This window comes from Ectopseudomonas composti, from assembly GCF_001567565.1.
GTDB lineage: Bacteria > Pseudomonadota > Gammaproteobacteria > Pseudomonadales > Pseudomonadaceae > Aquipseudomonas > Aquipseudomonas composti_A.
Map to the genome: position 1 here is coordinate 170977 of NZ_LSSW01000020.1, position 57240 is coordinate 228216.

Below are 57240 nucleotides of genomic sequence, written 5' to 3' on the forward strand. Positions count from 1 at the left end.
CGCAGCCAGCAACGCGCCGAAGTGGACGTACCACATGCCGAGGACTACCACGCCCTGAGCTGCTGGCGCAGTACGCCATCCTGCCAGCAGCAATTCCAGGCACGCCTGAACTGGCTCGCCAGCAAGCAGGGCCTGAACCTGCCCGGCGTAGGCCCCGGTACCTGGCGCACATTGCTGGCGGGTGAGCGCCTGCACGGCCTGCTCGACTGGCTGGAGTTCGACAACGAGCAACTGCAACAATTGCCGGGCGTCGGCGCGCGGCGTGCCACCCAGTTGCAGCACGCCTTCGCCCAGGCCCAGCAGCGCTCGCTGCAGCAATGGCTGCAGGCGCTCGGCGCCCCGCCGGGCCTGAACCTGCGTGCGGACGATGACTGGACGACTCTGCAGTCGCGCAGCCACGCCGAATGGCTACGCCAACCCGGGGTGAGCCAGAAGAGTGCCGAGCGTCTGCTGGCGTTCTTCAGCCATCCGGAGGTCCAGCAGCTGGCGACACAACTGCAGCGCGCCGGGGTCGAGGGCTTTCAACGCCGGGACACTCCACCCCACGGCTGATCCAGATCAGCCGATGCCGCGCACGGGTCGAACCTCATGCAGTAACCGGGGTCACTTCGAATAGACACTCACGAGGACAGACCATGATTCGTCAAACCGCTTTGCTCGGCCTGCTGCTGGCCGCCAACCTCAACGCCACGCCCATCCTCGCCGCCGAAGCTGACAGTGGCTGCGCGGCCAAACGCCAGGTCATCGAGAAAAAGATCGAAGCCGCCCGCCAGAATGGCAACGCGCACGAGCTCGATGGACTGCAAAGGGCGCTGGGCAACGTGGCAGCCAATTGCGATGACGACACGCTGCACAGCGAGCGCCTCGCCAGCGTCGAACAAGCCCGCCAGGAAGTGGAGGAACGCGAGATGGATCTGCGCGAAGCCATCGGCAAGGGCGATCAGGAGAAGATCGCCAAGCGTCAGGCCAAACTGGCCGAGGCGCGCGCCGAACTGCAGCAGGCCGAGGCCGAAGCACGCGTCGATCAGTAGGCGCGAAACGCCTTGTGGCAGGCCTCGCAACTGTCCTCGACGGCCTGCATCGCCGGCTCCAGTTCGGTGCGACGTAGCGGCGGCGCGGTCGTAGCCTGCACCAGCGCCGCAGTGGCCTGCTCCAGGTCGCGGGCCATTTTCTGGAATTGCTCATGGCGCTCCCAGACCTCGGGATTGGCCTTGCTGCGCTCGTCATCACGCACTTGCGGAAAATGCTGCCAGGGCTCATGCGACAGCCGCTCCAGCTGCGCGGCGCCAGCAATGAAGCCGGCTTCGTCGTAGACGATACGACCGCGCAGCATTCCACCTAGATCTTCGCTGACCTTGAGCATCTCCTTGAACGCCGCCTGGCGCTTGCCCAGCGGCGAGTTGGGGTCAACTCCACCACAGGCAGCCAGACTCAGGCAGACGCAGCCGAGCAGCAGGAGTTTCTTCAGCGTCATCGACACGACTTCCACAGGGAAAAGGGTCGCCAGTATCGCGGCTCGATCCGACCTGGCCAAGCGACCTCTTGTCACAACCCTGGCGTTTCACGTGCGCCAGTCAGCCAGGGTTCAGCTAGACACCCTGGCAAAGCAGGCCTGTTCGCCCAGGCAGACGCGCTCAGGCGGAGACCACGAACAAGGCGACGATCAGGCCCATCCCGGCGAACCATACCAGCGACCGCACAGGCCCCCAGTCGGCCAGGTAGCAGATGAAATACAGCACGCGGCTGACGATGAAGGCCAGCGCCAACTGGTCGAGCAGCGCCTGCGCAGCACCTCCGGCCTGGTGCGCGATGATCACCGCCGCCGCGAATGCCGGCGTGACTTCGAAGCCATTGAGCTGGGCGTTGTTGGCCCGCTGGCGCCAGCCCTGCAGCGTGCCCAGAAAGGCGCGCGGATCCTGGTTGGCACGCGGACCATAGCCGGGGCCGAGAAACTTGGCGGTGGCGGTGCCCAGGTAGGGCAGGAAGATGGCGATCAGTACGCACCAGTAGGCAAGGGTCATGACGAGGCTTCACTGCTGAGAAAGGAAACCCAGCCTGCGCGAGCGCCGCGTTCACGTCCATGGCTGCAGCCCGCGATGATGCTGGCGCTTCGGCCAAGTGCGCGGCCATCCGCGCCAGCGCCGCTCACTCCCGGATACGATCACTGGCGTAGGTGATCTCGGTCTTGCCATGGGCTGCCGGCAGGCCATCCTCACCGAGATTGACGAACACCAGCTTGTCGATGGTCAGGATGCTCTTGCGAGTGACCTTGTTGCGCACTTCGCAGCGCAGGGTGATGGAGGTGCGACCGAACTCGGTGGCGACGATGCCCAGCTCGATGATGTCGCTCTGCCGCGCCGAGCTGACGAAGTTGATCTCGGAGATGAATTTGGTCACCACGCGCTGATTGCCGAGCTGGACGATGGCGTAGATCGCCGCCTCTTCGTCGATCCACCTCAGCAGGCTGCCGCCGAACAGCGTGCCATTGGGGTTGAGGTCTTCGGGCTTGATCCACTTGCGGGTGTGGAAATTCATGCATTGTCCTCCGTATCGAATGGGTCCCCATGATGCGCCGACAGCGTTACGCTTGTCGCGGCGCGGCCATCTGTGGCGTGCATTGCGACGCGAAAGCGACGGAAAACCTTGGGCGCCGCCGCTCGGCTCGCTATAATCGGCCAGTTTCACGCGACCGGCACCGCTCCGGTCGCTCCCGCCACCCGGTCGAGGGGCGCTGCAGCAACCTGAAAGATCTGTTTCGAATCCGCAAGCCCGCATTCCCGCAATGCTCCGCGGCAGATTCGAATCAGCCTTCCAGGCTGTCAGGCTCGCCCGGGGCGTTATCCAAACGCATCAACGGCGCCCATCGGACTGCGTGAAAACGTAGCGAGCGAAGGGCTAGCAAGGCAGAAACAGGTGCGGAAGCGGAGTTTACGACTGTAAATGAGCATTCCAAGCCTGTTTCTAACGCAGCCAGACCGAGCGCAGTAGTTTTCACGTAGTCCGATCGCAGACAACGAATGGAGAGTTACTGCATGAGCGCTTTCAACGACTACAAGGTCGCCGACATTTCCCTGGCCGACTGGGGCCGCAAGGAACTGATCATCGCCGAATCCGAGATGCCGGCCCTGATGGGCCTGCGTCGCAAGTACGCCGCCAGCCAACCGCTGAAAGGCGCGAAGATCCTCGGCTGCATCCACATGACCATCCAGACTGGCGTGCTGATCGAAACGCTGACCGCCCTGGGCGCCGAAGTGCGCTGGTCCTCGTGCAACATCTTCTCCACCCAGGATCAGGCCGCTGCCGCCATCGCCGCCGCCGGTATCCCGGTGTTCGCCTGGAAAGGCGAGACCGAAGAAGAATACGAGTGGTGCATCGAGCAGACCATCCTCAAGGACGGCCAGCCGTGGGACGCCAACATGGTGCTGGACGACGGCGGTGACCTGACCGAAATCCTGCACAAGAAATACCCGCAGATGCTCGAGCGCATCCACGGCGTGACCGAAGAAACCACCACCGGTGTGCACCGTCTGCTCGACATGCTCAAGGCCGGCACCCTGAAAGTTCCGGCGATCAACGTCAACGACGCGGTCACCAAGAGCAAGAACGACAACAAGTACGGCTGCCGCCACAGCCTCAACGACGCCATCAAGCGCGGCACCGACCACCTGCTGTCGGGCAAGCAGGCGCTGGTCATCGGCTACGGTGACGTGGGCAAGGGCTCGGCGCAGTCGCTGCGTCAGGAAGGCATGATCGTCAAGGTCTCCGAAGTCGATCCGATCTGCGCCATGCAGGCCTGTATGGACGGCTTCGAGCTGGTCTCGCCGTACAAGAACGGCATCAATGACGGCAGCGAAGCGAGCGTCGACGCCGCACTGCTGGGCAAGATCGACCTGATCGTCACCACCACCGGCAACGTCAACGTCTGTGACGCCGGCATGCTCAAGGCTCTGAAGAAGCGCGCCGTGGTGTGCAACATCGGTCACTTCGACAACGAGATCGACACCGCCTTCATGCGCAAGAACTGGGCCTGGGAAGAGGTCAAGCCGCAGGTGCACAAGATCCACCGCACCGGCGCTGGCACCTTCGATCCGGCCAACGACGACTACCTGATCCTGCTGGCCGAAGGCCGTCTGGTCAACCTGGGCAACGCCACCGGCCACCCGAGCCGCATCATGGATGGCTCGTTCGCCAACCAGGTACTCGCGCAGATCTTCCTGTTCGAGCAGAAGTTCGCTGATCTGTCCGCCGAGAAGAAGGCCGAGCGCCTGACCGTCGAAGTGCTGCCGAAGAAGCTCGACGAAGAAGTCGCGCTGGAGATGGTCAAGGGCTTCGGTGGCGTGGTCACCCAACTGACCAAGCAGCAGGCCGATTACATTGGCGTCACCGTCGAAGGCCCGTTCAAGCCCGACACCTACCGCTACTGATCAGCGGGGCAGGCAGGGTGCAAGGCACCCTGCCTGCCAAGAACCTCGGTGGCCGGACCTGTGGCCGGGCCACCCTACGGAATTTTGCTATGTCACAAGAACGCCGCTACAGCTTCGAGTTCTTTCCCGCAAAGACCGAAGCCGGGCATGAAAAACTGATGGATGTGGCGCGCCAACTGGCGGCCTACAATCCCGATTTCTTCTCCTGCACCTATGGTGCGGGCGGCTCGACCCGCGACCGCACCCTCAACACAGTGCTCCAGCTCGATGGCGAAGTGAAGGTGCCCACCGCACCGCACCTGTCCTGCGTCGGCGACAGCAAGGCCGAGCTGCGCGAGCTGCTCAACCTGTACCAGAAAGCCGGTATCAAGCGCATCGTCGCGCTGCGCGGCGACCTGCCGTCGGGCATGGGCCTGGCCAGCGGTGAACTGCGTTACGCCAACGAGCTGGTCGAATTCATTCGCAGCGAAACCGGTGATCACTTCCACATCGAAGTCGCCGCCTACCCGGAGATGCATCCGCAGGCACGTAACTTCGAGAGCGATGTCGCCAACTTCGTGCGCAAGGCCAAGGCCGGTGCCGACAGCGCCATCACCCAGTACTTCTTCAACGCCGACAGCTACTTCTACTTCGTCGAGCGCGTGCGCAAGCTGGGCGTGGACATCCCCGTGGTGCCGGGCATCATGCCGATCACCAACTACAGCAAGCTGGCGCGCTTCTCCGATGCCTGCGGCGCAGAGATCCCGCGCTGGGTGCGCAAGCAACTGGAAGCCTACGGCGACGACAGCGACAGCATTCGTGCCTTTGGCGAGCAGGTCATCACCGAGATGTGCGAACGCCTGCTGCAAGGCGGCGCGCCTGGCCTGCACTTCTACAGCATGAACCTGGCAGGCCCCAGCCTGTCCATCTGGAACAACCTCAAGCTGCCGCGTTAACAGGCCGCTTACTCACAGGCTGCCCACCCCGGGCAGCCTGTCCGCTTTACCCTCCCGCCTTGCCGCCGAAGGATCGCCCCTCATGCTCAAACGCACCAAGATCAACGCCTCCGTCAGCCCCAAGGGCAGCCTGGAGACTCTCTCCCAACGTGAAGTGCAGCAGTTGCGCGAAACCGGTTCCGGCAGTGTTTATCGCCTGTTCCGTCAGTGCGCCCTGGCGATCCTCAACACCGGTTCGCATAGCGACAACGCCAAGACCATTCTCGAGGCTTACCCGGACTTCGAGGTGAAGATTCACCAGCAGGATCGCGGCATCCGCCTGGAACTGCTGAATGCCCCGGCCGACGCCTTCGTCGATGGCGAGATGATCGCCAGCACCCGTGAGATGCTGTTCAGCGCCCTGCGCGACATCGTCTTCACCCAGAGCGAGCTGGAGAACAAGCGCATCGACCTGGACAGCTCCGAGGGCATCACCGACTACGTATTCCACCTGCTGCGCAACGCACGCACCCTGCGCAGCGGCGTCGAGCCGAAGATGGTGGTGTGCTGGGGCGGCCACTCGATCAGCACTGAGGAATACAAGTACACCAAGAAGGTCGGTCACGAGCTGGGCCTGCGCGGCCTGGACATCTGCACCGGCTGCGGCCCGGGCGTGATGAAGGGGCCGATGAAGGGCGCCACCATCAGCCACGCCAAGCAACGCAATCTCAAGGGTCGCTACCTGGGCCTGACCGAGCCCGGCATCATCGCCGCCGAAGCACCCAACCCGATCGTCAACGAGCTGGTGATCCTGCCGGACATCGAGAAGCGCCTGGAGGCCTTCGTTCGCGTCGGCCATGGCATCATCATCTTCCCGGGCGGCGCCGGTACGGCCGAGGAGTTCCTCTACCTGCTGGGTATCCTCACCCACCCGGACAACAAGGACCTGCCCTTCCCGGTCATCCTCACCGGGCCGAAGAGCGCCGCCACCTACCTGCAACAGCTGCACGAATTCATCGGCGCGACCCTGGGCGAAGCGGCGCAGCAGCGCTACAGCATGATCGTCAACGACCCGGCCGAGGTCGCCCGCCAGATGCATGTCGGCATCAGCGAGGTGGAGCGCTTCCGCCGCGAACGCAACGACGCCTTCCACTTCAACTGGCTGCTGAAGATCGACGAGAGCTTCCAGCACCCCTTCGAGCCGACTCACGAAGCCATGGCCAGCCTCAACCTGACCCGCGAGCAGCCACTGCATCACCTGGCTGCCAACCTGCGCCGCGCCTTCTCCGGCATCGTCGCGGGCAACGTCAAGGAGAACGGCATCCGCCTGATCGAAGAGCACGGCCCGTACGAGATTCGCGGCGAGGCGACCATCATGCGTCCACTCGATCGCCTGCTGCAGTCCTTCGTCGAACAGCACCGCATGAAACTGCCAGGCGGCAGCGCCTATGAGCCCTGCTACCGGGTCGTCGACTGAAGCTGCGCACAACGCACTTTAACGACCCGGACAAAATCGCTAATCTGGCGCAATGCCATTATTCCAGCGCCAGATTATCGCCACTCTATTGCTCTGCAGCCTTGCGCTCAGCGCTCGCGCCGAGACGTTGCGCCTGGTCACGGACGCCTGGGCGCCTTACGTCTATGAAGAAAATGGCCAACCCGCCGGGCTCGACTACGAGATCAGTCGCGAGGTACTGCGCCGCCTGGGCGTGAAGCTGGATCTGCAGTTCATGCCCTGGAAGCGCTGCCTGATGGAGCTGGAGCGAGGCCATGTCGACGGCATCCTGGATATCTTCCACCGGCGCGAACGCGAGGCGAGCATGCTCTTCGTCGAGGAGCCCCTCAGCGAAGTGGAGCTGGTACTGTTCTACGCCCGCAACCGCCCCTACCCCTACGACAGACTGGAAGACCTGCGCGGTCTGGTGATCGGCGTCTCGCCTGGTTACTGGTACAACGACGAAGCGTTCCGCACCTCGACCCTGTTCAGCCGTGAAGAAGCGCCTTCTCACGAGGCCAACCTGGGCAAGCTGATCCGTCATCGCATCGACCTGGCGGTCAGCGACCGTCGCGCCGGACTCTATCTGAGCGCCCAGATGGGCCTGCAGGAGCAGGTCGACTACAACCGCAAGCCTGTCGGCCACGACCGTCTCTACCTGGCGCTGCGCCATGACCCGAGGCTGGCGCGCCTGGCCGAGAGCTTCACTGCCGAGCTGCGCCGCTTCAAACACGAACCCGCCTACACCCAGCTGCAGCAACGCTACGCGACCCTTTGATACGTCAGGCCGTGAACCAACCGTCAGGCTGGTAGCTGCGCAGACGTTCAGCTCTGTTATACTCGGGCCTTCCCGCCAGGCTTGCGCCCGGATGCTAGCTCCCAGAAGCCAGCAGTACCGGACGGGATCATGCGCCCCACGCGTGATTCAAGCCAGGCTCTACACCCCAAGGGCCACGCCCTCACTTAGTACAGGATTGCTCATGTCCTTTGCCTCCCTCGGTCTCTCCGAGGCTCTAGTCCGTGCGGTCGAGTCCGCCGGCTACACCCAGCCCACTCCGGTGCAACAGCGGGCCATTCCCGCCGTGTTGCAAGGTCGCGATCTCATGGTGGCGGCCCAGACGGGTACAGGTAAGACGGGCGGTTTCGCCCTGCCGATCCTCGAACGCCTGTTTCCGGGCGGTCATCCGGATCGCGAACAACGCCACGGCCCGAAACAGCCGCGCGTGCTGGTACTGACCCCCACTCGCGAACTGGCCGCCCAGGTGCATGACAGCTTCAAGGTCTATGCCCGCGATTTGAAATTCGTCAGCGCCTGCATCTTCGGCGGCGTTGGCATGAACCCGCAGGTTCAAGCCCTGGCCAAGGGCGTCGACGTCCTCGTGGCCTGCCCGGGTCGTCTGCTCGACCTGGCCAACCAGAAGGCCATCGACCTGTCGCACGTGGAAATCCTCGTGCTCGACGAAGCCGACCGCATGCTCGACATGGGCTTCATCCACGACGTCAAGAAGGTGTTGGCCAAACTGCCGACACAGCGCCAGAACCTGCTGTTCTCGGCGACCTTCTCCAAGGACATCACCGACCTCGCCGGCAAGTTGCTGCACAACCCCGAGCGCATCGAGGTCACGCCGCCGAACACCACGGTCGAGCGCATCGAACAACGCGTCTTCCATCTTGCCGCCAGCCACAAGCGTGCTCTGCTCGCCCACCTGATCACCCAGGGCGCCTGGGAACAGGTGCTGGTGTTCACCCGCACCAAGCACGGCGCCAACCGCCTGGCCGAGTACCTGGAAAAGCACGGGCTGCCGGCTGCCGCGATTCACGGCAACAAGAGCCAGAACGCACGCACCAAGGCCCTGGCCGACTTCAAGGCGAACAAGGTGCGCATCCTCGTGGCGACCGACATCGCCGCCCGCGGTCTGGACATCGACCAGTTGCCCCACGTGGTCAACTTCGAGCTGCCCAATGTCGAGGAAGACTACGTACACCGCATCGGCCGTACCGGCCGCGCCGGGCGCAGTGGTGAGGCGATCTCGCTGGTCGCGCCAGACGAGGAAAAACTGCTCAAGAGCATCGAGCGCATGACCAAGCAGAAGATCCCTGATGGCGATCTGATGGGCTTCGATGCCAGCGCCGTGGAAGCCGAGCGCCCCGAAGTACGCGAGCCGCGACAGCCACGCAACGCCGGTCAGCAGAAAAAGCCGAAGGGCGAAGGCGGTGACAAGCCCAAGGGCGATCGCCACGGCGGTGGCCGCAAGGACAAGGGCAAGGACAGCGGCAAGGAGCAGAAAGCCAAGCCGCAAGGTCAGAACCGCCGCGGCCAGAGCCAGCGCAGCAATGCCCAAGGCTCCGCTGCAGCGGCGATCCCACCGCTGCCCCCGGATCGTGATCCCGAGGAATTCCTCGACGATGAGATCGACAACTTCGGCAACCGTGTCGACTATGTCAGTCCGAACCAGAACAAGCAGCAGGGTCGCGGCCGTCGCTCCGGTACAGCACCGGCCAACGGCGCAGCGTCAGGCCAGCCGCGGCAGAGCGGCAAGGCTCCGCGCAACAACAATGGCAGTAGCAACGGCAGCAGCAATGGCGCGAACAAGAACCGTCGCCAGGGCAGCGGTCAAGCAGGCCAAGGCGGCCAGGGGCGCAACGGCAGCAACCGCGGTCGCGGTCGTCCAGCCAATGACGGTCGTGTCACCTCGCTCGATCGTGACGAGCTGCCACGCGCCGAAGCGGCCGTGCGCAGCCCGCGCGAGAAGCAGCCGATCATCATGCACAAGGGCTCGCGCCTGGACCGCTTCCCGACTGCCGAGCAACTCGACGAGCTGAGCAACAGCACCCGTCCGCGCGGCGAGAAGCCAGCACTGCTGACGCGCAACCGCGACGAGTAAGCGCTGACGCACCAACAAAAACGCCGCCCCTGAGGGCGGCGTTTTTGTTTAGGGGAAAAGGCGAGTGGAGAAGCACGTCTCCCCCGCCCTTCGGCCCCCCACTGCGCGCCCCTGCCTGGTCACCAGCGATCAGGCGCTCATCGGCGCAGGAGGCGATGCCTCCGACAACACACCTCTGCGCCCCATGAATGGGAGAGGGTCATCAGACGGCCGCCAGCTAGCGGCCGCTTTTCTTACTGGCGAACACCTTCGACCGAGATGATTAGCTCGACGGTTTCCGAAGCCGGGCCGAGATCCTTGGAAATATCGAAGTCCTTCAGTTTCAGCGTGGTGGTGCCTTCGAAACCGGCACGGTAGCCGCCCCACGGGTCCTTGCCTTCACCGATGAACTTGGCAGCGATCACCACCGGCTTGGTCACGCCGTTGAGGGTCAGGTTACCGGTGATGTCAGCGGTGCCTTCGCCAGTGGATTTGACCGAAGTGGATTCGAAGGTGGCGGTGTCGTGCTTGCTCGCGTTGAGGAAGTCGGCGCTGCGAATGTGCTTGTCACGCTCGGCGTGGTTGGTGTCGACGCTGGCGGTCTTCAGGGTCACGCTGACCTTGCTCGCCTCCGGGTTGGCGGCGTCGAAGCTGAACTTGCCGTCGAAGTCCTTGAAGGTGCCGTAAAGCCAGCTGTAACCCAGGTGGCTGATCTTGAAATTGACGAAGGCGTGCTGGCCTTGCTTGTCGATGACGTAGTCGGCCGCCATGGCCTGGCCGCCGATCAGAGCCGAGCCCAGAACCAGTGCAGCGAGGGCGTTCTTCAACATGGGTGTTCTCCTTGCGAGTTGTCAATCTAGATGGGCATGGGCCCGATGATGAATTGCGTCAGCGCCCGAACATCCGCAGCAGGGTGCTGTCACGGTCGATGAAATGGTGCTTGAGTGCGGCCAGGCCATGCAGGCCGGCGAATATCACCAACCCCCAGGCCAGGTATTCGTGGATCGCCCCGGCGATGTCTTCCTGTTGCGCGATTCCGCTCAGGGTTGCCGGCACGCTGAACAGGCCGAATACCTCGATGCCACGGCCGTCAGCGGTGGAAATCAGGTAGCCGGAGATCATCACGCCGAACAAGCCGAGGTAGAGCACGCCATGACCCAGCTTGGAGGCCAGGCGAGTGAGCTGGCCGTGGCTGCTCAGGGCCGCCGGTGACGGGTTGAACAGACGCCACAGCACGCGCAGCAGCATGACGGCGAACAGCACGATGCCGATGCTCTTGTGCAGATCCGGCGCGCTCTGGCGCCACGGGTCGTAATAGCTGAGCCCCACCATCCAGAAGCCGAGGGCGAACAGTCCGAATACGGCCAGCGCCACCAGCCAGTGCAGCAGCACGCTGACGAATCCATAAGTAGCGGGGGTGTTGCGCCATTGCATGGGTGGGTTCCCTGATCCAGTGTCCGAGCAAGACTAACGGCAAATATATCGATTTAAAGCGAATTTTTTCGCTATGAAACATCGAGAAATGCGATAGCTCATCACGGACTTTGTAGTCGACCGGCTTAGTGCCGACACGCAGCGCAAAGTTCAGCGACAGGCGCACAGGCGGTATACAACGCCAGACCAGCGGCGCCGTCAGCGTACTGGGTGCCGCTTCTGGTAGGCTGGCCGCCCGCACACAGGGAGATTTCTCATGAGCCTCAACGACCACTGGATGCAACGCGACCTCGACGTGTTGTGGCACCCCTGCACCCAGATGAAGGATCACGAGCGCCTGCCGCTGGTGGCGATCCGCAAGGCCTCTGGCGTATGGCTGGAGGATTTCGACGGCAAGCGCTACCTCGATGCCGTCAGCTCCTGGTGGGTCAATGTCTTCGGCCATGCCAACCCGCGTATCAACGCACGCATCCGCGAACAGCTGGAAAACCTCGAACACGTGATGCTCGCCGGTTTCACCCACCAGCCGGTCATCGAACTGTCCGAGCGCCTGGTGCAGATCACCCCGGCGGGCCTGAACAAGGTGTTCTACGCCGACAATGGCTCATCGGGCATCGAAGTGGCGCTGAAGATGAGCTTTCACTACTGGCTCAACAGCGGCGCGCCGGCGAAGAAGCGCTTCGTCACCCTGACCAACAGCTATCACGGTGAAACCGTGGCGGCGATGTCGGTGGGCGACGTGTCGCTGTTCACCGACACCTACAAGGCGCTGCTGCTCGACACCCTCAAGGTGCCCAGCCCGGACTGCTACCTGCGCCCCGAGGGCGTGAGCTGGGAGGAACATTCGCGCGTCATGTTCGCCCACATGGAGCAGACCCTGGCCGAGCATCATCACGAAGTCGCCGCGGTGATCGTCGAGCCGCTGATCCAGGGTGCGGGCGGCATGCGCATGTACCACCCGATCTACCTCAAGCTTTTGCGCGAAGCCTGCGACCGCTATGGCGTACACCTGATCCACGACGAGATCGCCGTCGGCTTCGGCCGCACCGGCACCATGTTCGCCTGCGAGCAGGCCGGCATCACCCCGGACTTCCTGGTGCTATCCAAGGCGCTGACTGGCGGCTACCTGCCGATGGCTGCCGTGCTCACCACCGATGATGTCTACAGCGCCTTCTACGACGACTACGCGACCCTGCGCGCCTTCCTTCATTCGCACACCTATACCGGTAACCCGCTGGCCTGCGCCGCCGCGCTGGCGACCCTCGACATCTTCCGTGACGACGACGTGATCGAGCGCAACAAGGCCCTGGCAACACGCATGGCCAGCGCTACCGCACACCTGGCCGATCACCCGCATGTCGCCGAAGTGCGCCAGACCGGCATGGCCCTGGCGATCGAGATGGTGCAGGACAAGGCCAGCAAGACCGCCTACCCCTGGCAGGAACGTCGTGGCCTGCGCGTCTATCAGCATGCCCTGGAGCGCGGCGCCCTGCTGCGCCCGCTGGGCAGCGTGGTGTATTTCCTGCCGCCTTACGTGATCACCCCGCAGGAGATCGACTTCCTTGCCGAGGTAGCCAGCGAAGGCATCGATATCGCCAGCCGCGAGTCGGTCAGTGTGGCAGTGGATAACCGCTACCCCGATCATCGCGATCCGGGTTGAGCGAGCCACGCCCAAAGAGCGATACGCACAGCGCAACCTGCGGAACAGCGGCGCCCCGACCGCAGGGTGCGCCGCGCGCAGCAGCGCTTTAAACTTGCCGCTTCGAACTTGCCGCCTGCAGCTGCCCTTATGCGCCTATCCCGTTTTTTCATCGATGCCCCGCTCTCCCTCGGTCAACACCAACTGCCCGAGGCCCAGGCCCACTACATCGGCCGCGTGCTGCGCCATGCAGCGGGCGATGCCGTGCAATTGTTCGACGGCAGCGGCCAGGAGTATCTCGGCGAGCTCATCGAAGTAGGCAAGAAGAGCGTACGCGTCGAGCTGCGTGAGGCGATCGCCGGGCTCGACGAATCCCCGCTGCGCATTCACCTCGGCCAGGGTCTGTCACGCGGCGAACGCATGGACTGGGCGATCCAGAAGGCCACCGAGCTGGGGGTCAGCGAGATCACTCCGATCGTCTCGATGCGCTGCGAAGTCAGACTCAAGGATGAACGTGCCGACAAGCGCATGGCTCACTGGCGCCAGGTGGCGATCAGCGCCTGCGAGCAATGCGGTCGCTCGGTACTGCCGGTGATCAACCCGCCACTGGAACTGGCCACCTGGCAGCAGCAGGTCGAAGCGGACCTGAAACTGGTGCTGCACCCGGTTGCCGAGCCCTGGACCGGTCACGCTGCACCACGCTCGCTGGCGTTTCTGATCGGCCCGGAAGGCGGTTTGAGCGAGGCTGAAGTCGAGCAGGCCAAGGACGCCGGCTTCCATGCTGCCCGCCTCGGCCCACGTGTCCTGCGCACGGAAACGGCTCCCGTGGTGGCCCTCAGCGTCGCACAACAGCTCTGGGGCGACCTGTAAGACGGGAATGTCGCCTTGGCGTAACAAAATGTGACCTCAAGAGATTGCAAGAGCAACAGTCTTTGTCATGCTCTGCGCGCCGCACGCGCGACCCGCTCACCAGCCACCCGCGCGCGGCCGAGGCCGGCGCCCAGAGCGTCGTTCCTCTTCCAATAACAAACAACGGGCTTCGGCCCCGCCCATAAGGCGGCCGCATGCCCAGGAGCATTGCATGAACGAACTGGTCTCGACCCTAAACGGTCTGGTCTGGAGCCCCGCGCTGATCTATCTCTGTCTCGGCGTTGGTCTCTACTTCTCCCTGCGCGGCCGCTTCCTCCAGGTTCGCCACTTCAAAGAAATGATCCGCCTGATGTTCACCGGCAAGACCGACGAGCACGGCATCACCTCCTTCCAGGCTCTGACCATGACCCTCGCCGGTCGCGTCGGTACCGGCAACATCGCCGGTGTGGCCACCGCGATCACCTTCGGTGGTCCGGGCGCCGTGTTCTGGATGTGGATGGTGGCCTTCCTCGGCGCCAGCTCGGCGTTCGTCGAGTCGACCCTCGGTCAGGTGTACAAGGAAAAGCTCAACGGTGAATACCGCGGGGGCCCGGCCTTCTACATCGAGAAAGGTCTGGGTCTGAAGTGGTACGCCTGGCTGTTCGCCGTTGTCACCGTGTTCGCCTGCGGCCTGCTGCTGCCGGGCGTACAGGCCAACTCCATCGCTTCCAGCGTGAAGACCGCCTTCGACATCGACCCGAACGTCACCGCCGCCGTGCTGGCCGTGCTGATCGGTCTGATCATCTTCGGTGGCGTCAAGCGTATCGCCCACTTCACTCAGGTGGTCGTGCCGTTCATGGCCCTGGGCTACATCCTGGTGGCCATGGTGATCATCCTGCTGAACATCGGCAAACTGCCGGAAGTGGTGATGCTGATCGTCAAGAGCGCCTTCGGCCTCGAGGCTGGCTTCGGCGCCATCGTCGGCATGGCGATCCAGTGGGGCGTCAAGCGCGGCGTCTACTCCAACGAGGCCGGCCAGGGCACTGGTCCGCACGCCTCCTCCGCCGCCGCTGTCAGCCACCCGGCCAAGCAGGGTCTGGTACAGGGCTTCTCGGTCTACATCGACACCCTGTTCGTCTGCTCCGCCACCGCCTTCATGCTGCTGATCACCGGTCAGTACAACGTGCAGGCGCCGGATGGCAGTGCGATGTTCACCGGTATCGCCGGTGTCGCCGCAGGTCCGGGCTATGTACAGACCGCGATGGAGAACATGATGCCCGGCTTCGGCAACGCCTTCGTCGCCATCGCCCTGTTCTTCTTCGCCTTCACCACCATCCTGGCGTACTACTACATCGCCGAGACCAACATTGCCTACATCAACCGCAAGGTGAAGCGCCCCATCCTCACCCTGCTGCTGAAGTTCGGCATCATCGCCGCCACCGTCTACGGCACCGTGCACACCGCCACCTTCGCCTGGGACCTGGGTGATCTGGGCGTTGGTCTGATGGCCTGGCTGAACATCATCGCCATCCTGCTCATGCACAAGGTCGCCTACAAGTGCTTGAAGGACTATGAGCAGCAGCAGGACGAGGGCAAGGACCCGGTCTTCCACCCCGAGAAGCTCGGCATCAAGAATGCCGATTACTGGGGCACCAGCACTTCGGAAGACAACCTGACCGTAGAGAAAGCCGACGCGCAGCAAACGCAGCGCTGATAGCTCGGCGGCAGTAATGAAAAAGCCCCGGCCAGTGCCGGGGCTTTTTCATGGGTGCAACTTCGAGCGCTGGCCGAACTCAGATCAGGCCGGCATCGGCAAGCAGCTGCTCCAGGGCGGCCAGGTCGGGAATACGTACCACGTCCTCACCAACGCGCGCAGCACCCAACTCCAGCGGCGCCAGCTCCACATCGGCCGCCTGCAGGTCGCTACCGACCTTCAGCGAACGTGGAATGCCCTGCACCAGCAAGGCGATGAACTTGACCTTGGGCCGACCACCCAGGGCGTTGATCACCGCCACGCGAGCGCCATTGGCAACCTGTACCTGACCGCCGCTGGCAGCCTCGAAGGACAGCAGCGGCAAACGCAGATCACGCCAGGCGATCTGGCCGAGAAACCACTCGGGAGTGCCTTCGCTGAGCTGCGGTGCGCGATAGGGAATCAACTCGGCTAACGCCACGTTGGGCAACAGCAGGGTACGGTCGGTCAGTGGTACCAGCACGCTGGTAAGACCGGTGGCGCTGTTCTGGGTGGCGACGGCTTGGCTCATTGAAACGTCCTCAACTGCAATGTTCGGTGAGGTGATTGACCAGGGCTATGGCCAGCTCGCGCGGGTCCGCGCTGAAACTGCTGTAGCCCCCCTCACGCAGGCTGTCCGGCATGCTCGGACTGGCGCAGCTATCGGCGCGCTGGGTCCAGATCATGCCGCCCTGGCGCTTGACGTAAGCAGCGGCGGCGCTGCCATCGCTGCCCATGCCGCTGAAGGCGATCACGCCACACTGGGCACCGAACTGCTGCGCCAGGTTGAGCATCATCTGATCGATGGACGGGCTGTAGGGCTCCGGCCAGCCGCGTTCGGCGATCTGCATCGCGCCGTCCTCGGCAAAGCCCAGCTCGCGGCTGATCGGCACCACCACCACTTCCCCGCAGCGCACCGGGTCGCCATGTCGCGCGGCGTTGACATGCCACTGGCTATGTCGACCGACGGCCTGCGGCAATGCCGCCTCGAAGCTGGCATCGATATGCTGGGCGTAGATGAAACCGATCGGCAAGCCGCCCGGCAGCGCATCGAGGAACGCCTTGACCGCCGCCGGGCCACCCAACGACGCAGCCAGCAACCATACCTGGCGCGCCGGCTCGCCGGCTTTCAGCGGCGTATCGGCCAGTGCCTGCGGCAACTCCAGGCGAGTCGGGCGCTGTGCTTCATCGAGCAATGCCTGCAGACTCGGCCCGACCGCCTGGGCCGGATCGCCGACCAGACGCTTGAGCTTGCCGAACAGACTGCGCTCCCAGCGCGGATAGTTCTCCGAATGACGCTCCGGCGCATGCCCCTCACCGAACAGCACTGGCGCACTGGCGCGCTCCAGCAGGCTGTCGACCAGCGGCGAATCTTCCGACTGGGCCAGATCCACCAGCCACAGATCGGTTTCGCAGGCCGCCAGGGCCTGCTCGTCGAGGCGCGCCGGATCGCTGTTGAGCACCACCTGATAGCCGCCGCCGGTCAAGGCCTGCTGCAGCACGTGGCGCTGCAGCGAGGTGTCAGCGATTACTGCAATACGCGCTGCAGATTTGTCCGTCATATCCGTTTGACCCGGTGGCTATCCACCAACTGTGCAATGGTCTCGAGCAGCAAGGATTCCTGATAGGGCTTGCCGAGGTACTGATTGACGCCGATGGTCATGGCCCGCTCACGGTGCTTCTCACCGGTACGCGAGGTGATCATGATGATCGGCAAGTCCTTCAGGCGCTCGTCGTGGCGCACCAGTGTGGCCACCTCGAAGCCGTCCATGCGCGGCATTTCGATGTCCAGCAGCATGATGTCGGGCTTGTGTTCCTGCAGCTGGGCGATAGCGTCGACACCATCCTTGGCGGTGACCACGTTCATGCCGTTACGCTCGAGCAGACGACTGGTGACCTTGCGCACGGTGACCGAGTCGTCGACCACCATGACCAGTGTCGGACGGTCGGCTTCCACTTCCTCTTTGGCCACCGTCTGACGCGAAGCCAGACGCGGTACCAGCTGATTCTGCAGGTGCGCGTGCAGCACACGGATGGTCGCCAGCAGGTCGAGAATCACCACCACGCGACCGTCCCCGAGGATGGTCGCACCGGAGATGCCATGCACCCCGGCGAACTGCGGGCCAAGACTCTTCACCACGATCTCGCGTGAGCCGGCAAGGCTGTCCACCTGCACCGCCACGGCGTGCTCACTGGAACGAACCAGGATCACCGGAAGCGGCAGGCTCTGCCCGACCAGCTTGGGCTGCTGGCCATTGTTCAGCAGATCACCGAGGTACTTCAGTTCGTAGGCCTGACCAGCGTATTCGAAGCGCGGCGCGTCGGGCGCGTAGTAAGCCTCCAGTTCGAACGGCGAGACCCGCACGATACCTTCGATGGTGTTCAGCGGGATGGCGTAGAGGTCTTCCCCGGAATACACCATCAGCGCACGGTTCACCGACACGGTAAACGGCAGGCGGATGGTGAAGCGCGTACCCTGGCCCAGCGTCGAGTCGATGCTCATCGAGCCGCCGAGCTGCTTGACCTCCGAATGCACCACGTCCATGCCGACACCGCGGCCGGAAATCTGCGTGACCTTCTCGGCGGTGGAGAAACCCGCCTCGAGAATGAACTGCAACACCTCGTGATCGCTCAGGTCGCTGTCGGCATCCATCAGACCGCGCTCGATGGCCTTGCGGCGCACGGCCTCGAGACGAATACCACCGCCATCGTCGTCCAGCACCAGGACGATATCGCCACCCTCGCGACCGAGGTTGAGGCGAATGGTGCCAGTGTCGGACTTGCCCGCAGCACGGCGCACATCAGACGGCTCGATACCGTGGTCGACGGCGTTACGCAGCATGTGCTCCAGTGGCGCAACGATGCGCTCGAGCACGGTGCGGTCCATTTCCCCTTCGGCGTTGCCGACGACGAACTCCACCTGCTTGCCCAGCTCACCCGCCACCTGGCGAACGATACGGCGCAAGCGCGGTACCAGGCGGTCGAAAGGCACCATGCGCGTGCGCATCAGGCCTTCCTGCAGCTCGGTGTTGACCCGCGCCTGTTGCAGCAACAGGGTCTCGGCGTCGCGGTTCTTCGCCGCCAGGGTTTCCTTCAGATCGAGCAAGTCGGACGCGGACTCGAACAGCGCACGGGACAGCTGCTGCAGTTGCGAGTGGCGGTCCATCTCCAGCGGGTCGAAATCTTCGTAGCCAGCGCGCTCGGCCTCGGCCTGGTAGCGGCTGAGAATCTGCGCCTGGGTCTCGGTGTCGAGACGGCGCAACTGGTCGCGCACGCGGTCGATGGTCGCTTCCATCTCGCTCAGAGTGAAGCTGACATCGCTGACCTGCTGCTCGACACGGCCACGGAAGATCGAGGTCTCACCGGCCAGGTTGACCAGGCCTTCGAGCAGCTCGGCCGGCACCTTGACCAGTTCCTGCGGCGCACGACGCGCGGCCGCTTCCTGAGCAGCCTCCTGCGCACGCTGCACGAATGGCAGCACCTTCAGCGCCTGCACTTGAGTCGGCACGTCACTGGCGGCAACGATGGGATTACGCAGATTGGCAATCGCCGGTGCTGCTGGCTCGGCCTCGCTGACCGGCGCCGCCGCTTCGTCGGCCAGGCTGGCACTGAGGCGCTGACGCAGTACGTCGAGTTCCTGCTGCAGACCTTCGAAACCGGACTGCACATCGAGGAACAGGCTTTCCGGCCAGGGCGCCCCCTGGAGCAACGCCTCGCTGAGATGCTGCTCCAGGTCGTGGCTCATGTCGCCGAGGCGCTTCTGCCCGGCCAGCCGTGCACCACCCTTGAGGGTATGCAGAATGCGCAGCATCTCGTCGATGGCACTGACATCGTCACGCTGCTCTTCCCAGCGACCGACGGCCGTTTCCATCGCTTCGAGCAGGTCGTCGCCCTCTTCGAGGAAGATATCGAGGATGTCGCTGTCGGCCTCGTCCGCCTCATCGTTCTCGACCACGGCCTTGAGCTGCACGGCCGAGGGCATGCTCAGCTGCTCGTCCGGGTTGGCACGGAAGCGTTTGATGGTCTCGATCAGGGCATCGCCCTGCGGCACGACACGTTTACCCCGTACGGCTTCGAGCATCTCAGCCAGGCGGTCGTGGCAGGCCTGCAACAGGGTGAACAGCTCGGGGCTGGCGCGCAGACGGCCGGCACCGAGGTCTTCGTAAAGGAACTCCAGCTCATGGGCCAGATCGCCGATCTCGCGAATCTCGGCCATGCGCGCACCACCCTTGAGGGTGTGCAGGTCACGCTGCAGGGCTTCCAGCTCGAGGCTGTTGTCGACATTGGCCATCCAGCGCTGCAGTGCGGCACCGGCGCTGTCGATGATGTCGAAACCTTCCTCGAGGAAGATTTCCACCAGCTCGGGGTCACGCTCATCGTGCCAATTGGCCAACGGCGCGCTCTGCGGCTCGGGCTCGGGCTCGGGCTCGGGCTCGACTGTAACTTCATTCAGCGCGGGCGATTCATCTTCCGCCACTACCGGCTCGACTTCATCGCTCAAAGGCAAATCGGCCTCTGCCTGCGGCTCTTCGTCGAACACGATCTCGTCTTCGACCAGAGCCAGCGGAGGCAGCTCGGCGCTGTCCGCTTCCGGCTCGATCAGGTCGACGGGCGCCTCATCGGCTTGCGGCTCAACCTGAGCGGCAGCAGCGGACAGACTCTGCGGCACACCCCCCTGACGGAACTGGCGGATGGCCTGGATCAGGTCATCTCCGGAGACCAGCGGCTGGCGCGCCTGCAACTGATCGAGCATCTGCGCCAGACGGTCATGACTTTGCTGCAGCAGACTGCCCAATGCCGGCGAGTAGCTGTAACGGCGATCGACCAGCCCTTCGTAAAGCGACTCCAGCTCATGGCCCAGATCACCGACCGGGCGAATCGCGGCCATGCGCGCCCCACCCTTGAGGGTGTGCAGGTCACGTTGCAGCGAGGACAACGGCAGGGTGTTGTCCGGCTCGCCGAGCCAGCGTTCCAGCGCCTGACCGGCGCTTTCGAGAATATCCACGGCTTCTTCGAGGAAGATCTCGACCATTTCCTCATCGAGATCAGCGTCGGCAGGGCTGAACCCCAGCTCGGCCTCTGCCTCGGCCTGCAGTTCGATGTCATCGCTCTCGACGACGTGTGCCTCGACGGACTCTTCGTCCGGCTGCGGCGGCTCGACTTCGGCTTGTTCGAGCTCGGCAGTGGCCTGGTCCAGCTCGATGATTTCCATACCCTCGGCACCCGGCGCCAGCAAGGCCAGGGTCTGCGGATCGATGGCCTCGCTGAGCAGGTCACGCAGTGCCTGCACGCGCTCGGGTTGCGCGCTGACCTGCAGGGCGGCGGCGACCTGATCCATCATGCCGATCAGAGCTTCGTGGGCTTTTTCCGCCTCATCGAAGAAGCGCTCGCTGACCGCCAGGCTACCTTCCTCGACTGCACCATAGAGGTCCAGCAGGGCTTCACAGAGTTCGTCGATCTGCGGCAGTTCGGCCATTTCGGCCCCACGGCCGAGGGTGGTCAGTTCTTCCAGCAGTGCAGACAGCTCCTGGCGCTCGGACGGGTGTTCGCGCCACTTGCGCAGCAGGTCCTCGGCGTCCAGCAGGATATCCATGCCCTCGGCGAGGAAGATGCCGATCAGTTGCGGGTCGCGACTTTCACCGCTTTGCCCCAGACGCTCGTCTTCGGCACTGGCCAGGCGCTCCTGGTGCAGCGCTTGCACGCGGGCGAGGAACTCCGCGGCGCCCTCGATCGGTGCCAGGGGCTGGCTTTCCAGATTTTCCAGGCCGACACGGAACAACTGCTCGGCACGACTGAGCAGCTCGGCGGCGCTCAGGTCAACCTGAATCAGGTTGGTCTTGAACTCCTTGACCAGCTTCTCCAGCGGCGCGGCGATCTCCGCCACCGGCAGGATACCGGCCATGTAGGCGCTGCCCTTGAGGGTATGCAGGGCACGTTGCAGGTTATCGGTTACCGGCTGTGGCAGTTCCTGCGCGCAGTCGGCGAGAAAGCCCACCAGGGTATCGAGATGGGTTTCCGCCTCGTTGCGGAAAATCTCCAGCAACTGTGGATCGAGGGGCTCGCCTTCGAGCGCTTCGTCGTCACTCGAAGCAACCTGCTTGGTGACCTCGGTAGCTTCGTCAACGCCCTCGGGCTCGGCTACCTGCTGGGCGGCCGGGGCGTCAGATTTTGGGGGCGTCAGCCCCTTGGCCAGCGCGTGTGCGGTGGCTGCCAGCAGGTCGACATCGTCACGCTGGCGCTGCGCCTTGGCGGCAAACTCATCGACCAGCGCCGGCATCAGGGCAACGACATCCAGCACCACCTGTTGCACAGGTGCGTTCGGTTCGATGCTGCGATCGAGCACGCGGTTGAGCAGGTTTTCGATGGACCAGGCCAGCTCGCCGATAATCAGTGCGCGGACCATGCGCCCACTGCCCTTGAGGGTGTGGAAGGCGCGACGAACCTCGATCAGCGCATCCTTGTTGTCGGTATTGGCCTGCCACTGCGGCAGGTACTCGGCGATGGTTTCCAGCACCTCACCGGCTTCTTCGATGAAGACTTCCAGCAGTTCCTCGTCCACCGGCTCTTCGTCGGCAGGTGGCGGCAACAGGCTCGGCGGCACGTCGGCAGCAGGCGGGTTGATCGCCTGTACCGGGGCGGCCATCACATCAGCCATCGACAAGGGTTTATCTGCCTCGGGCTGCGCAATCTGCTCCGCTACGTCCGGCGCGCTGGGCAGCTCGACTTCCGGCAGTTCCAGCTCGGCCAACTCCAGCTCGTCCCACTGCGGAACCTCGGCCAGCTGATCCAGGCTCAGCTCTTCGAGTTCCAGCTCGGGTTCGGCATCGAGCAACCGCGCGGCAACGGTTTCTTCGTTCTGCTGCGCAGGCAGCTCTTCGAGATCATCGAGCTCGAAGGTGAAGGTATCGGCAGGCTCCTGGGTTGCCGGCAGCTCGGGCTCGGCATCGAGCGAGTGCACATCCGCAACCTCATCACTGGGCGACTCGGGCGCGTCGAATGTCAGCGTCTCGATTTCGGCCAGGGGTTCTTCGAGCTGTTCGTCTTCCGCGCCCAGCAGTTCGATTTCCTGCAGCGGGTCAGCCAGTGGTGCCAGGCTTTCCTCCTGCGGCTCGACGCGGTCGAGGATCGACGGTTTTTCCGTGAGCGGGTAACCGAGGTTTTCCAGGCTTTCCTCGGCGACATCGAGAATCAGATCGCCTTGCGTGCCGTGGTCCTCGGCCAGACGCTCGAGGTAATACTCGACGCTGGTGATGGCATCGGCCAGGGTGTCCAGGCTCTGCCAGTTGGGCACGGCCTTGCGCGCCAGCAGCTGCTCCTGGATGTAGCGATTACAGGCGTTGAGAAGATCGGCAGCGCGCTGCAGCGGAATCATCGCCAGGCCGCCACGGACCTGGGTCAGCAGTTCGGGAACACGGGCCAGGTGCTCGTGGTTCCACTGCGAGGCGATGAACTCGATGATCGCGTCCTTGGCCTGTTCCAGACCGTTGCGCGCCTCTTTAATGACAAGCTGATGGATCTGCCCCACATCGGTGGTCGGCAGACGGCTCTGCTCATTCTGGTTGTCCTCGCTCGGGCCGACCATGCCGGCCAGCGTCGCTTCGACATAGAGCAGCGCACCGGCGACATCCATCAGCACCGCATCGTTCGGCTCACGCTGGCCGAGTGACAGGCTGTGGACGACGTCGATCTGATCGAGAATCACCTTGCGCGGCTGGCCGAAGCCAAGCACAGCCAGGGTATCGGCGATCTGCTTGAGCGGTGCCAGCAAAGCGTCCAGCTCACCCGGCTGACTGCGATCGCTGCGTACGAACAGGTCGAGGCTGTCCTTGACCCGCACCAGCTCCTCGCACAGCGCGGCGACCACCGAACGCATGGCATCGCGGTCTGGGCCGGCCAGGCGAGCACGCTCTTCGTCGACTACTTCGTTATCAGGCAGCGCTTCATCGAGACGGTACTGTTCCTTCAGCGCGCTAATGCGTGGCGACTGCGCCGGAGCCTTGGCCACGTAGAACAGCAGGTTCTTGGTCAGCTCATCGGGCGCGGACTGGTTGATGCCATCGGCGCCCTGCTCGACCAGGCGCTTGAGCTCCTTGTCGACCTGACGCAGCAAAGTACGCACGGAGGTGCCATTGACCACGCTGCCATTGGCCAGACCTTCGACCATGCCGGAGGCGATCTGCCACAGGCCGCCCAGCGGGGCGTCCTTGCACAGGCTTTCCAGGCGGGCGAAGACGCGCGCCATATAACCGAGATTGGTGCCCAGATCCTGGTTGCGGATCACCCCGACCAGTGACATCTGCAGCATCTGCCGCAGCTTGCGCAGCAACACCGGCAACTCGGCGGTGCGCAGGCGCGCCATGCTGCCTTCGGGCAACGCTGGCAGGCGCACGGACATATCAGGGGAGAACAGGCTGGTTTCCGACAGCAGCTTCTCGCCACGGGCGGCGCGCAGGTCGTTGAGCAGCGGCAGCACGACCATCGGCAGGTCGCGGCGAGCGGTCTGGATACGGTCGAGGTACACCGGCAACTGCAGGATGGCCTGCATCAGCACTTCCAGGGCCTCACCCTGGTTGGCCACGCGACCTTCCATCAACGCCTTGGCCAGTTGCTCCATTTCTTCGGCGAGCAACGCTGCGCCGTAGAATTCGACCATCTGCAAGGTGCCGTGAACCTGGTGCACGTAGGTCAGACAGAAGCGCATGCGCGTGGGGTCCTGCGGGTTCTCGACGAACGCCTCCAGGGCCTGTCGCGCCTGCTTCAGGGTTTCCCCGATCTCGCCTTTGACCCACTCCAGGGCGACATAATCATGCCGATCACCCATAGCCACTCCACTCATAAACTTGGCCTTATCCCTTGCGGGTAAACGCCAGAACTCGCTCATCGGCTACCGGCACCAGTTGCGGGTGCTGCCAACCGGCTACTTCGCCTACGCCTACGACCAGCAGGCCACCCGGCGCCAGGCTCTCGGCCAGGCGGTTGAGGATGTCGCGGCGACGCCAGCGGCGGAAATAGATCAGCAAGTTCTGACAGAAAATCACATCCATGCCGGACATAGGCGCCTTGGCCAGTTCCAGCACATTGAGCCGGGCGCAGCACACTCGCGCAGCCAGACTCGGTACCACCTTGAAACGTTCATCGGCCTGCGCGATGAAATAGCGCTCGCGCAGCTCGTCACTCACCTGCTCCAGGCGCCGCGTCGAATAGCAGGCCTCGCGGGCCTTGCTCAACGCGCCCTGACTGATATCGGTCCCAGTCACTGCGAAGTGCTCGGGCAGCTCGCTGCCCTGCAGCGTCTCGGCGGCCTGAATCGCCAGCGAATAAGGCTCTTCACCACTGGAACAGCCTACGCTCCACAACTCCCAGGGCTTACCCAGGCCCGCCTCCAGGCGTTCCTGCAGATACTGCGAAAGCACTTCGAAGGACGGCGGGTGGCGGAAGAAGCGGGTTTCCTGCACGGTCAGACGATCCAGCAGGGTCGACCACTCCACCGCGCCACGCGGCCCGTCGGTGACCTGACGGTAGTAGCTGGCGTAGTCCGTGACGCCCAGTTCACGCATGCGCGTACTCAGGTTGGTCTGCAGAAAGGCACGACGCTGCTCGCTGATCACCACACCGGTGCGCGCCTCGAGAAGCGTCTGCCAGTCTTGGAAATCGGCTTGCGACATATCGGCCACCGGGCGCAATGCCCAAACGCCCGCTGACTGCATACCTTCGCCCTGAGTCATGGCTGTGTTGCGGTGGCCAGCATCAGCCACCGCGCTCCTTTATCAGGCGTCTGGCAGGGTGAAGCCGGACACCGACTTGCGCATCTCACTGGCCATCTTGGCCAGGTTACCAATGCTCTTGGCGGTGGCGGTGGTACCCGAGGACGTCTGCGAGGTGATCTCCTGGATCACGTTCATGGTGTTGGAAATGTGGCCGGCCGAAGAGGCCTGCTGACGGGCGGCGTTGGAGATGTTCTGGATGAGGGCCGCGAGGGTCTTCGATACCTTCTCGATCTCTTCCAGTGCCACACCGGCGTCCTGCGCCAGGCGGGCACCGCGCACCACTTCGGAAGTCGTCTGTTCCATGGAGATAACGGCTTCGTTGGTGTCGGTCTGAATGGTTTTTACCAGTGCCTCGATCTGCTTGGTCGCTGCCGAGGAACGTTCTGCGAGGCGCTGTACCTCGTCCGCTACCACGGCGAAGCCGCGGCCCGCATCACCGGCCATGGACGCCTGGATCGCGGCGTTCAGTGCGAGGATGTTGGTCTGGTCGGCAATGTCGTTAATCAGGCTAACGATGTCACCGATCTCCTGGGACGATTCACCGAGGCGCTTGATCCGCTTCGAGGTGTCCTGGATCTGCTCACGGATGTTATCCATGCCGGTGATGGTGTTGTGTACAACTTCGTTACCCTTGTTGGCGATGGCTACGGAACGTTCCGCTACCGCGGAGGATTCCGAGGCGTTCGCCGATACCTGGTCAATCGACACGGCCATTTCGTTGATCGCCGCGGAGGCGCCGGCAATTTCCTGCGCCTGGTGCTCGGAAGCCTCGGCCAGGTGCATCGCCGTGGCCTGGGTTTCCTGGGCTGCACCAGCTACCTGAACGGCGGTCAGGTTGATGGTGGCTACCAGGTCACGCAGCTGGTCGATGGAGTAGTTGATGGAGTCGGCGATGGCACCGGTGAAGTCTTCGGTTACCGTTGCAGCCACTGTCAGGTCACCGTCGGCGAGGTCGGCGATTTCATCGAGCAGACGCAGAATCGCCGCCTGGTTACGTTCGTTCTTCTCGGCGGTTTCGGCCAGACGACGGTTGGTTTCCCGCACCATCACCAGGCCGATGAGAATGATAGAACCCAGCGCCAGGGCGCCCAACACATAGCCGAACAGGGTGTTGATGGCACGACCGTCAGCCAGCTCTTCGAAGCCGCCGGCCAGATCGGATGCCTTGTCCAGCAGGGTCTGCGAAACGGTGAAGATGGAGTTCGCAGACTCACGTACCTGGAACAGTTCCGGCGAGGTTTCGAGAATCTCGTCCACCGAACCGGATACGAATTCGAACAGCTCGGAAATCTCGGACAGACGCTCGAGCGCCTCATCGTCGGTCACCTGGCTGATTTCCATCGCCGCGTTGCCTTCGAGCATCGCGGCCAGTACACGGCCGAACAAACTGGCGTCACGGCCGAACATGTCGGCAGCCTGTACCGAGTCTTCGTCACCGGCCAGTACCTTGTTCACCGAACCGAGGATACGTTCAGCCAGCAGCGACTGGCGCTGGGCCACGGAAACCTGGGCCGCCGGCGCACCGCTCTCCAGCAGGATGTCGACCACCTCTTCGTATTCGACCTGCAACTGCGGGATGGTTTCCGCCAGGGTGGCGGCTACCTGGTGCAACGACAGTACGGTCTGCTCACTGGCGAGAATGGCGTCGGTGTTCTGCCGCAGGCTGTCCCAGTCTTGCTGTACTGCAGCCATCTGCGCCTGCACCGACTCCGGCGCCGGCGGCAAGCCGCTGCTGGCGTCGCCATCGGTCAGGTAGCCCCAGCGCTGCTGGAAGTCGTTACGCGCATCGCGCAACAGACCGAAGGCTTCGGCCGTACCGGCCGCCGCTTCCGTGGCGTTCTTGGCGATACGCTGGGACAGTACGCGCAGCTCACCGGAGTGACCGATGTACTCGGTATCGTAGTTGGACTGGGTGTTGATGTAGGCGAAGTTCGCGAACAACAGCACGATGGAAACGATAAGGACGACGAACAGCGCTGCGATCAGCGTACTGCTGCGTGCCCCCGCCAACAAATTGCCTGCATTGAGTTTTTTCATTATCTGGCCCCCGCCTGGACCGACCGCACTAGGGTTCCCATGTAACGCCAAAGAGCCGGAAGAACCGGCCCAACCGAAAATCTATTGATAGGACACATCGAGAAAGCCCGGATCGGCCGTCAGCGCATGAGGGCTGAACACCAACCAGGGCTGTTCGCGTTGAAAGACACCGTGGATAAACGGCGCAATGCTCGCCTCGAGAGGCGGCAGCTGTTCTGAAAATGCATCCACGGGGAAATGTTGCATGCCGAAAACTTCGTCGACCGTCAGGCCAGCGAAGATTTCCTGGTGATCGACCACCAGAATTCGCCGCAGCTTGCGCAGCGGCGACAGTTCATTACCGAAGAACCCGCACAGGTCCATGATCGGCAGCAGGCGGCCACGCACGTTGGCCACCCCTTTTACCCAGCCCTTGACGCCCGGCAGCAGGGTGTAGCGCGGCTCATGCAGTACCTCGCCGACCTCCCCCATCGGCGCGACGAAGAATCGCTCGCCCATGCGAAAGCCGATACCGCTCCAGGTCTGTACCGCCGCTTGTTGCGATGGCAGGCCGGCCGCCAGGGCTCGGCAACGCTGGTCGATCTCGAGGAGTATCTGGAAAGGAGTCTGCGCGTCCGACATGCCAGCCGAGGCCTTCTTATTTAATACGCGGACGGCACGGCATCAGCCGGCCAGTACCGCGTTGAGGGTTTTCAGCAAGGTGTCTTCATCGACCGGCTTGGTCAGGTAGTCCTTGGCGCCCTGGCGCTTGCCCCAGACCTTGTCGGTTTCCTGATCCTTGGTGGTGACGATGATCACCGGGATGTGGCTGGTTTCGGCGTCCTTGGTCAGTTGACGAGTCGCCTGAAAACCATTGAGACCGGGCATGACGATGTCCATCAGGACTGCGTCCGGCTTTTCCTGACGAGCCAGAGCAACGCCATCGGCGCCATTTTCCGCTTTAAGTACCTGATGGCCGTGCTTTTCCAGCATGGCGGTCAGCTTGTACATCTCGGTTGGGGAGTCATCAACAATCAGAATTCGAGCCATGGTGTTTCCCAATACAGAAGAGACGTAGGGGCCGCGAGACCGCTACATCAGGAGGCTTGTTCCACCGGAGTGAAGTCCGGCACGTGGGCTTTGATCGCACCGAGCAACTCTTCCTTGCTGAAGGGCTTGGTCAGGTATTGATCGGAGCCGACGATGCGTCCCTTGGCCTTGTCAAACAGGCCATCCTTGGAGGACAGCATGATCACCGGGGTGGATTTGAAGGCACTGTTGTTCTTGATCAGGGCACAGGTCTGATACCCATCGAGACGCGGCATCATGATGTCGACAAAGATGATGCTGGGGTGAGTGTCGGCAATCTTGGCCAGGGCATCGAAGCCATCGACCGCGGTGATGACATCACAACCCACTTTTTTCAGCAGAGTTTCAGCGGTGCGACGAATCGTTTTCGAATCGTCGATCACCATCACTTTCAAACCCTCGGAATGCTGTTCCATGTTCGCCCTACCATCGCCTCGGTGAGTCGTTATATTCGCGTTATCAGTATGCCTGAGGCCTAGTCGCCGATGGGTCTTGACCCAATCGTCGGGCCTTTTTAGCACACTCTCAACATGCAAGCTACAAGGCTGCCAGGGCAGCCCCAGCCCTTGACCAAGGCCGCGGCCGAAGCCACCCTGACAGCCATCGTTCGGCATGGCCAGTCCGGCCCCTGCCCTCTATCTCGCGGAGATTTAACCCCCATGAGCCTTCGTCTCGGGATCGTCATGGATCCGATTGCCAGCATTTCCTTCAAGAAGGACAGCTCGCTGGCCATGTTGCTGGCCGCTCAAGCACGCGGCTGGTCACTGTTCTATATGGAGCAGCAGGATCTCTACCAGATTCGCGGCGAGGCTCGTGCCCGCCTGCGACCGCTGGAAGTGTTCAACGACCCGCAGCGCTGGTTCACCCTTGGCATGGAACAGGACACGCCGCTCGCCGAGCTGGACGTGATCCTGATGCGCAAGGACCCGCCCTTCGATAACGAATTCGTCTACTCCACCTACCTGCTCGAGCAGGCGGAGCGCGACGGCGTACTGGTGGTCAATCGGCCGCAGAGCCTGCGCGACTGCAATGAAAAGTTCTTCGCCACCCAGTTTCCCCAATACACGCCACCGACACTGGTCAGCCGGCGCGCAGACATTGTGCGCCAGTTTGCCGATGAGCACCGTGACATCATTCTCAAACCCCTTGATGGCATGGGCGGTTCGCAGATCTTTCGCCACCGCGCCGGCGACCCGAATCTCTCGGTGATTCTCGAGGCGCTGACCCTGCACGGCCAGCAGCAGATCATGGTGCAAGCCTACCTGCCGGCCATCAAGGACGGCGACAAGCGCATTCTGATGATAGACGGCGAACCCGTACCGTACTGCCTGGCGCGCATTCCCGCGGCAGGGGAAACGCGCGGCAACCTGGCCGCAGGTGGACGCGGTGAAGCCCGCCCACTGACCGAGCGTGATCGCGAGATCGCCGCAGCAGTCGGCCCCACCCTGCGTGAAAAAGGGTTGATCTTCGTCGGACTCGATGTAATTGGCGAAAATCTGACCGAAATCAACGTCACCAGCCCGACCTGCATCCGCGAAATCGATGCTGCCTTCGACACCCGCATCGGCGATCGTCTGATGGACTGCATCGCGAGCAAGCGCGGACTAAAAGCTTGACGCAAGTGGCAGCCTGGCGCCTGCAACTTGCAGGCGCCTACTGCTACCCGGCAGACTGCGCGACATTCGAAAGCAGACCCGATACGCGATGAACGCAGCAGCCACCCCACCGACCAGCTCCTCCGCCACCGTCCGACCGGTGGATCGCCTGGGGTTCACCCTGTTTATCGCTGCCGCACTGCACGTGGCGGTGATCCTCGGCGTCGGCTTCAGCCTGGAGTCACCGCCGGAAATCAGCAAGACGCTGGAAATCACCCTGTCCACCTTCAAGAGCGAAGAAAAGCCCAAGGAGGCGGACTTCCTCGCTCAGGACAACCAGCAGGGCAGCGGCACCCTGGAACACGCCGCCGCCCCGAAGACCACCGAACAGGCGCCCTTCCAGGACAGCGAAGTGCGCAAGATCACGCCGCCGGCCACCCCGCAGCCGCCTGCCACCAAACAGCAAGCGCCCAAGGCTGCCGTCGCCACACGGGCACCACAGCAGCAGAAAACCCCGGTCAAGCGTGAAGAGAGCAAGCCCGTGCCGCAGACACAGCCTGCGCCGGTGTTCGACTCCGCTCAGCTGTCAGCCGAGATCGCCAGCCTGGAAGCCGAGTTGGCGCAAGAAGTTCAGCAGTACGCCAAGCGTCCGAAGATCCACCGCCTCAACGCCGCCTCGACCATGCGTGACAAGGGCGCCTGGTACAAGGACGAGTGGCGCAAGAAGGTCGAGCGCATCGGCAACCTCAACTACCCGGACGACGCCCGCCGCCAGCGCATCTACGGCAGCCTGCGCCTGCTGGTGTCGATCAACCGCGACGGCTCGCTGTATGAAGTGCAGGTGCTGGAGTCCTCGGGCCATGCCGTGCTCGATCAGGCCGCCCAGCGTATCGTGCGCCTGGCCGCGCCCTACGCCCCCTTCACCGGCGACCTGGCGGATATCGACCGCCTGGAAATCATCCGTACCTGGCGCTTCGAACGCGGCGACCGACTGTCGAGCAACTAGCCCCGAGGCACGCGCGGCGGCCCCTGGGTCGTTCTCCGTGGCCCGGATGAAATCCGCGAACTTCACCACCGCCCCCGGATTTCATCCGGGCTACCGGCACGTCGCCCCAGCCCGCCCTGCAGCTGAACCGCCCTACAGCTTGAAGCCCGGCGCCTTAAAGCTGAAACTAGCCGGCATGAAGACCTCAGCCCCCACCTCGCTCAAGCACCACTTTCTGATCGCCATGCCGCACATGGACGATCCGAACTTCGCGCAGACCGTCACCTACCTGGTCGAACACAACGAGCAGGGTGCAATGGGTCTGGTGATCAACAAGCCCAATGGCCTCAATCTGGCTGACGTGCTCGAACAGCTGCGTCCCGATGAAGAGCCTGCCGCGCTGTGCCACAGCTTGCCGATCTTTTCCGGCGGCCCGGTACAGACCGACCGTGGTTTCGTCCTGCACCCGGCCGGCCCGCAGTACCAGGCCACTCTGGAGCTGGGCGAACTGGGCCTGTCCACTTCACAGGACGTGCTGTTCGCCATCGCCGACGGCAGCGGCCCGGACAAGTACCTGATCACCCTCGGCTACGCTGGCTGGGACGCCGGGCAACTGGAGGCCGAACTCGCCGACAACGCCTGGCTGACCTGCCCCGCCGACAGCAGCATTCTCTTCGACCTGCCCTTCGATCAACGCCTGAATGCCGCTGCCGCCTGCCTCGGCATCAACCTCAGCCTGCTCACCTCCCAGGCCGGGCACGCCTGATGAGTGACAAGCCACTGCGCCTGTTGCTGGGCTTCGACTACGGCAGCAAACAGATCGGCGTCGCCGTCGGCCAGGTGATCACCGGCCATGCCCGCGAGCTGTGCGTGCTCAAGGCGCAGAACGGCGTGCCGGACTGGAGCCGCGTCGAAGCATTGATCAAGGAATGGCAGCCGGACGCCGTGGTGGTCGGCCTGCCGCTGAACATGGACGGCACGCCCAGCGAGATGAGCGCCCGTGCCGAGAAATTCGCCCGCCGCCTCAATGGCCGCTTCAACCTGCCGGCCTACACCCACGACGAACGCCTGACCACCTTCGAGGCCAAGGGCCAGCGCCTGCGCGAAGGCCAGAGCGGTGGCTACCGCGAGCGCCCCGTCGACGCCATTGCCGCTGCCCTGCTGCTGCAGGGCTGGCTAGAGGAAAACTGCACGGGCTGAGCGAATCGGCCCGCACCAAGGAGTTTCGCCATGCTACCCAATCCCAACGACCTGCTACCGGCCATGGCCAGCGCCCTGACCCAGCACCTCAACCAACGGCAGATCAGCGAGCCGCGCTTCATCGGCATCCGCACCGGCGGCGTCTGGGTCGCTCAGGCCCTGCTCCAGGCGCTGGGCCGCGATGACGCACTGGGCATCCTCGACGTGTCCTTCTACCGCGACGACTTCACCCAGAACGGTCTGCACCCGCAGGTGCAGCCATCCGAGCTGCCGTTCGAGATCGAAGGCCAACACCTGGTGCTGATCGACGACGTACTGATGAGCGGCCGCACCATCCGTGCTGCCCTGAACGAACTGTTCGACTACGGCCGCCCGGCCAGCGTGACCCTGGTCAGCCTGCTCGATCTCAACGCCCGCGAATTGCCGATCCGCCCTGATGTGGTCGGCGCCACCCTGTCGCTGGCGACCAACGAGCGGGTAAAATTGTCCGGCCCCACGCCGCTGACCCTCGAACTCCAGACGCTCGCCAACTGAGACTCCCCGCGATGACGCCACTCGCCGCCAAGCGCCCGCTGCAACTGAACGACCAAGGTCAGTTGCGCCACTTCCTCTCACTCGACGGCCTGCCCCGCGAGCTGTTGACCGAAATCCTCGACACCGCCGACTCCTTCCTCGAAGTCGGCGCGCGCGCGGTGAAGAAAGTCCCGCTGCTGCGCGGCAAGACCGTGTGCAACGTGTTCTTCGAGAACTCCACGCGCACCCGCACCACCTTCGAACTGGCTGCCCAGCGCCTGTCGGCCGACGTCATCAGCCTCAACGTGTCGACCAGTTCCACCAGCAAGGGCGAGACGCTGTTCGACACCCTGCGCAACCTCGAAGCCATGGCCGCCGACATCTTCGTCGTGCGCCATGCCGACTCCGGCGCCGCGCATTTCATCGCCGAGCACGTATGCCCGAACCTGGCGATCATCAACGGTGGCGACGGCCGCCACGCGCACCCGACCCAGGGCATGCTCGACATGCTCACCATCCGCCGGCACAAGGGCGACTTCGAGAATCTGTCGGTGGCCATCGTCGGCGACATCCTGCACTCACGGGTGGCGCGCTCGAACATGCTGGCGCTGAAAACCCTGGGCTGCCCGGACATCCGCGTGATCGCACCGAAGACCCTGCTGCCCATCGGTCTGGAAGAAAGCTACGGCGTGCGCGTGTTCAGCGATGCCAACGAAGGCCTCAAGGACGTCGACGTGGTGATCATGCTGCGCCTGCAGCGTGAACGCATGCAGGGTGGCCTGCTGCCCAGCGAAGGCGAGTTCTACCGTCTGTTCGGCCTCACCGAGCAACGCCTGAAGCTGGCCAAGCCGGATGCCCTGGTGATGCACCCGGGTCCGATCAATCGCGGCGTGGAGATCGAGTCGGCGGTGGCCGACGGCCCGCAGTCGGTGATCCTCAACCAGGTCACCTACGGCATCGCCATCCGCATGGCCGTGCTGTCGATGGCCATGAGCGGGCAGAACGTCCAACGTCAACTCAACGCCGAGGAGGCCAACTGATGCGTACCGCAATCCTCGGTGCCCGCGTGATCGACCCGGCCAGCAGCCTGGATCAGGTCACAGACCTCTACATCGATGGCACCAAGCTGGCCGCCATCGGCCAGGCGCCGTCCGCTTTCGCTGCCGACAAGACCCTCGACGCCCAGGGCCTGATCGCCGCGCCCGGCCTGGTCGACCTGTCGGTAGCCCTGCGCGAGCCGGGCTACAGCCGCAAGGGCAGCATCGCCACCGAGACCCTGGCCGCTGCGGCCGGCGGCGTGACCAGCCTGTGCTGCCCGCCACTTACCAAACCGGTGCTGGATACCACGGCGGTGGCCGAGCTGATCCTCGACCGCGCCCGCGAAGCCGGGCACACCAAGGTTTTCCCCATCGGCGCGCTGAGCAAGAATCTCGCCGGCGAGCAGCTTGCAGAGCTCGTGGCCCTGCGCGACGCAGGCTGCGTCGCCTTCGGCAATGGCTTGAACAATTTCCGCAGCAGTCGCACCCTGCGTCGCGCCCTGGAATATGCAGCCACCTTCGACCTGCAGGTGATCTTCCACTCGCTGGACCTCGACCTGGCCGAAGGCGGCCTGGCGCACGAAGGCCCGACCGCCAGCTTCCTCGGCCTGGCCGGCATCCCGGAAACCGCCGAGACCGTGGCCCTGGCCCGCGACCTCCTGCTGGTGGAACAGAGCGGCGTGCGCGCGCACTTCAGCCAGATCACCAGCGCCCGAGGCGCCGAGCTGATCGCCGACGCCCAGGCCCGTGGCCTGCCGGTCACCGCCGATGTCGCGCTGTACCAGCTGATCCTCACCGACGAGGCGCTGATCGATTTCTCCAGCCTCTACCACGTGCAACCACCACTGCGTTCGCGCCGCGATCGCGACGGCCTGCGCGAGGCGGTGAAGGCCGGTGTCATCTCGGCCATCGCCAGCCACCACCAACCACACGAGCGCGATGCCAAGCTGGCCCCCTTCGCCGCTACCGAGCCCGGCATCAGCAGCGTGCAGTTGCTGCTGCCGCTGGCCCTGAGCCTGGTGCAGGACGGCCTGCTGGACCTGCCGACGCTGCTGGCGCGCCTGTCCAGCGGCCCCGCCGCCGCACTGCGCCTGCCGGCCGGCACGCTGAACGTCGGCAGCGCTGCCGATATCGTGCTGTTCGACGCGCAAGCCTCGACCCTGGCCGGTGAGCAGTGGTACTCCAAGGGCAGCAACTGCCCGTTCATCGGTCACTGCCTGCCTGGCGCCGTGCGCTACACGCTGGTCAATGGACACCTCAGCTACCAGAGCTGAACCACGACGAGCCCGCCAGGCCAGGCCGTGTGAAAACGTAGCGAGCGAAGGTCAGGCAAGGCAAAAATAGGCGAAGAAGCGCAGTTTACGAGCTGTAAATGAGCATTCTGAGCCTGTTTTTAACGCTGCATGACCAAGTGCAGCAGATTTCACACAGCCTGAGGCGGCGGGCTCGCTCTTCTCAGGCCTTTAGGCAGCGCACCGAATGACGCGATATGTCTGGTGCATCTGGCATCCGAAGACGACCTGTCTCATCCGCGACACAGCTGGAACTCGCCACGACATTGGACGAATGAGTGACTCGACAGTCATGATCCACGTCAGGTTAGGCAGCCGAAATTTTCCAAACGCCACCGCCCTTTGACCCCGCCCGCGCCCACTGGCGCCGGCCTGGCGTCGCGCTGGCCTTGTTCAGGAGCTTTTGAGTTATGTCGCGCTTACCTGTGATCGTGGGTTTTGGGGGTTACAACGCAGCCGGGCGCAGCTCCTTCCACCACGGCTTCCGACGCATCGTGCAGGAGTCGCTGGAGCCTCAGGCACGCCAGGAAACCCTGGCCGGGCTGGCACAGATGATGAAACTGGTGCGCGTGGTCGACGGCCAGTACCAAGACCAGGACGGCCAGCCGCTGAGCCTGGCCGAAATCGAGAGCCGCTACGCCAAGGACATCCTCGCCGGCACCCTGGTGCGCCGCATCGAGAAGCAGCACCTGGACCCCGACGCAGCCCACTGGCAGAAAAACATCGGCGTCGCCCCGAGCAATGGCACCAGCCTCAGCTTCATCACCCAGCGCAAGCAACTGCCCGAGCCGCTGCCGGCCAACTGGTCGCTCGAAGAGCTCGAAGGCAATGAGGTGCGCGTCACCCTGCACGACAGCTGCGAATTCAAGGTGGACAGCTACCGCCCGCTGGCGGTGAAGTCCGCCGGCCAACTGCCCACCGGCTTCGAGCCGAGCGAGTTGTACAACGCGCGCTTCCACCCGCGCGGCCTGTCCATGACCGTGGTCGGCGTCACCGATGCCTTGCGTTCCGTAGGCATCGACTGGCAGCGCATCGTCCAGCACGTGGCACCGGACGAAATCGCCGTGTTCGCCAGCTGCATCATGAGCCAGCTCGATGAGAACGGCTTCGGCGGCATGATGCAGTCACGCCTCAAAGGCGGTCGCGTCACCGCCAAGCAGCTGGCTCTGGGCCTGAACACCATGCCGGCCGACTTCATCAACGCCTACGTGCTGGGCAGCGTCGGCACCACCGGCAGCATCACCGGCGCCTGCGCCACCTTCCTCTACAACCTGCAGAAAGGCATCGAGCAGATCGCCTCGGGCAAGGCCCGCGTGGTCATCGTCGGCAGCAGCGAAGCGCCGATCAACCAGGAGTGCATCGAGGGCTACGGCGCCATGGGCGCACTGGCGACCGAGGAAGGCCTGCGCCAGATCGAAGGCAAGAGCGAGGTGGACTTCCGCCGCGCCAGTCGTCCATTCGGTGACAACTGCGGCTTCACCCTGGCCGAGGCCTGCCAGTTCGTGGTGCTGATGGACGACGAGCTGGCTCTGGAGCTGGGCGCCGACATCCATGGCGCGGTACCGGACGTATTCATCAACGCCGATGGCTTCAAGAAATCCATTTCCGCCCCCGGCCCAGGTAACTACCTGACCGTGGCCAAGGCCGTGGCCAGCGCCGTGCAACTGCTCGGCCTGGACGCCGTGCGCAGCCGCAGCTTCGTCCACGCCCACGGCTCCAGCACCCCGGCCAACCGCGTTACCGAATCGGAAATTCTCGACCGCGTCGCGGCCGCCTTCGGCATCGAGCAATGGCCGGTCACGGCGGTGAAGGCGTTCGTCGGTCACTCCCTGGCCACCGCCAGCGGTGACCAGGTGATCGCCGCTCTCGGCGCCTTCAAGTACGGCATCGTGCCGGGTCTGAAGACCATCGACGCCGTCGCCGCTGACGTGCATCAGGATCACCTGAGCCTGTCCACCGACGACCGCAAGATGGGCGAGCAGGCGCTGGACGTGGCCTTCATCAACTCCAAGGGCTTCGGCGGCAACAACGCCAGCGCCCTGGTGCTGGCCCCGCATGTCGCCGAGCGCATGCTGCGCAAACGTCACGGTCAGGCCGCCTTCGACGCCTACCTGGCCCGCCGCGAAGGCACCCGCGCCGCAGCCGCCGCCTACGACCAGCAGGCGCTGCAGGGCAAGCTGGACATCATCTACAACTTCGGTAACGACATGATCGACGACCAGGCGATCTCCATCACCACCGAAGAAGTGAAGGTGCCGGGCTTCGACCAGCCACTGGTGTTCAAGAAGGACGCGCGCTACAGCGATATGCTCGATTGAGGATGCACAGGCTGTAGGAGCGGCTTCAGCCGCGAAGCTTGCCGCACGCCGTCTCTTGGGGACGGATCGCGGCTGAAGCCGCTCCTACTCCGGCAAGAAGCGCCTCAAAGTTGTAGATCGCGCGCCAGCTCGATCAGCTCGCCACGCCACTCGACGGCAGCTGGCAGCGCCAGGAAAGACGGGTTGAGGAAGGACTCGCGTGCCTCGTAGGTAAGCGCCTCACCGGATAGGTCCAGCACTTTGCCCCCCGCCCCCTCAAGCACGCCCTGTGCGGCGGCGGTGTCCCACTGCGAGGTAGGCGCCAGGCGTGGGTAGCAGTCGGCATTACCTTCGGCCAACAGGCAGAACTTCAGAGAGCTACCGACATTGGCCAGCGCCGGCTCGCCGAAGCGCTCGGCCAGACCTGCGAGCAGGGTTTCCTGCGCTGGGCTCGAATGACGCTTGCTGGCCACCAGGGTAAAACCCTGCGCGGGTGCCAGACGCACGCTGATCGGCTGCTCTTCGCCTGGCTCGTCGCTGCACCAGGCCCCCAAACCGGCGCCGCCGTAATAGCAGCGCCCATTGGCGGGAATCCCGACTACGCCGAAAACCACGCGACCACGCTCGACCAGGGCGACGTTGACGGTGAACTCCTCCGAGCCGGCAATGAATTCCTTGGTGCCATCGAGCGGATCGACCAGCCACCAGCGCGTCCAGGCCGAGCGCTCGCTCAAGGGAATATCCGCTGCTTCTTCCGACAGCACCGGAATCTCCGGCGCCAGCGCCTGCAAGCCAGCAAGCAGGATATGGTGCGCAGCCAGGTCGGCGGCAGTGACTGGCGAGGCATCGGCCTTCTCCGTCACCGCCACGTCGCTACGCCAGTAAGGCAGGATCGCCGCACCGGCGGCACGCACTAGTTCGATCACCTGGGGAATATAGGGATGACTCACTGCACGAACTCCCCGCGCTGGCTCAACAGGTCGCGCACCAAGTACAACGCAGCCAGGGCGCGGCCCTCGCTGAACTGGGCGTGCTGGGCCAGGCTGGACAACTCGCGCAGGTTGATGCGGTCGACCCGCATCGGCTCCGGCTCGTCACCAGGCAGGCGCTCCTCGTAAAGATTGCGCGCCAGCACCACTTGAATCTTCTGGCTCATGTAGCCGGGCGACAGACTCAGTTCGGTGATGTACTCCAACTCATGCGCGCCAAAGCCCGCCTCTTCCTTGAGCTCGCGATTGGCGGCCACCAGCACGTCTTCGCCTGGTTCGATCAAACCCTTGGGCAGCGACAACTGATAGTCGTCGGTGCCGCCACAGTATTCCTCGATCAGCACAGCGTGCTCGGCATCGAGCATCGCCACCACCATCACCGCACCATAACCGACACCCTTGCCGACCAGTCGCTCATAGGTGCGCTCCGTGCCGTTGGAAAAGCGCAACTGCACTTCTTCGACACGAAACAGACGGCTGCTGGCGACTATTTCACGGGCGAGTACCGTGGGCTTCTGACGCATGGGACGACTCCTTGGCGTGACCTGGCGGGTTATCATACCGCGGCTTTTGCGATTATCCCCGGCGCAGATTGCGCGTTCGCGACGCACGCCGGCAGATTCACGACTTTCATCACCAGGCGCACCCATGCCTTCACTTCCCTGGCACCAGATCGACACCGTCCTGCTGGATATGGATGGCACGCTGCTCGACTTGCACTTCGACAATCACTTCTGGCTCAAGCACCTGCCGCAGCGTTACGCCGAGCACCATGGCCTCAGCCTGGCGCTGGCCGAAGCCGAGCTGCTGCCGCTGTTTCGCCAGCACGCCGGCACGCTGAACTGGTATTGCACGGACTTCTGGAGCCGCGAGCTGCAACTCTCGATCCGCGATCTCAAGCGCGAAGTCGCCCACCTGATCGCCCTGCGCGAAGATGCCGAAGCGTTTCTGCGCGCCCTGCGCGAGGCCGGCAAACGCGTGGTACTGATCACCAACGCGCACCGCGACTCACTGTCGCTGAAGATGGAGCGCGTAGAGTTGGCGCCTTGGTTCGAGCGCCTGATCAGCTCCCACGACTATGGCTTCCCCAAGGAAGACCAGCAGTTCTGGTTCGCCCTGCACCAGGACGTCGGCTTCGACTCGACGCGCAGCCTGTTCATCGACGACAGCCTGCCGATCCTGCGCAGCGCCGGTCAGTTCGGTGTCGCCCACCTGCTTGCCGTGCGCCAGCCCGACAGCCAGGCCGGGCCGAAAGACACCGAGGAGTTCGCCGCGGTGGAGGACTACCGGGCGTTGTTGCGCGATATCGGCTAACCCGAATGCAATGCGGGAGGTCCTGGCTACGCCCCTCGCCGTTGCATGAACTGCAGAATGCCGCAGCCGAAAGCGCCTCCCGCCAATGCTCGGTCACTCGGGAATACGCAACACCTGACCGGGATAGATCTTGTCCGGGTGGCTGAGCATCGGTTTGTTCGCCTCGAATATCTTCATGTAGGCGTTGGCATTACCGTACTCGGCCTTGGCGATGGCGCTGAGGGTGTCGCCCTTCTTCACCGTGACGAAGCGCGCCTCGGGCGCAGCCGTGACGACAGTGATGCGATCCTCCACTTCGGCGACACCCGCGACGTTGCCCAGGGCCAGAAGCACTTTCTCCTTCTCTTCCTGACTGGCCACCTCACCCGTGGCGATCACTTTATCGCCGTCGACGCTGATCTGGATGTTCGGGTTGCCCAGGCCAACATTGGCCACATGTTCCTTGAGCGATTCGGCAGCCTGCGCCTCCTGGCCGACCAGCGACTCCCACAGCTTGACCCCAGCTTCTTTGACAAAAGCGAACATTCCCATGGTGATGCCTCTCGTTCCGTGTGGATGACCGGAATGCAAGTCTAGACCATGGGGGGACGACGACAACGCCAGCCTCAGGCCGGCGCGGGGCTGTATACGCGCGACGGGCTGTGGTGCGGCAGGTGGATGAGATTGAGACGGTGCCGACGCGCCCAGCGCACGCACAGGTCAGTCGGCGCGGACAGGCTCACCAGGCTGGCGAAACCGGCGCGCACCGCCTTGTGGATCAGCTCCAGACTGCAGCGGCTGGTGACCACGGCGAAGCCGCGGCGTGCGTCACGGCCTTCGCGGCGCAGCGCACCGATCAGCTTGTCCAGCGCGTTGTGCCGGCCAATGTCTTCGCGACACAGAATGATCTCGCCATGCTCATCGACGAACAGAGCGGCGTGCAGGGCGCCGCTATGACGCGCCAGCTTCTGCACCTCGCCGATGCGCGTGCGCAGATTGTCCAGGTGCAAAGCCGGTGGCAGCGGGTTCACGCTCAGGGTATCGAGTTGTGGAAGCGCCTGCTCCAGCGCTTCCACGCCGCACAGCCCGCAGCCACTGGTACCGGCCAGATTGCGGCGCTGCTGCTTGAGCGCCCAGAAGGCTCGACTGGCGATCTGCACCTCGGCGCTGAACGCCTCGCCCGCGCGCCTCAGCTGGATGTCGTAAATGTCCTCGGCCGCCCCGACCACTGCAGAAGTCAGGCTGAAACCGACGACGAAATCCTCCAGCGCACTGGGCGAAACCATCATCACCGCATGGCTGATGCCGTTGTAGGCAATGGCCAGCGCGCATTCCTCGGCCAACACCGCATGCCCCGCGCTCGCGGTTTCGTCCAGCTCGACATAGGCATAGCCGTCCGGCGCTGGGCTGGCGGCGTATTCATCGGCAAGTGGACGGGTGTGACGATGGGTCATGTGATGCGGATTCCTTGCGATGATCGCAGGGTGCCTGGCGGCACCCTGCGCAGCAGCCAGATTGCCGCACTCAGACAGCAGCGGCCTGCGGCGCGATCTGCCCGCGCAGATCACGCAACACCTGCAGCACGAACTCGCTCAACCCTTCGCCACCGCTGGCGTCCAGGTGAGCGTAAAGCGCCGTGCGCATCTGCGGATCCCACTGCCGCTTGAGGTGCTGGGCGTACTCCGTACGCGCCTGCTCCTGGTTGGGCTGGGAAGCGAAGAAGGCGCCGATCTGGTTAGCCATCTTGATCAGTTGCGTGGCGTTCATGCCCATGGCTTTACTCCGCTGGTTGACCGAAAAGCCGCAAGTGACAGGCGAGCGTGGCAGTGGTGCGCAAAGCGCACCCTGGGTTCCGATGCCGGCGCGAGCCTCATCATAGCTGCACCACCGGCAGCAGGTTGACCTGCTCGCGGGTGAAGGCATCGAACTCCTGCTGCCAGTCGGACGGCGTCTCGACCTTGCGCACCTGCACCGCCGTGACCTTGTACTCCGGGCAGTTGGTGGCCCAGTCGGAGTTGTCGGTGGTGATCACGTTGGCGCCGGACTCCGGATGGTGGAAGGTGGTGTACACCACCCCCGGCTGCATGCGCTCGGTAACCTTGGCGCGCATCACCGTCTCGCCGGCACGGCTGTTGATGCCGACCCAGTCGCCGTCCTTGATGCCACGGTCCTCGGCGTCAACCGGGTGCAGCTCGAGAATGTCCTCGGCATGCCAGGCCTTGTTGGCGGTACGCCGGGTCTGCGCGCCGACGTTGTACTGCGAGAGGATACGCCCGGTAGTCAGTACCAGCGGACGCTTGCGCGAGGTGCGCTCCTCGGTCGGGATGAACTCGGTGACCACGAAACGGCCCTTGCCACGAACGAAGGCGTCTTCGTGCATGATCGGGGTACCTTCCGGCGCCTCGTCGTTGCACGGCCACTGGATGCTGCCCAGACGCTCGATCTTTTCGTAGCTGACGCCAGTGAAGGTCGGCGTCAGAGCGGCGATCTCGTCCATGATCTCCGACGGATGACCATAGCTCATCGGGTAACCGAGTGCGTTGGACAGCGCCATGGTCACTTCCCAGTCTTCCTTGCCAGCCAGCGCCGGCATCACCTTGCGCACCGGCGAGATACGACGCTCGGCGTTGGTGAAGGTGCCGTTCTTCTCCAGGAAGGAGGCGCCAGGCAGGAACACATGGGCGTACTTGGCGGTTTCGTTGAGGAACAGATCCTGAATCACCACGCACTCCATGGCCTTGAGCGCATCGGTGACGTGCTGGGTATCGGGGTCGGACTGTGCCGGATCCTCGCCCTGGATGTACATGCCCTTGAAGGTGCCGGCATGCGCGGCAGCCAACATGTTGGGAATACGCAAGCCCGGCTCGTCGAGCAGCTTGACGCCCCAGGCAGCCTCGAACTGCGGACGCGCCACCGGGTCGGAGACGTGGCGGTAACCCGGCAGCTCATGGGGGAAGGAGCCCATGTCGCAGGAACCCTGCACGTTGTTCTGCCCACGCAGCGGGTTGACCCCGACGCCCGGACGACCGATGTTGCCGGTGGCCATGGCCAGGTTGGCAATCGCGATCACGGTGGACGAACCCTGGCTGTGCTCGGTGACACCCAGGCCGTAGTAGATCGCGGCGTTGCCACCGGTGGCGTACAGACGGGCGGCGGCGCGCACCGAGGCAGCCGGTACGCCAGTCAGCGCTTCCATCGCCTCGGGGCTGTTGCGTTCTTCGCTGACGAAGGCACGCCACTGCTCGAAGCCTTCGCTCTCGCAGCGCTCGGCGACGAACGCTTCGTTGATCAGTCCTTCAGTGGCGACCACGTGACCAAGGCTGTTGAGCAGGGCCACGTTGCTGCCCGGACGCAGTTGCAGATGGTGCTCGGCCTTGATGTGCGGGCTGCGCACCAGGTCGATACCACGCGGGTCGGCGACGATCAGCTTGGCGCCCTCGCGCAGGCGGCGCTTGAGCTGCGAGCCGAACACCGGGTGGCCGTCGGTGGGGTTGGCACCGATCACCAGCACCACGTCGGCGGACAGCACCGAATCGAAGTCCTGGGTACCGGCGGACTCGCCGAGGGTCACCTTCAGGCCATAGCCGGTCGGCGAGTGGCAGACGCGAGCGCAGGTGTCGACGTTGTTGTTGCCGAAGGCCGCGCGCACCAGTTTCTGCACCAGGTAGGTTTCTTCGTTGGTGCAGCGCGAGGAGGTCAGGCCGCCGACGGCATTGCGGCCGTACTGCGCCTGGATCTCCTTGAAGCGCTTGGCGGCGTAACCGATGGCTTCGTCCCAACTCACCGAGCGCCACGGCTCGGTGATGCTGTCGCGGATCATCGGTGTCTTGATGCGGTCCGGGTGGGTCGCGTAGCCCCAGGCGAAGCGGCCCTTGACGCAGGCGTGACCGTGGTTGGCGTGGCCGTTCTTGTTCGGCACCATGCGCACCACGGTGTTGCCCTTGACCTCGGCATTGAACGAGCAGCCTACGCCGCAGTAGGCGCAGGTGGTGGTGACACTACGCTCGGCCTGACCCATTTCGATCACCGACTTTTCCATCAGCGTGGCAGTCGGGCAGGCATTGACGCAGGCGCCACAGGACACGCACTCGGAGTCGAGGAAGTCCTCGGCCTGGCCAGCGGCCACGCGCGAATCGAAGCCACGGCCGTCGATGGTCAGGGCGAAGGTACCCTGCACTTCTTCACAGGCGCGCACGCAGCGGTTGCAGACGATGCACTTGGACGGGTCGTAGCTGAAATAGGGGTTGGACTCATCCTTGGTCTCGGCCAGATGAGTCTTCACCGGGTCATAGCGCACTTCACGCAGACCGACCACGCCAGCCATGTCCTGCAGCTCGCAGTTGCCGTTGGCCGAGCAGGTCAGGCAGTCCAGCGGGTGATCGGAGATATACAGCTCCATGGTGCCGCGGCGCAGTTCGGCCAGCTTCGGGCTCTGCGTGCGCACCACCATGCCCGGCTCGACCGGGGTGGTGCAGGATGCCGGGAAGCCACGGCGACCTTCGATTTCCACCGTACACAGGCGGCACGAGCCAAACGGTTCCAGGCTATCGCTGGCACAGAGTTTGGGCACGGCGATGCCGGCCTCCTGGGCCGCGCGCATCAGCGAGGTGCCGGCCGGCACGGTGATGGCGGTGCCGTCGATTTCCAGGGTTACCGGGGCACCGCTGCGAGCAGGGGTGCCATAGTCGAGTTCACGATACAGGGCCATGGGGACGCCTCCGGGTCAGCGGGCTTCGGCGGCGTCTTGCGACACCCCGAAGTCCTCGGGAAAGTGGTTGATGGCGCTCATCACCGGGTACGGGGTCATGCCGCCAAGGGCGCAGAGCGAGGCGCCGAGCATGGTATCGCAGAGACTCTTGAGCAGTTCGATACGCCCCGGCTGCGGGCCTTCGGAGCGAGCCACGATGATCTGCGACAGCAGTTCCTCGCCGCGAGTCGAACCAATCCGGCAGGGCGTGCACTTGCCGCACGACTCCACCGCGCAGAACTCCATGGCGTAGCGCGCCATATCGGCCATGTCGACGGTGTCGTCGAACACCACGATGCCGCCGTGACCGAGCACTGCGCCAAGGGCAGCGAACGACTCGTAATCGAGCGGGGTGTCGAACTGCGATTCGGGCAGGTAGGCGCCGAGGGGGCCGCCGACCTGCACCGCGCGAATCGGTCGGCCACTGGCCGAGCCGCCGCCGTATTCGTAGAGCAGCTCACGCAGGGTGATGCCGAAGGCCTTCTCGATCAGGCCACCACGGGCGATGTTGCCGGTCAGCTGGATAGGCAATGTGCCGAGCGAGCGACCCATGCCGTAATCCTTGTAGTAGGCGCCGCCCTTGTCGAGGATGACCGGCACCGACGCCAGCGAGATCACGTTGTTGATGACCGTCGGCTGGCCGAACAGACCCTCGATGGCCGGTAGCGGCGGCTTCGGCCGCACGGTGCCGCGCTTGCCCTCGACGCTCTCGAGCAACGCGGTTTCCTCACCGCAGATGTAGGCGCCAGCGCCACGGCGCAGCTCCAGATGGAAGGCCTTGCCACTACCGAGCACGTCGTCGCCGAGGTAACCGGCTGCTGTGGCACGGGCGATGGTCTCAAGCAGTACCGCCTCGGCGTGCGGGTATTCCGAACGCAGGTAGATATAGCCTTTGTTGGCACCGACGGCGAGACCGGCGATGGTCATGCCCTCGATCAGTACGTAGGGATCGTCCTCCATCACCATGCGGTCGGAGAAGGTGCCCGAGTCGCCTTCATCGGCGTTGCAGACGATGTATTTCTGCTCGGCCTGGCAGTTGAGTACGGTGCGCCACTTGATGCCGGTGGGGAACGCGGCACCGCCACGGCCACGCAGGCCGGACTCGGTGACCTCGGCGACGATCGCCTCGGGCGTCATGCCGAGGGCGCGCTTGAGGCCGCGATAGCCGTCATGAGCGATGTAATCCTCCAGCGACAGCGGGTCGGTAATACCGGCGCGGGCGAAGGTCAGACGCTCCTGGCGCTTGAGGTAATCGATTTCCTCGGTCAGGCCGTGGCCCAGCGCATGCGCCTTGCCTTCGAGGAAACCGGCATCGAACAGACCGGCCACGTCACGCGCCTTGACCGGACCATAGGCCACACGGCCAGCCGGCGTGGCCACTTCGACCAGCGGCTCGAGCCAGAACAGCCCACGCGAGCCGTTGCGTACCAGCTTCACCTCGACGTTGCGCGCCGCGGCCTCGGCGACGATGGCGCGGGCCACCTTGTCGGCGCCCAGACTGAGCGCGGTGGCATCACGCGGGACGAAAACGGTAATGGACTCGCTCATGCTTGGGCCTCCTGTTCCGCCAGCAGCGCCAGCACTTCCTCGGCGTCGACACGACCGTGCAGCTCGCCATTTAGCATCACGCTCGGTGCACAGGCGCAGTTGCCCAGGCAGTACACCGCTTCGAAGCTTAGACTACCGTCCTCGCGGGTCTCACCCAGCGGCAGGCCGAGCTTGGTCTCGAGTTCAGCGGTCAGCGCCTTGACGCCCATCGACTGGCAGGCCTCGGCCTGACACAGCTTGAGCACCTGGCGACCGGGCGGGGTGGCACGGAAGTCATGATAGAAGCTCACCACCCCGTGCACTTCGGCACGCGACAGGCAGAGGTCCTCGGCGATCAGCGGCAACAGCTCGGGCGGTACGGCGCCGAGACGGTCCTGGATATCGTGGAGGATGGGTAGCAGGGCGCCGGCCTGACCGCGGTGGGCGGCAAGCACCTCGCGGGCGACGGCCTCGCACTGCTCAGGGGCGAAGCGCTGGGGAAGAAGGGCCATGTTCGATGCTCCAGCCGGCGGCTATACCGGTACGGTCAGGAGACAAGCGCCACACTCACGGCTAATGGGCGCTTATCCCAGGCGGAGCCGCAAGGCTCGCCACATATGAAATAAAGTTCTTATACTTGGCCGCAAAGCGCCCATGTGCTGCAAATTAGCATGGGTAATCGGCCGAACAAATATGAAGCCTTGAACATATGATCCGTATCGATATTCAGCCGCGTTGGCGCTTTCATCAACGCGACGGCAGCAGCCTCGACCCGCAGGGACTGGAGTTGCTGCAGGCCGTGCACGACACCGGCAAGCTGACCGAGGCCGCCGCTCGCGTCGGCTACTCCTACCGCCATGCCTGGAACCTCCTGGGCAAGTGGCAGGCGTTCTTCGGCAGCCCGCTGATCGACCTGGAGCGCGGCAAGGGCGCGCGCCTGGCGCCACTGGGGGAAAAACTGCTGTGGGCCGACCAGCGCATTCGCGCGCGACTGTCGCCCCAACTGGACAACCTGGCCAGCGAACTGGAACTGGAACTGAACCGGGTGCTGCAGGCCAGCAACCCGGGTCTGCGCATCCATGCCAGCCACGGTTTCGCCGTGGCAGCGCTGCGCGAGTGGCTGGAGAGCGACCCCAGCTGGCAGTGGGAGGTGCAGTTTCGCAGTGGCAACGAGGCAATGATCGCCCTGCAACGCCATGACTGCGAGGTGGCCGGCCTGCACGTACCGGCCGGGCCACTCGGCGCGCTGAGCATGAGCCGCATCCAGCCCTGGCTGCGCCCCGCGCAGCGGGTGATCACCTTCGTCGTGCGTACCCAGGGTCTGATGCTCGCCCCGGGCAACCCGCTAGGTGTGCACGGCCTGAAGGACCTGGCCAGCGGCAGACTGCGCTTCGTCAATCGCGAACTGGGTTCGGGCACACGCTTGCTGCTGCAGGACCTGCTGCAACGCGATGGCCTGGACAGCACGAACATCAGGGATTTTCACAACGAGGAGTTCACCCACGCGGCAGTGGCCGCCTACGTCGCCAGCGGCATGGCCGATGTCGGCTTCGGCGTCGAGGCTGCAGCGCGTCAGTTCGGTCTGGACTTCATCCCCATGGCACGCGAGCACTACTGCCTGCTGTGCCGCGAGGACAGCCTCGAACTGCCGGCCATGGCCGCTCTCCTTCGAGTGCTGCAGAACCCGGAGTTCCAGGCGCGCATCAGCCAGCTGCCCGGCTATGCACTGAGCCGCCCCGGCGAGGTGCTGCCGCTGGCCCAGGCGCTGGAGCAATGGGGACGCGAACCGTTGCTGTGAGCGTTGCCCAAGGCCATCCGACGGGCGGCCGGGCAACGGGGAACCACGGGGGCGCCGCTTGGGTCAATGGAGCAACTCCCGCCGCAAAGCGGCTCCCGTGATCGAGAAGCCTATGAAGTCCCTACAATTTCTCTTCCTCTCTTTTGGCCTGAGCAGCGGCGGTGTCGCCTTTGCCGGCAGCACCGAAGCAGGTTTGGGCGGCGCCCTGGGTGGCGCAGTGGGTGCGATGGTTGGCCAGCAGGTCGGTGGCAACACCGGTGCTGCGGTCGGCGCCGGCCTCGGCGGCGCTGCAGGTAGCATGGTGGGCGCTGACCGTCGCAGCCGTACCGAAGCCGCCATCGGCGGTGCCCTGGGAGCAGCCGGCGGTAACGTTGTCGGTCAACAGGTCGGCGGCAACACGGGCGGCCTGGTTGGCGCCGCGGTGGGCGGCGGCGCCGGTGGCGCACTGGGTAACTACATGGGCAATGCCAGCTACGACGATGATCGTCGTGGCAAGCATCGTCACCACCACGGCAAGAAGCACAAGAAGCATCACAAGCACTGGCGCCGTCACTGACGGATGCCGAGCACCCAGGGTTCATGACGACGGCCGAAGGCCACGTCGACCTGCGCCTTGAACCCTGTCCGCTGATAGCTGCGTGCCCAGCCACGCGCCAGCTCATGATAGGCGTAGGGAACGCTCAGGCGGTCATTCTCCAGGCGAATGGTCGCGCCATAACCGGCCTCCGTGCCGTTGCGATAAGGCTCGATACGCCCGGCCATCAGCACCTGGCGCTGCCGATCCGGCCAACGCTGGCGCAGTGACAGGGCATCGACTCCCGCATCCACCAGCATCAGGCGGCTGGCCTGCTGCTCGACAAACTGCAGGCGCTGCTGGCGTTCATCGCGCGCCTGGCGCAACGTCTCGCTCCCGGGGCTGGCCTGCAGTTCCGCTTCAGCCGCGAGCAATGCCTCTCGGGCCTGCTCGACCTGACGTCGGTAGAGCGCCCCATCCAGCTCCAGAACCAACCAGACCTCGCGTGCCGGCTGACGGCTCAGGGCTTGCCCGGCGCCCGCGTCGAAACCCAGCTCATTCAGCTTGGCCTCGTCCAGCCAGGGCAATCGCCACCCCTCACCAGGACGCTGCCAGCTCAGTTGCAGGCGCATTACGCCGTCGCCCTCTTCACGCAGCCAGCCACCCGGCACGCGCTGTAATTCGCGTTCGCTGAGCAGCAACCGCGCTTCAGGCTCGCCACTGCGGTTGTACCAGACGCCGCCAAGGGCGAGCGCGTTGCTCAGCAGCACCACGCCGAAACCAAGCCACACGGCCCGCTTCATTGCCCACCTCCCGTCGCACTGCGCCGCCAGCGCTGCAACACCATCAGCAGCAGTACTGCGATCAGACCGAGCAGGAGGAAGAACAGGTAGCGCGGCAGCAGTTGCCACCACCAGTCGAACAGCTTGGCGAACAGCATGATCAAGGCGAAGACCAGCCCGGTATTGACCACCTCGCCCCAGCCACGGCGAACGCCCAGCCAGATCGTTGCGCCAGCCAGGACGAAACCGAGCACCTGGTACAAGGCCTCGATCGACCCCGTCGACCACTTGAGGTAGCTGCCGCCACCCCAGTAGGACAGCACCAGCACCGGGCCGAGCAGGTAGAGCAGCGCGAGCACCCGATAGCAGGCGGCAAAGCCCGTATAGCGCCGCTGATCCCACCACTGTGGCACGAACAGCAGCGCCAGCAGCGGCATGAACAGCTCCGGCCGTTCGCCCAGCGACCACCAGTGCCAGCCCACCCAGTCACCCAGGCGGGCCGCCACGAACAGACCGAAGCACAGCAGCGCCACCACCAGCAGCAGGCGCTGGCGGCACTGGTAGGCCAGCAGCAGCGCCAGCGCGCCCCAGGGCAACAGCGCCTTGTCCGATGGGGTGATGTTGAAGATCTGCCCGAGCATCGACAGATTGAGCACGAAGCAGACGAATGCCAGCACAGCGGCCAGCTTGGCGTAGTAGCCCGAGGCGTCACGCGCCTGCAACCAGAAGCACGCCAGCAGGCTACCCAGGGTACTACCGAGGAGGATGGCGACCTGCGCGATGGCGTCGAACAGGCCCCAGAACTGATAGAACAGGAAGAACAGTGCGGCCGCCAGCGCCAGTGCGCCGAACAACGAAGCCAAGCGCATCCCCAGCGACAGCTGGCGAGCACGGGCATCGGCGTCGATATCCAGCGTCTGGCGAAAGTGCGTCAGCAACTGGCGATGGTGGCTGGCGACGGCCTGCTCCTGCGCCTCGCTCAGCTGCAACACCTGCTCCCGGCGCAGCTCGGCCAGTTCCTCGCGAAAAGCAGCGATGCGAGCAGCGCGTTGCTGCGCCTGCTCACGCTCAAGAGCGGACATGGGCACTCCCTGGCGAATGACTGCCCACAGCCTAGCAGTGAGCGCTCTCAAGCGGTATGCAACACCGCAGAGGCTGCGCCGTACGCCGTGTTTTCACTCCACCAGTAATGTCGCCAGCGCCGCACGCAGCGACACTGGAATGGCCACTGGACGGTTGCTCGCCCGGTCAACGAAGACATGCACGAAACGTCCGGCGGCGCACGCCTGCTCTTCACCCGCCTTGAAGACTGCCAACTCGTACTGCACCGAACTGTTGCCCAGCTTGCCGACCCTCAGCCCCACCTCGATGGCATCGGGAAAGGCGATGGAGGCGAAGTAATCGCAGGCCGAGCTGACCACGAAGCCAACCACCGCACCGTCGTGGATATCCAGGCCACCCTCGGCGATCAGGTAGGCATTCACCGCGCTGTCGAAGTAGCTGTAGTAGGTCACGTTGTTGACGTGGCCGTAGATATCGTTGTCGTGCCAGCGCGTGCTGATCGGCTGAAAGTGGCGGTAATCGCCACGCAGGTGCTGGGGTTGGCTCATCGCTAGTCCTCAATTGTCATCGCGGCTAAAGCCCCTCCTACAAGATTGCGAGCGTCTGTGGGAGGGGGCTTTAGCCGCAACCTGAATCAGTAGGCGGCCTGGTAAATGGCCAGCGCCTGCTGCTCGCTCATCTCACGCGGATTGTTCACCAGCAGGCGCTGCTGCAGCATGGCGTCCGCTGCCAGCGTGGGCAACATCGCCTCGCCCACGCCAGCATCGCGCAGCCGCGTCGGCAGGCCGCTGCGCTGGCTGAACGCGGCCAACGCCTCGATCAGTTGCTCGGCCTGGGTCATCGCACTGCCTGCCGCTAAACGCTCACCCAGCACCAGCGGCGCCAGCTCGGCATACAGCGGTGCAGCCACTGGTGCGTTGAAGGCCAGCACCTGCGGCAGCACCAGCGCGTTGGACAGCCCATGGGGGATATGGAAGTGCCCGCCCAGGGGGTAAGCCAGCGCATGCACGGCTGCCACCGGAGCGTTGGCGAATGCCTGGCCGGCCAGGCAGGCGCCGAGCAGCATGGCCTGCCGCGCCTCGCGATTACTGCCGTTATGCACCACCTCATCGAGGTTGGCCGCCAGCAGGCGCAGGGCCTCGCGTGCCAGCAGGTCGGAAAGCGGGTTCTTCTTCAGCGCGCTGGTGTAGGCCTCGATGGCATGCACCATGGCGTCGATACCGGTGGCGGCAGTGACCGAGGCCGGCAGGCCGAGGGTCAGGTCGGCGTCGAGCAGGGCCAGGTCCGGCAGCAGCAGCGGCGAGACCACGCCCATCTTGGTGGTTTCGCCCGTGGTGACGATGGCAATCGGCGTGACCTCGGAGCCGGTGCCGGCGGTGGTCGGCACCTGGATCAGTGGCAGTCGTCGACCACGGGCATTACCTACGCCGTAGATGTCACTCAGGGCCTGGGCGCAGTCGGGATGAGCCAGCAGCGCCACCAGCTTGGCCACATCCATCGAGCTGCCACCGCCGAAGCCGACCACCAGTTCGGCCTGCAGCTCACGGGCCTGGGCCACGGCGGCCAACACCACCGCCTCGGGAGGGTCGGCCAGCACCTGATCGAACACCTGCACCGTCATCCCGGCATTGACGAAACCCGGCAGCAGCGGCTGCAAGAGACCCAGGCGGGTGATGCCGGGGTCGGTGACGACCAGCACGCGGCGGGCGCCGCGTTCGCGGCAGAGTTCGGCCAAGCGCAGACTGGCGGCGGATTCGCAGAGAATCTGCGCGGTGGTGGCGAAACTGAAGGGATGCATGCAGTGCTCCTCTTGTTGTAGCCCGGATGCGATCCGGGATCGGCCCTGTCCCGTGCGATAGGCGCCAGACCTGAGTCGGCGCCATCGCTCCCCTCTCCCGCTTACGGGAGAGGGTTGATGGAGAGTGTGTTAGAACGCAAAGCTCTCCTCGTCCATGGCCATCAGGCACTGCGCGCCGCCCAGCAGCGCTTCACGGTGCGCGCTGGCACGCGGTAGTACGCGGCGCAGGTAGAACTCGGCGCTGTGCAGCTTGGCCTGGTAGAACGCCGCCTCAGCGTTGCCCGCCTCCAGTTCGTCCTGCGCTCGCGCCGCCGCCTGCAGCCAGAAACCGGCCAGCAGCAGGTACGCCGAGTACTGGAGAAAATCCACCGAGGTGGCGCCGATCTCCTGCGGGTCGCGCTGACAGGCGGCGATCACGGCGCTGCTCAGCTCACGCCATTCGCCGAGACGCGCCTGCACCACGGCCGCCATGTGCGTCAGGGCCGGGCGCTTGGCCTGGGTATCGCACAGCGCGCTGAACTCGGCCTGCAGGGCAGACAGCTCGGCACCGCCGTCGCCCAACAGTTTGCGCCGGATATAGTCCAGCGCCTGGATGCCATTGGTGCCTTCGTAGAGCTGGGTGATGCGGCTGTCGCGCATCAGTTGCTCCATGCCCCACTCGCGGATGAAACCGTGCCCGCCATAGACCTGCACGCCATGGCTGGCGACCTCCTGGCCCATGTCGGTGAAGAACGCCTTGACGATGGGAATCAGCAGCGCCGCGCGCTTGCCGGCGGCCTGGCGCGCCTCGGCCGCGTCGGCGCCATGTTCGAGGTCGAGCTGGCGCGCGGTGTAGGCAGCGAGCATGCGGCTGCCTTCGACCAGGGTCTTCTGGGTCAGCAACATGCGCCGCACGTCGGGATGAACAATGATCGGGTCGGCCGCCTTGTCCGGCGCCTGCACACCCGCCAGGCCGCGTGATTGCAGACGCTCGCGGGCATACCGCAGCGCCCCCTGGAACGCCGCCTCGCCGATCCCCAGGCCCTGCAACCCGACCTGAAAGCGCGCGTCGTTCATCATGGTGAACATGCAGGCCAGGCCCTGATTGGCCTCGCCCACCAACCAACCCGTGGCGCCGTCGAAGTTCATCACGCAGGTGGAGGCGCCCTTGATACCCATCTTGTGCTCGATGGCGCCGCACGACAGGGTGTTGCGTTCACCCGGGGTGCCATCGGCAGCGGCGATGAACTTCGGCACCAGCAGCAGGCTGATGCCCTTCACCCCCGCTGGGGCGTCCGGCAAACGCGCGAGCACCAGATGGACGATGTTTTCCGACAGATCCTGCTCGCCGCCGCTGATGAAGATCTTGCTGCCGCTGACCCGGTAGCTGCCATCGGCCTGCGGCTCGGCGCGGGTACGCAGCAAAGCCAGATCGGTACCGGCTTGCGGCTCGGTCAGGCACATGGTGCCGGTCCACTGGCCGCTGACCAGCTTGCCCAGATACTGCTGTTTGAGCGTTTCGCTGCCGTGCTTGTGCAGCGCCAGCACCGCGCCTTCGGTCAGCCCGGAGTAGACGCGAAACGACAGCGACGCGCCCATCAGCATCTCGTGGAAAGCGCAGGCCACCAGTTGCGGGAAGCCCTGACCACCGTATTCCACCGGCCCGGTCATGCTCGCCCAGCCGTTGTCCACGTACTGCTGATAGGCCTCACGAAAGCCCCTGGGCGTGCTCACCGCGCCGTCGCTCAGCTGGCAACCTTCTTCATCGCTGTTGCGATTGAGCGGTGCGATCTCACCGGCAGCGAAGGCTGCTGCTTCTTCCAGTACGCCGTCGATCAGCTCGCGATCCAGGCCGTTGCCCAGACGTTCGCAGTGACCAGCGGCATCGAACAGTTCGTGCAGTACGAAGCGCATATCGCGCAATGGCGCCTGATAGCTCATACCTTGCCCTCCTCTACATCGCCAAAGCCTTTGTTCGCCGCAGCCAGGCGCTCGATCAGCGCCGCTGGTTGCCAGTGGCTGCCGAAGCGCTCGGCCAGTCGCAGCAGGCGCTGACCAATGGCGCCAACACCCTGGCCATCGGCCCAGCTCATCGGGCCGCCGCGCTCGGCGGGAAAGCCGTATCCGTTGAGATAGACCAGATCGATGTCGTGGCTGGTGCTGGCGATGCCCTCCTCGAGAATCTTCGCCCCCTCGTTGACCAATGCCAGCAGGCAGCGCTCGACGATCTCCTCGTTGCCAATCTCACGGCGGACGAAGCCCAGGCGCTCCGACTGCATCTGCACCAACCCGTCGACGGCCGGGTCATGTTCGGCCTGGCGGCTGCCCGGCGCATACAGGTAGTAACCCTTGCCGCTCTTCTGGCCGAAACGTCCCAACTCGCACAGGCGGTTATCCACCTGCACCGCCGGGTCGTCCTGGCCCTGGCCAGCCAGTTCACGGGCACGCCATTCCAGGTCGATGCCGACCACGTCATACATGCGAAACGGCCCCATGGCGAAGCCAAAGCCCTGCAACGCGGCATCCACCTGATGCGGCCAGGCGCCCTCGAGCAGCAGCATGCGCGCCTCGCGCACGTAGGTGTGCAGCATGCGGTTGCCGATGAAGCCGTGGCAGTTGCCGGCCACCACCGCCACCTTGCCCATGCGCGCGCCGAGTTCCTTGGCGGCCTGCAGCACGGCGGGCGCGGTCCTGGCACCACGGATGATTTCCAGCAGTTTCATGATGTGCGCCGGGCTGAAGAAGTGCAGGCCCAGTACCGCCTCCGGCCGCGCGGTGACGGCAGCGATGGCATCGATATCCAGCGCCGAGGTGTTGCTGGCGAGGATGGCGCCGGGCTTCATCGCTGTATCCAGCTCGCGGAAGATGCTCTGCTTGAGTTCGAGGTTCTCGTACACCGCCTCGATCACCAGGTCGGCATCGGCCAGCGCGGCATAGCCGTCCACCGCCGCGATACGAGCGCGCCGCGCCGCCGCTTCGGCCGAGTCGATACGACCCTTGGTCACGTTATGCGCCCAGGTTTCCTCGGCCATGACGAGGCCGGCCTCGACCATCTGCGGGTTGTTGTCCAGCCACAGTACATGCAGGCCGGCATTGGCCAGGCTGATGACGATACCGCGGCCCATGGTGCCGGCGCCGATCACGGCGGCACAGCGGAGCGGCGAGACGACTTTATTCATTGTGGTTCCTCTCGTGCACGAACAGGCTGGGCCCCCTTAAAAACTACCTGCGTTGTCATCGCTGCGTTAAAAACAGGCTCACAGCCGAAGGCTGAACGCGCTTTAGCGCGGCCCCGAAGGGGGGGAGCGAAGCGAATCAAATGCTCATTTACAACCCGTAAACTCCGCTTTTTCGCCTGTTTTCGCCTGTTTTCGCCTTGCGCTGACTGCCTCGCCTACGTTTTTAAAGGCACCCAGAAGCTTGGGTCACCATAAGCAAGCCGCTACTATTTTTTGAAATTTAGTCTTGTGATACGACATATTCAGCATATGAATTTCAGCAACTTCGACCTCAACCTGCTGCGCGTACTCGACGCCCTGCTGCGCGAACAGAACGTCTCGCGCGCCGCCGAGCGCCTGGCCCTGAGCCAGCCTGCCGTGAGCAATGCACTGAATCGCCTGCGCGAACTGCTCGGTGATCCGCTGCTGGTCCGCGTGGGCCGGCGCATGCAACCGACACCACGGGCGTTGGCGCTGGAGGCACCGATCCGCAGCGCCCTGCGCCAGCTGGAGCAGAGCCTGAGCGCCGGGGAGAGCTTCGAACCGGGTGAAAGCCGCCAGCGCTTTCGCATCGCCGTCACCGATTACGTGGAGCTGGTGTGCATGCCGCGCCTGCTCGACCGTCTGAGCCAGAAGGCGCCGGGCATCGGCATCGATATTCGCCACCTCAGCCCAAGCCTGCCGATGGAGGCACTGGACAAGGGCGAGTTGGATCTGGTGCTGGGTCGCTTCGACGAGATCCCCGCGCGCTTCGCTCGCCGCCACTGGATGAGCGAGACACTGAAACTGGCGGCGCGCAGCGACCATCCGCTGCTGCACAGGCATCTGGACCTAGCCACGTTCCTGCGCCTGCGCCACCTCTGGGTACATGGCGGCCAGACCCGCGGCATGGTCGATCAGTGGCTGGGCGAACAGGGCCTGTCGCGGCAGATTCTCTACACCACGCCCAACTACCTGCAGGCCGCGCATATCGTCGCCGGCAGCGAGCTGACCGCCGTGCTGCCCACCGCCCTGGCCCGGCATTTCGCCACGCTGCTGCCGCTGCAACTGTTCGAACTGCCCTTCAGCCTCGGCCCCTTCCACCTGGAAGTGGTCAGCCTGGCGCAGCGCCAGCGCGATGCGGCGCTGCAATGGCTGATCGAGGAAATCATCGCGGTGGCCGATGCTGAGGCTGCGCCGCGAGGGTGATCAGGATGGTTCCGCGCGCGCCTGTCGCTCGGCGTCCCGATCCGCACGTCCACCCAGATACCAGCCGAGCACGCCCCATAGCGCGGCGCACAGTGCCCCGACCATGGCGACCAGCCAGGCACCCTGGCCGAGCAAGTCCAGACCGGCCTTGGCCCAGCCGCTGAGGGCATCACCGCCGCGATAGACCACGGTGTCGATGAAGTTCTTCACCTTGTACTTGCTTTCGGCATCCAGCGGCGCGAAGAGCATTTCCCGCCCCGGCCGTACCAAGGCGTATTCACCGATACGGCGCACGATCATCAGCCCCGCCAGCATGGCAAAGGTCGGCGCCAGCGCCAGGCCGACGAAGCCCAGGCAAACCAACGCCGGCACGATCGACAGCAGCACCCGCACGCCGAGCTTCTGCGCCACCCGGCCGGTGATGAACAACTGCGCGGTCAAGGCACCGGCCTGCACGACGAAATCGATCACGCCGAACACCCGCACCTGCGCCGCGCGATCCGGAAACAGCTCGGCCACCAGGCGCGCCTGCTCGAAATAGAGGAAGGTGCTGACCGAAGTCAGCAGCAGGATGAACGCGCCAATGCCGAGCAGGTAACGCGAGCCGAGCATGCGCGTCAGCCCGCTGAAGGGGTTGCCCGGCACCGGGCGGCGCGGATTTTCGCGGCTCACCGCCCCGGGCCGACCAGCGCCTTGGCGCTCGCGCCACGTCATCAGGTAACGCTTGAGCGCCATGGCCGCGCCCAGCAGCACGGCCGCCATCAGCATCAATCCGGATTCACCGACAATCCCCACCAGCAGCGCGCTCAGCAGCGGCCCGCAGAGCCCACCGACGCTGGCGCCCGCTGCGATGAAGGCGAACAGACGACGCGCCTGGGCGCCGTCGAACACGTCGGCCATCAGGCTCCAGGCCACCGATACGACGAACAGGTTGTAGACCGAGATCCACACGTAGAACACCCGCGCCAGCCACAGGCTGTCGTGATCGAGGCGAAACAGCAGGACAAAAACCAGCAGGTTGAGACAGAAGAAACCGTATACCCAGTCGATGAAATGGATGCGCGGGACCTTCGAGTTGAGCCAGGCCAGCAGCGGCACCGCCAGCAGCATGGCGACGAAGGTGGCGCTGAACAGCCACTGCAGGTTGTTCACTCCGCCGGTGATGCCCATCGCCTCGCGGATCGGCCGCAGCATGAAATAACC

At 64.4% G+C, this 57240-nt stretch carries 50 protein-coding genes and 1 riboswitch (2 of these 51 cut by a window edge); of the genes, 22 read left to right on the forward strand and 28 right to left on the reverse strand.

What is annotated here, in order from left to right:
• Together ligB and PCLY_RS06770 are read left to right on the forward strand one after the other, a co-directional pair.
• A protein-coding gene (ligB, locus tag PCLY_RS06765) for an NAD-dependent DNA ligase LigB (protein ID WP_061238523.1) crosses the window boundary here: on the forward strand, nucleotides 1-552 show its 3' portion. 1146 nt of this gene lie to the left of the window's left edge; 552 of the gene's 1698 nt are visible here — the last part of the coding sequence; the start codon falls outside the window, past its left edge; it ends in the stop codon at nucleotides 550-552.
• 83 nt (nucleotides 553-635) lie between these two features.
• Nucleotides 636-1031 carry a DUF1090 domain-containing protein gene (locus tag PCLY_RS06770; protein ID WP_061238525.1) on the forward strand — a complete coding sequence of 132 codons (396 nt, stop codon included), beginning with the start codon at nucleotides 636-638 and terminating at the stop codon, nucleotides 1029-1031.
• On the opposite strand, the gene PCLY_RS06775 is transcribed toward PCLY_RS06770, so the two are convergent.
• From PCLY_RS06775 to PCLY_RS06785, 3 genes are all read right to left on the reverse strand, one after another.
• Entirely contained in the window at nucleotides 1025-1474 is a 450-nt protein-coding gene (locus PCLY_RS06775; RefSeq protein WP_061238526.1) for a c-type cytochrome, read from the reverse strand. The two genes, PCLY_RS06770 and PCLY_RS06775, sit on opposite strands and share 7 nt — an antisense overlap.
• A gap of 160 nt (nucleotides 1475-1634) precedes the next feature.
• Nucleotides 1635-2021 (reverse strand): MAPEG family protein, encoded by a 387-nt coding sequence (locus PCLY_RS06780; protein WP_061238527.1) that lies wholly within the window; start codon nucleotides 2019-2021, stop codon nucleotides 1635-1637.
• A gap of 124 nt (nucleotides 2022-2145) precedes the next feature.
• A complete protein-coding gene (locus PCLY_RS06785) occupies nucleotides 2146-2535 on the reverse strand; it encodes an acyl-CoA thioesterase (protein ID WP_061238528.1) in 390 nt (129 codons plus the stop codon).
• Between the two features lie 182 nt (nucleotides 2536-2717).
• Nucleotides 2718-2869: riboswitch (S-adenosyl-L-homocysteine riboswitch) on the forward strand.
• 148 nt (nucleotides 2870-3017) lie between these two features.
• On the opposite strand from PCLY_RS06785, the gene ahcY reads away from it, so the two are divergent.
• The 5 genes from ahcY to PCLY_RS06810 all read left to right on the forward strand — a co-directional run bounded on the left by ahcY (nucleotide 3018) and on the right by PCLY_RS06810 (nucleotide 9718).
• The gene (gene ahcY / locus PCLY_RS06790; protein WP_156458566.1) at nucleotides 3018-4424 is read left to right on the forward strand and encodes an adenosylhomocysteinase; all 1407 of its coding nucleotides are present in this window, start codon (nucleotides 3018-3020) and stop codon (nucleotides 4422-4424) included.
• A gap of 89 nt (nucleotides 4425-4513) precedes the next feature.
• Complete coding sequence (metF, locus tag PCLY_RS06795) at nucleotides 4514-5359, forward strand: methylenetetrahydrofolate reductase [NAD(P)H] (protein WP_061238532.1); 846 nt, start codon at nucleotides 4514-4516, stop codon at nucleotides 5357-5359.
• A gap of 82 nt (nucleotides 5360-5441) precedes the next feature.
• On the forward strand, nucleotides 5442-6815 hold the full coding sequence (ppnN, locus tag PCLY_RS06800; RefSeq protein ID WP_061238534.1) for a nucleotide 5'-monophosphate nucleosidase PpnN: 1374 nt from the start codon (nucleotides 5442-5444) through the stop codon (nucleotides 6813-6815).
• Between the two features lie 52 nt (nucleotides 6816-6867).
• Nucleotides 6868-7611, forward strand: a complete 744-nt coding sequence (locus PCLY_RS06805) for a substrate-binding periplasmic protein (RefSeq protein ID WP_061238536.1) — start codon at nucleotides 6868-6870, stop codon at nucleotides 7609-7611.
• Between the two features lie 202 nt (nucleotides 7612-7813).
• A complete protein-coding gene (locus tag PCLY_RS06810) occupies nucleotides 7814-9718 on the forward strand; it encodes a DEAD/DEAH box helicase (protein ID WP_061238538.1) in 1905 nt (634 codons plus the stop codon).
• Nucleotides 9719-9951: 233 nt separating this feature from the next.
• Here the strand turns inward: PCLY_RS06810 and PCLY_RS06815 are convergent, their stop codons facing one another.
• Together PCLY_RS06815 and PCLY_RS06820 are read right to left on the reverse strand one after the other, a co-directional pair.
• Nucleotides 9952-10527, reverse strand: coding sequence for a YceI family protein (locus PCLY_RS06815; RefSeq protein WP_061238539.1), 576 nt, complete (start codon nucleotides 10525-10527; stop codon nucleotides 9952-9954).
• A 58-nt stretch (nucleotides 10528-10585) separates the two neighbouring features.
• Entirely contained in the window at nucleotides 10586-11131 is a 546-nt protein-coding gene (locus PCLY_RS06820; RefSeq protein WP_061238540.1) for a cytochrome b, read from the reverse strand.
• 256 nt (nucleotides 11132-11387) lie between these two features.
• Between PCLY_RS06820 and PCLY_RS06825 the strand changes: the two genes are divergently transcribed.
• From PCLY_RS06825 to PCLY_RS06835, 3 genes are all read left to right on the forward strand, one after another.
• Nucleotides 11388-12791 carry an adenosylmethionine--8-amino-7-oxononanoate transaminase gene (locus PCLY_RS06825; RefSeq protein ID WP_061238541.1) on the forward strand — a complete coding sequence of 468 codons (1404 nt, stop codon included), beginning with the start codon at nucleotides 11388-11390 and terminating at the stop codon, nucleotides 12789-12791.
• Nucleotides 12792-12920: 129 nt separating this feature from the next.
• Entirely contained in the window at nucleotides 12921-13640 is a 720-nt protein-coding gene (locus PCLY_RS06830; protein ID WP_061238542.1) for a 16S rRNA (uracil(1498)-N(3))-methyltransferase, read from the forward strand.
• A 211-nt stretch (nucleotides 13641-13851) separates the two neighbouring features.
• Nucleotides 13852-15333 (forward strand): alanine/glycine:cation symporter family protein, encoded by a 1482-nt coding sequence (locus PCLY_RS06835; protein WP_061238543.1) that lies wholly within the window; start codon nucleotides 13852-13854, stop codon nucleotides 15331-15333.
• A gap of 79 nt (nucleotides 15334-15412) precedes the next feature.
• Here PCLY_RS06835 and PCLY_RS06840 read toward each other — a convergent pair whose 3' ends face one another.
• The 8 genes from PCLY_RS06840 to pilG form a co-directional block, all read right to left on the reverse strand.
• Complete coding sequence (locus PCLY_RS06840; RefSeq protein WP_061238544.1) at nucleotides 15413-15883, reverse strand: chemotaxis protein CheW; 471 nt, start codon at nucleotides 15881-15883, stop codon at nucleotides 15413-15415.
• Nucleotides 15884-15893: 10 nt separating this feature from the next.
• Complete coding sequence (locus PCLY_RS06845; RefSeq protein WP_061238545.1) at nucleotides 15894-16913, reverse strand: chemotaxis protein CheB; 1020 nt, start codon at nucleotides 16911-16913, stop codon at nucleotides 15894-15896.
• Nucleotides 16910-24172 (reverse strand): Hpt domain-containing protein, encoded by a 7263-nt coding sequence (locus PCLY_RS06850; RefSeq protein WP_061238546.1) that lies wholly within the window; start codon nucleotides 24170-24172, stop codon nucleotides 16910-16912. The genes PCLY_RS06845 and PCLY_RS06850 overlap by 4 nt, the downstream gene beginning before the upstream one ends.
• 25 nt (nucleotides 24173-24197) lie before the next feature.
• A complete protein-coding gene (locus tag PCLY_RS06855; protein ID WP_061238637.1) occupies nucleotides 24198-25058 on the reverse strand; it encodes a protein-glutamate O-methyltransferase in 861 nt (286 codons plus the stop codon).
• A 60-nt stretch (nucleotides 25059-25118) separates the two neighbouring features.
• Nucleotides 25119-27155 carry a methyl-accepting chemotaxis protein gene (locus PCLY_RS06860; protein ID WP_061238547.1) on the reverse strand — a complete coding sequence of 679 codons (2037 nt, stop codon included), beginning with the start codon at nucleotides 27153-27155 and terminating at the stop codon, nucleotides 25119-25121.
• An 81-nt stretch (nucleotides 27156-27236) separates the two neighbouring features.
• Complete coding sequence (locus PCLY_RS06865; protein WP_061238548.1) at nucleotides 27237-27776, reverse strand: chemotaxis protein CheW; 540 nt, start codon at nucleotides 27774-27776, stop codon at nucleotides 27237-27239.
• A 42-nt stretch (nucleotides 27777-27818) separates the two neighbouring features.
• Nucleotides 27819-28184: a twitching motility response regulator PilH gene (pilH, locus tag PCLY_RS06870; protein WP_013713612.1), complete on the reverse strand. Its 366-nt coding sequence runs from the start codon at nucleotides 28182-28184 to the stop codon at nucleotides 27819-27821.
• A gap of 47 nt (nucleotides 28185-28231) precedes the next feature.
• Nucleotides 28232-28639: a twitching motility response regulator PilG gene (pilG, locus tag PCLY_RS06875; protein WP_003458788.1), complete on the reverse strand. Its 408-nt coding sequence runs from the start codon at nucleotides 28637-28639 to the stop codon at nucleotides 28232-28234.
• 243 nt (nucleotides 28640-28882) lie between these two features.
• Here pilG and gshB point away from each other — a divergent pair, with 243 nt between their 5' ends.
• The 8 genes from gshB to PCLY_RS06915 all read left to right on the forward strand — a co-directional run bounded on the left by gshB (nucleotide 28883) and on the right by PCLY_RS06915 (nucleotide 37163).
• On the forward strand, nucleotides 28883-29839 hold the full coding sequence (gene gshB, locus PCLY_RS06880; protein WP_061238549.1) for a glutathione synthase: 957 nt from the start codon (nucleotides 28883-28885) through the stop codon (nucleotides 29837-29839).
• A gap of 88 nt (nucleotides 29840-29927) precedes the next feature.
• Nucleotides 29928-30824: an energy transducer TonB gene (locus PCLY_RS06885; protein WP_061238550.1), complete on the forward strand. Its 897-nt coding sequence runs from the start codon at nucleotides 29928-29930 to the stop codon at nucleotides 30822-30824.
• 175 nt (nucleotides 30825-30999) lie between these two features.
• Entirely contained in the window at nucleotides 31000-31569 is a 570-nt protein-coding gene (locus PCLY_RS06890; protein ID WP_061238551.1) for a YqgE/AlgH family protein, read from the forward strand.
• On the forward strand, nucleotides 31566-32003 hold the full coding sequence (ruvX, locus tag PCLY_RS06895) for a Holliday junction resolvase RuvX (RefSeq protein WP_156458571.1): 438 nt from the start codon (nucleotides 31566-31568) through the stop codon (nucleotides 32001-32003). The genes PCLY_RS06890 and ruvX overlap by 4 nt, the downstream gene beginning before the upstream one ends.
• Before the next feature lie 30 nt (nucleotides 32004-32033).
• Nucleotides 32034-32537: a bifunctional pyr operon transcriptional regulator/uracil phosphoribosyltransferase PyrR gene (pyrR, locus tag PCLY_RS06900; RefSeq protein ID WP_061238553.1), complete on the forward strand. Its 504-nt coding sequence runs from the start codon at nucleotides 32034-32036 to the stop codon at nucleotides 32535-32537.
• An 11-nt stretch (nucleotides 32538-32548) separates the two neighbouring features.
• Nucleotides 32549-33556, forward strand: coding sequence for an aspartate carbamoyltransferase catalytic subunit (locus PCLY_RS06905; protein WP_061238554.1), 1008 nt, complete (start codon nucleotides 32549-32551; stop codon nucleotides 33554-33556).
• The gene (locus tag PCLY_RS06910) at nucleotides 33556-34827 is read left to right on the forward strand and encodes a dihydroorotase (RefSeq protein WP_061238555.1); all 1272 of its coding nucleotides are present in this window, start codon (nucleotides 33556-33558) and stop codon (nucleotides 34825-34827) included. Before PCLY_RS06905 ends, PCLY_RS06910 begins: the two co-directional genes overlap by 1 nt.
• A 428-nt stretch (nucleotides 34828-35255) precedes the next feature.
• Complete coding sequence (locus PCLY_RS06915; protein WP_061238556.1) at nucleotides 35256-37163, forward strand: beta-ketoacyl synthase; 1908 nt, start codon at nucleotides 35256-35258, stop codon at nucleotides 37161-37163.
• A 104-nt stretch (nucleotides 37164-37267) separates the two neighbouring features.
• Here the strand turns inward: PCLY_RS06915 and cysQ are convergent, their stop codons facing one another.
• Nucleotides 37268-38092, reverse strand: coding sequence for a 3'(2'),5'-bisphosphate nucleotidase CysQ (cysQ, locus tag PCLY_RS06920; RefSeq protein ID WP_061238557.1), 825 nt, complete (start codon nucleotides 38090-38092; stop codon nucleotides 37268-37270).
• Nucleotides 38089-38655, reverse strand: a complete 567-nt coding sequence (gene nudE / locus PCLY_RS06925; protein ID WP_061238558.1) for an ADP compounds hydrolase NudE — start codon at nucleotides 38653-38655, stop codon at nucleotides 38089-38091. Before nudE ends, cysQ begins: the two co-directional genes overlap by 4 nt.
• 124 nt (nucleotides 38656-38779) lie before the next feature.
• On the opposite strand from nudE, the gene yrfG reads away from it, so the two are divergent.
• Nucleotides 38780-39445 (forward strand): GMP/IMP nucleotidase, encoded by a 666-nt coding sequence (gene yrfG, locus PCLY_RS06930; protein WP_061238559.1) that lies wholly within the window; start codon nucleotides 38780-38782, stop codon nucleotides 39443-39445.
• Between the two features lie 93 nt (nucleotides 39446-39538).
• Here yrfG and lysM read toward each other — a convergent pair whose 3' ends face one another.
• The 6 genes from lysM to PCLY_RS06960 form a co-directional block, all read right to left on the reverse strand.
• Nucleotides 39539-39976 (reverse strand): peptidoglycan-binding protein LysM, encoded by a 438-nt coding sequence (lysM, locus tag PCLY_RS06935; RefSeq protein WP_061238560.1) that lies wholly within the window; start codon nucleotides 39974-39976, stop codon nucleotides 39539-39541.
• A 74-nt stretch (nucleotides 39977-40050) separates the two neighbouring features.
• Complete coding sequence (gene fdhD / locus PCLY_RS06940) at nucleotides 40051-40878, reverse strand: formate dehydrogenase accessory sulfurtransferase FdhD (RefSeq protein ID WP_061238561.1); 828 nt, start codon at nucleotides 40876-40878, stop codon at nucleotides 40051-40053.
• 70 nt (nucleotides 40879-40948) lie between these two features.
• Complete coding sequence (locus PCLY_RS06945) at nucleotides 40949-41197, reverse strand: formate dehydrogenase subunit delta (RefSeq protein WP_061238562.1); 249 nt, start codon at nucleotides 41195-41197, stop codon at nucleotides 40949-40951.
• A gap of 100 nt (nucleotides 41198-41297) precedes the next feature.
• Nucleotides 41298-44132: a formate dehydrogenase subunit alpha gene (fdhF, locus tag PCLY_RS06950; protein WP_061238563.1), complete on the reverse strand. Its 2835-nt coding sequence runs from the start codon at nucleotides 44130-44132 to the stop codon at nucleotides 41298-41300.
• Nucleotides 44133-44147: 15 nt separating this feature from the next.
• The gene (locus PCLY_RS06955) at nucleotides 44148-45719 is read right to left on the reverse strand and encodes a formate dehydrogenase beta subunit (protein WP_061238564.1); all 1572 of its coding nucleotides are present in this window, start codon (nucleotides 45717-45719) and stop codon (nucleotides 44148-44150) included.
• Entirely contained in the window at nucleotides 45716-46210 is a 495-nt protein-coding gene (locus PCLY_RS06960) for a formate dehydrogenase subunit gamma (RefSeq protein ID WP_061238565.1), read from the reverse strand. Before PCLY_RS06960 ends, PCLY_RS06955 begins: the two co-directional genes overlap by 4 nt.
• 197 nt (nucleotides 46211-46407) lie before the next feature.
• Between PCLY_RS06960 and PCLY_RS06965 the strand changes: the two genes are divergently transcribed.
• Together PCLY_RS06965 and PCLY_RS06970 are read left to right on the forward strand one after the other, a co-directional pair.
• Complete coding sequence (locus PCLY_RS06965) at nucleotides 46408-47496, forward strand: substrate-binding domain-containing protein (RefSeq protein ID WP_061238566.1); 1089 nt, start codon at nucleotides 46408-46410, stop codon at nucleotides 47494-47496.
• A 112-nt stretch (nucleotides 47497-47608) separates the two neighbouring features.
• Entirely contained in the window at nucleotides 47609-48052 is a 444-nt protein-coding gene (locus PCLY_RS06970; RefSeq protein WP_061238567.1) for a YMGG-like glycine zipper-containing protein, read from the forward strand.
• Here PCLY_RS06970 and PCLY_RS06975 read toward each other — a convergent pair.
• The 6 genes from PCLY_RS06975 to PCLY_RS07000 all read right to left on the reverse strand — a co-directional run bounded on the left by PCLY_RS06975 (nucleotide 48046) and on the right by PCLY_RS07000 (nucleotide 54810).
• Nucleotides 48046-48813, reverse strand: coding sequence for a DUF4824 family protein (locus PCLY_RS06975; protein WP_061238568.1), 768 nt, complete (start codon nucleotides 48811-48813; stop codon nucleotides 48046-48048). The two genes, PCLY_RS06970 and PCLY_RS06975, sit on opposite strands and share 7 nt — an antisense overlap.
• Complete coding sequence (locus tag PCLY_RS06980) at nucleotides 48810-49874, reverse strand: DUF2157 domain-containing protein (RefSeq protein ID WP_061238569.1); 1065 nt, start codon at nucleotides 49872-49874, stop codon at nucleotides 48810-48812. The genes PCLY_RS06975 and PCLY_RS06980 overlap by 4 nt, the downstream gene beginning before the upstream one ends.
• Before the next feature lie 93 nt (nucleotides 49875-49967).
• Nucleotides 49968-50402: an acyl-CoA thioesterase gene (locus tag PCLY_RS06985; RefSeq protein ID WP_061238570.1), complete on the reverse strand. Its 435-nt coding sequence runs from the start codon at nucleotides 50400-50402 to the stop codon at nucleotides 49968-49970.
• Between the two features lie 86 nt (nucleotides 50403-50488).
• Nucleotides 50489-51652: an iron-containing alcohol dehydrogenase gene (locus PCLY_RS06990; protein ID WP_061238571.1), complete on the reverse strand. Its 1164-nt coding sequence runs from the start codon at nucleotides 51650-51652 to the stop codon at nucleotides 50489-50491.
• Nucleotides 51653-51781: 129 nt separating this feature from the next.
• Entirely contained in the window at nucleotides 51782-53572 is a 1791-nt protein-coding gene (locus PCLY_RS06995; RefSeq protein WP_061238572.1) for an acyl-CoA dehydrogenase C-terminal domain-containing protein, read from the reverse strand.
• Entirely contained in the window at nucleotides 53569-54810 is a 1242-nt protein-coding gene (locus tag PCLY_RS07000) for a 3-hydroxyacyl-CoA dehydrogenase (RefSeq protein ID WP_061238573.1), read from the reverse strand. The genes PCLY_RS06995 and PCLY_RS07000 overlap by 4 nt, the downstream gene beginning before the upstream one ends.
• A gap of 309 nt (nucleotides 54811-55119) precedes the next feature.
• Between PCLY_RS07000 and PCLY_RS07005 the strand changes: the two genes are divergently transcribed.
• Nucleotides 55120-56037 carry a LysR family transcriptional regulator gene (locus tag PCLY_RS07005; RefSeq protein ID WP_061238574.1) on the forward strand — a complete coding sequence of 306 codons (918 nt, stop codon included), beginning with the start codon at nucleotides 55120-55122 and terminating at the stop codon, nucleotides 56035-56037.
• Here the strand turns inward: PCLY_RS07005 and PCLY_RS07010 are convergent, their stop codons facing one another.
• Nucleotides 56038-57240, reverse strand: partial view of an NTP/NDP exchange transporter gene (locus tag PCLY_RS07010; protein WP_061238575.1) — the 3' portion only. Its footprint extends 102 nt past the window's final position; only the last 1203 of its 1305 coding nucleotides appear in the window; the start codon falls outside the window, past its right edge — the gene reads right to left on this strand; it ends in the stop codon at nucleotides 56038-56040.

Bases quoted from the DNA above. Each gene is read 5' to 3' on its own strand.
- PCLY_RS06980 (WP_061238569.1), bottom strand. From the start codon at position 49,874: ATGTCCGCTCTTGAGCGTGAGCAGGCGCAGCAACGCGCTGCTCGCATC.
- PCLY_RS06860 (WP_061238547.1), bottom strand. From the start codon at position 27,155: ATGAAAAAACTCAATGCAGGCAATTTGTTGGCGGGGGCACGCAGCAGT.
- PCLY_RS06885 (WP_061238550.1), top strand. From the start codon at position 29,928: ATGAACGCAGCAGCCACCCCACCGACCAGCTCCTCCGCCACCGTCCGA.
- lysM (WP_061238560.1), bottom strand. From the start codon at position 39,976: ATGGGAATGTTCGCTTTTGTCAAAGAAGCTGGGGTCAAGCTGTGGGAG.
- PCLY_RS06855 (WP_061238637.1), bottom strand. From the start codon at position 25,058: ATGCAGTCAGCGGGCGTTTGGGCATTGCGCCCGGTGGCCGATATGTCG.
- PCLY_RS06820 (WP_061238540.1), bottom strand. From the start codon at position 11,131: ATGCAATGGCGCAACACCCCCGCTACTTATGGATTCGTCAGCGTGCTG.
- PCLY_RS06990 (WP_061238571.1), bottom strand. From the start codon at position 51,652: ATGCATCCCTTCAGTTTCGCCACCACCGCGCAGATTCTCTGCGAATCC.
- PCLY_RS06970 (WP_061238567.1), top strand. From the start codon at position 47,609: ATGAAGTCCCTACAATTTCTCTTCCTCTCTTTTGGCCTGAGCAGCGGC.
- PCLY_RS06770 (WP_061238525.1), top strand. From the start codon at position 636: ATGATTCGTCAAACCGCTTTGCTCGGCCTGCTGCTGGCCGCCAACCTC.
- nudE (WP_061238558.1), bottom strand. From the start codon at position 38,655: ATGCGTCAGAAGCCCACGGTACTCGCCCGTGAAATAGTCGCCAGCAGC.
- PCLY_RS06960 (WP_061238565.1), bottom strand. From the start codon at position 46,210: ATGGCCCTTCTTCCCCAGCGCTTCGCCCCTGAGCAGTGCGAGGCCGTC.
- pilG (WP_003458788.1), bottom strand. From the start codon at position 28,639: ATGGAACAGCATTCCGAGGGTTTGAAAGTGATGGTGATCGACGATTCG.
- PCLY_RS06775 (WP_061238526.1), bottom strand. From the start codon at position 1,474: ATGACGCTGAAGAAACTCCTGCTGCTCGGCTGCGTCTGCCTGAGTCTG.
- PCLY_RS06840 (WP_061238544.1), bottom strand. From the start codon at position 15,883: ATGAGCCAAGCCGTCGCCACCCAGAACAGCGCCACCGGTCTTACCAGC.
- gshB (WP_061238549.1), top strand. From the start codon at position 28,883: ATGAGCCTTCGTCTCGGGATCGTCATGGATCCGATTGCCAGCATTTCC.
- PCLY_RS06865 (WP_061238548.1), bottom strand. From the start codon at position 27,776: ATGTCGGACGCGCAGACTCCTTTCCAGATACTCCTCGAGATCGACCAG.
- PCLY_RS06825 (WP_061238541.1), top strand. From the start codon at position 11,388: ATGAGCCTCAACGACCACTGGATGCAACGCGACCTCGACGTGTTGTGG.
- PCLY_RS06915 (WP_061238556.1), top strand. From the start codon at position 35,256: ATGTCGCGCTTACCTGTGATCGTGGGTTTTGGGGGTTACAACGCAGCC.
- PCLY_RS06780 (WP_061238527.1), bottom strand. From the start codon at position 2,021: ATGACCCTTGCCTACTGGTGCGTACTGATCGCCATCTTCCTGCCCTAC.
- ppnN (WP_061238534.1), top strand. From the start codon at position 5,442: ATGCTCAAACGCACCAAGATCAACGCCTCCGTCAGCCCCAAGGGCAGC.
- PCLY_RS07005 (WP_061238574.1), top strand. From the start codon at position 55,120: ATGAATTTCAGCAACTTCGACCTCAACCTGCTGCGCGTACTCGACGCC.
- PCLY_RS06835 (WP_061238543.1), top strand. From the start codon at position 13,852: ATGAACGAACTGGTCTCGACCCTAAACGGTCTGGTCTGGAGCCCCGCG.
- PCLY_RS06850 (WP_061238546.1), bottom strand. From the start codon at position 24,172: ATGGGTGATCGGCATGATTATGTCGCCCTGGAGTGGGTCAAAGGCGAG.
- PCLY_RS06845 (WP_061238545.1), bottom strand. From the start codon at position 16,913: ATGACGGACAAATCTGCAGCGCGTATTGCAGTAATCGCTGACACCTCG.
- PCLY_RS06890 (WP_061238551.1), top strand. From the start codon at position 31,000: ATGAAGACCTCAGCCCCCACCTCGCTCAAGCACCACTTTCTGATCGCC.
- metF (WP_061238532.1), top strand. From the start codon at position 4,514: ATGTCACAAGAACGCCGCTACAGCTTCGAGTTCTTTCCCGCAAAGACC.
- ahcY (WP_156458566.1), top strand. From the start codon at position 3,018: ATGGAGAGTTACTGCATGAGCGCTTTCAACGACTACAAGGTCGCCGAC.
- PCLY_RS06785 (WP_061238528.1), bottom strand. From the start codon at position 2,535: ATGAATTTCCACACCCGCAAGTGGATCAAGCCCGAAGACCTCAACCCC.
- PCLY_RS06975 (WP_061238568.1), bottom strand. From the start codon at position 48,813: ATGAAGCGGGCCGTGTGGCTTGGTTTCGGCGTGGTGCTGCTGAGCAAC.
- PCLY_RS06905 (WP_061238554.1), top strand. From the start codon at position 32,549: ATGACGCCACTCGCCGCCAAGCGCCCGCTGCAACTGAACGACCAAGGT.
- PCLY_RS06910 (WP_061238555.1), top strand. From the start codon at position 33,556: ATGCGTACCGCAATCCTCGGTGCCCGCGTGATCGACCCGGCCAGCAGC.
- pilH (WP_013713612.1), bottom strand. From the start codon at position 28,184: ATGGCTCGAATTCTGATTGTTGATGACTCCCCAACCGAGATGTACAAG.
- fdhD (WP_061238561.1), bottom strand. From the start codon at position 40,878: ATGACCCATCGTCACACCCGTCCACTTGCCGATGAATACGCCGCCAGC.
- PCLY_RS06805 (WP_061238536.1), top strand. From the start codon at position 6,868: ATGCCATTATTCCAGCGCCAGATTATCGCCACTCTATTGCTCTGCAGC.
- PCLY_RS06995 (WP_061238572.1), bottom strand. From the start codon at position 53,572: ATGAGCTATCAGGCGCCATTGCGCGATATGCGCTTCGTACTGCACGAA.
- PCLY_RS06985 (WP_061238570.1), bottom strand. From the start codon at position 50,402: ATGAGCCAACCCCAGCACCTGCGTGGCGATTACCGCCACTTTCAGCCG.
- PCLY_RS07000 (WP_061238573.1), bottom strand. From the start codon at position 54,810: ATGAATAAAGTCGTCTCGCCGCTCCGCTGTGCCGCCGTGATCGGCGCC.
- PCLY_RS06965 (WP_061238566.1), top strand. From the start codon at position 46,408: ATGATCCGTATCGATATTCAGCCGCGTTGGCGCTTTCATCAACGCGAC.
- fdhF (WP_061238563.1), bottom strand. From the start codon at position 44,132: ATGGCCCTGTATCGTGAACTCGACTATGGCACCCCTGCTCGCAGCGGT.
- PCLY_RS06830 (WP_061238542.1), top strand. From the start codon at position 12,921: ATGCGCCTATCCCGTTTTTTCATCGATGCCCCGCTCTCCCTCGGTCAA.
- PCLY_RS06955 (WP_061238564.1), bottom strand. From the start codon at position 45,719: ATGAGCGAGTCCATTACCGTTTTCGTCCCGCGTGATGCCACCGCGCTC.
- yrfG (WP_061238559.1), top strand. From the start codon at position 38,780: ATGCCTTCACTTCCCTGGCACCAGATCGACACCGTCCTGCTGGATATG.
- pyrR (WP_061238553.1), top strand. From the start codon at position 32,034: ATGCTACCCAATCCCAACGACCTGCTACCGGCCATGGCCAGCGCCCTG.
- PCLY_RS06810 (WP_061238538.1), top strand. From the start codon at position 7,814: ATGTCCTTTGCCTCCCTCGGTCTCTCCGAGGCTCTAGTCCGTGCGGTC.
- PCLY_RS06815 (WP_061238539.1), bottom strand. From the start codon at position 10,527: ATGTTGAAGAACGCCCTCGCTGCACTGGTTCTGGGCTCGGCTCTGATC.
- PCLY_RS06945 (WP_061238562.1), bottom strand. From the start codon at position 41,197: ATGGGCATGAACGCCACGCAACTGATCAAGATGGCTAACCAGATCGGC.